Source organism: Amycolatopsis sp. NPDC058278, from assembly GCF_042881395.1.
In the GTDB taxonomy this organism is placed as follows: domain Bacteria; phylum Actinomycetota; class Actinomycetes; order Mycobacteriales; family Pseudonocardiaceae; genus Amycolatopsis.
The window spans coordinates 54,628-112,298 of record NZ_JBHVXZ010000009.1 but is presented as its reverse complement, the minus strand read 5'-3'; the positions used below and the strand labels follow the sequence as shown (position 1 = coordinate 112,298).

General features: G+C 71.2%; 49 protein-coding genes (2 of these 49 only partly in view). 28 read left to right on the top strand and 21 right to left on the bottom strand.

Annotated features, from left to right (window positions below; genetic code table 11):
* Together ACFVYA_RS06955 and drmB are read left to right on the top strand one after the other, a co-directional pair.
* Positions 1 to 380: the end of a helicase-related protein gene (locus ACFVYA_RS06955; protein ID WP_387043227.1), read on the top strand. The gene continues 2,776 nt to the left of window position 1, outside the view; 380 of the gene's 3,156 nt are visible here — the last part of the coding sequence; its start codon lies beyond the left edge, outside the window; its stop codon occupies positions 378 to 380.
* The gene (gene drmB, locus ACFVYA_RS06950) at positions 298 to 2,256 is read left to right on the top strand and encodes a DrmB family protein (protein WP_387043225.1); all 1,959 of its coding nucleotides are present in this window, start codon (positions 298 to 300) and stop codon (positions 2,254 to 2,256) included. Before ACFVYA_RS06955 ends, drmB begins: the two co-directional genes overlap by 83 nt.
* Before the next feature lie 63 nt (positions 2,257 to 2,319).
* On the opposite strand, the gene ACFVYA_RS06945 is transcribed toward drmB, so the two are convergent.
* Together ACFVYA_RS06945 and ACFVYA_RS06940 are read right to left on the bottom strand one after the other, a co-directional pair.
* Positions 2,320 to 2,706, bottom strand: a complete 387-nt coding sequence (locus tag ACFVYA_RS06945) for a hypothetical protein (protein WP_387043223.1) — start codon at positions 2,704 to 2,706, stop codon at positions 2,320 to 2,322.
* Positions 2,703 to 5,237 (bottom strand): hypothetical protein, encoded by a 2,535-nt coding sequence (locus ACFVYA_RS06940; RefSeq protein ID WP_387043221.1) that lies wholly within the window; start codon positions 5,235 to 5,237, stop codon positions 2,703 to 2,705. Before ACFVYA_RS06940 ends, ACFVYA_RS06945 begins: the two co-directional genes overlap by 4 nt.
* 124 nt (positions 5,238 to 5,361) lie before the next feature.
* Between ACFVYA_RS06940 and ACFVYA_RS06935 the strand changes: the two genes are divergently transcribed.
* The 4 genes from ACFVYA_RS06935 (at position 5,362) to ACFVYA_RS06920 (ending at position 11,623) form a co-directional block, all read left to right on the top strand.
* Complete coding sequence (locus ACFVYA_RS06935; RefSeq protein ID WP_387043219.1) at positions 5,362 to 7,530, top strand: 3'-5' exonuclease; 2,169 nt, start codon at positions 5,362 to 5,364, stop codon at positions 7,528 to 7,530.
* Positions 7,531 to 7,599: 69 nt separating this feature from the next.
* Complete coding sequence (locus tag ACFVYA_RS06930) at positions 7,600 to 9,312, top strand: FAD-dependent oxidoreductase (protein WP_387043217.1); 1,713 nt, start codon at positions 7,600 to 7,602, stop codon at positions 9,310 to 9,312.
* 25 nt (positions 9,313 to 9,337) lie between these two features.
* A complete protein-coding gene (locus ACFVYA_RS06925; protein WP_285988166.1) occupies positions 9,338 to 10,045 on the top strand; it encodes a maleylpyruvate isomerase N-terminal domain-containing protein in 708 nt (235 codons plus the stop codon).
* 72 nt (positions 10,046 to 10,117) lie between these two features.
* Complete coding sequence (locus tag ACFVYA_RS06920; protein ID WP_387043215.1) at positions 10,118 to 11,623, top strand: FAD-binding oxidoreductase; 1,506 nt, start codon at positions 10,118 to 10,120, stop codon at positions 11,621 to 11,623.
* Here ACFVYA_RS06920 and ACFVYA_RS06915 read toward each other — a convergent pair.
* Entirely contained in the window at positions 11,620 to 13,065 is a 1,446-nt protein-coding gene (locus tag ACFVYA_RS06915; RefSeq protein WP_387043213.1) for an aldehyde dehydrogenase family protein, read from the bottom strand. The two genes, ACFVYA_RS06920 and ACFVYA_RS06915, sit on opposite strands and share 4 nt — an antisense overlap.
* 55 nt (positions 13,066 to 13,120) lie before the next feature.
* Entirely contained in the window at positions 13,121 to 14,155 is a 1,035-nt protein-coding gene (locus tag ACFVYA_RS06910) for a zinc-dependent alcohol dehydrogenase family protein (RefSeq protein WP_387043211.1), read from the bottom strand.
* Between the two features lie 121 nt (positions 14,156 to 14,276).
* Here ACFVYA_RS06910 and ACFVYA_RS06905 point away from each other — a divergent pair, with 121 nt between their 5' ends.
* Complete coding sequence (locus tag ACFVYA_RS06905; RefSeq protein ID WP_387043209.1) at positions 14,277 to 14,882, top strand: rhomboid family intramembrane serine protease; 606 nt, start codon at positions 14,277 to 14,279, stop codon at positions 14,880 to 14,882.
* On the opposite strand, the gene ACFVYA_RS06900 is transcribed toward ACFVYA_RS06905, so the two are convergent.
* The gene (locus tag ACFVYA_RS06900) at positions 14,850 to 15,395 is read right to left on the bottom strand and encodes a DinB family protein (RefSeq protein WP_387043207.1); all 546 of its coding nucleotides are present in this window, start codon (positions 15,393 to 15,395) and stop codon (positions 14,850 to 14,852) included. The genes ACFVYA_RS06905 and ACFVYA_RS06900 overlap by 33 nt on opposite strands.
* A 108-nt stretch (positions 15,396 to 15,503) precedes the next feature.
* Here ACFVYA_RS06900 and guaA point away from each other — a divergent pair, with 108 nt between their 5' ends.
* The gene (guaA, locus tag ACFVYA_RS06895) at positions 15,504 to 17,060 is read left to right on the top strand and encodes a glutamine-hydrolyzing GMP synthase (RefSeq protein WP_387043205.1); all 1,557 of its coding nucleotides are present in this window, start codon (positions 15,504 to 15,506) and stop codon (positions 17,058 to 17,060) included.
* 63 nt (positions 17,061 to 17,123) lie between these two features.
* On the opposite strand, the gene ACFVYA_RS06890 is transcribed toward guaA, so the two are convergent.
* From ACFVYA_RS06890 to ACFVYA_RS06880, 3 genes are all read right to left on the bottom strand, one after another.
* Complete coding sequence (locus ACFVYA_RS06890; protein WP_387043203.1) at positions 17,124 to 17,366, bottom strand: hypothetical protein; 243 nt, start codon at positions 17,364 to 17,366, stop codon at positions 17,124 to 17,126.
* Positions 17,359 to 18,645: a PspC domain-containing protein gene (locus tag ACFVYA_RS06885; RefSeq protein ID WP_387043201.1), complete on the bottom strand. Its 1,287-nt coding sequence runs from the start codon at positions 18,643 to 18,645 to the stop codon at positions 17,359 to 17,361. The genes ACFVYA_RS06890 and ACFVYA_RS06885 overlap by 8 nt, the downstream gene beginning before the upstream one ends.
* Before the next feature lie 82 nt (positions 18,646 to 18,727).
* Positions 18,728 to 19,465 (bottom strand): SDR family oxidoreductase, encoded by a 738-nt coding sequence (locus ACFVYA_RS06880; protein WP_387043199.1) that lies wholly within the window; start codon positions 19,463 to 19,465, stop codon positions 18,728 to 18,730.
* A 58-nt stretch (positions 19,466 to 19,523) separates the two neighbouring features.
* Between ACFVYA_RS06880 and ACFVYA_RS06875 the strand changes: the two genes are divergently transcribed.
* Together ACFVYA_RS06875 and ACFVYA_RS06870 are read left to right on the top strand one after the other, a co-directional pair.
* Positions 19,524 to 20,831 (top strand): PspC domain-containing protein, encoded by a 1,308-nt coding sequence (locus ACFVYA_RS06875; protein WP_387043251.1) that lies wholly within the window; start codon positions 19,524 to 19,526, stop codon positions 20,829 to 20,831.
* A gap of 7 nt (positions 20,832 to 20,838) precedes the next feature.
* Complete coding sequence (locus ACFVYA_RS06870; protein ID WP_013222701.1) at positions 20,839 to 21,519, top strand: response regulator transcription factor; 681 nt, start codon at positions 20,839 to 20,841, stop codon at positions 21,517 to 21,519.
* Here the strand turns inward: ACFVYA_RS06870 and ACFVYA_RS06865 are convergent.
* Positions 21,516 to 22,421 carry a DMT family transporter gene (locus tag ACFVYA_RS06865; RefSeq protein ID WP_285988176.1) on the bottom strand — a complete coding sequence of 302 codons (906 nt, stop codon included), beginning with the start codon at positions 22,419 to 22,421 and terminating at the stop codon, positions 21,516 to 21,518. The genes ACFVYA_RS06870 and ACFVYA_RS06865 overlap by 4 nt on opposite strands.
* A gap of 104 nt (positions 22,422 to 22,525) precedes the next feature.
* Between ACFVYA_RS06865 and ACFVYA_RS06860 the strand changes: the two genes are divergently transcribed.
* Entirely contained in the window at positions 22,526 to 23,434 is a 909-nt protein-coding gene (locus ACFVYA_RS06860) for a LysR family transcriptional regulator (RefSeq protein WP_387043196.1), read from the top strand.
* On the opposite strand, the gene ACFVYA_RS06855 is transcribed toward ACFVYA_RS06860, so the two are convergent.
* The 7 genes from ACFVYA_RS06855 to ACFVYA_RS06825 form a co-directional block, all read right to left on the bottom strand.
* The gene (locus ACFVYA_RS06855; protein WP_387043194.1) at positions 23,431 to 24,543 is read right to left on the bottom strand and encodes a serine/threonine-protein kinase; all 1,113 of its coding nucleotides are present in this window, start codon (positions 24,541 to 24,543) and stop codon (positions 23,431 to 23,433) included. The genes ACFVYA_RS06860 and ACFVYA_RS06855 overlap by 4 nt on opposite strands.
* 12 nt (positions 24,544 to 24,555) lie before the next feature.
* Positions 24,556 to 26,199, bottom strand: a complete 1,644-nt coding sequence (locus ACFVYA_RS06850; RefSeq protein ID WP_387043192.1) for a serine/threonine-protein kinase — start codon at positions 26,197 to 26,199, stop codon at positions 24,556 to 24,558.
* A gap of 215 nt (positions 26,200 to 26,414) precedes the next feature.
* Positions 26,415 to 27,272, bottom strand: coding sequence for a hypothetical protein (locus tag ACFVYA_RS06845; protein ID WP_387043190.1), 858 nt, complete (start codon positions 27,270 to 27,272; stop codon positions 26,415 to 26,417).
* A 260-nt stretch (positions 27,273 to 27,532) separates the two neighbouring features.
* Complete coding sequence (locus tag ACFVYA_RS06840; RefSeq protein WP_387043188.1) at positions 27,533 to 29,062, bottom strand: hypothetical protein; 1,530 nt, start codon at positions 29,060 to 29,062, stop codon at positions 27,533 to 27,535.
* 346 nt (positions 29,063 to 29,408) lie between these two features.
* Positions 29,409 to 29,723 (bottom strand): hypothetical protein, encoded by a 315-nt coding sequence (locus tag ACFVYA_RS06835; RefSeq protein WP_387043186.1) that lies wholly within the window; start codon positions 29,721 to 29,723, stop codon positions 29,409 to 29,411.
* A gap of 65 nt (positions 29,724 to 29,788) precedes the next feature.
* On the bottom strand, positions 29,789 to 30,085 hold the full coding sequence (locus tag ACFVYA_RS06830) for a chorismate mutase (RefSeq protein ID WP_013222709.1): 297 nt from the start codon (positions 30,083 to 30,085) through the stop codon (positions 29,789 to 29,791).
* A 161-nt stretch (positions 30,086 to 30,246) separates the two neighbouring features.
* Complete coding sequence (locus ACFVYA_RS06825; RefSeq protein ID WP_387043184.1) at positions 30,247 to 30,672, bottom strand: DUF1707 domain-containing protein; 426 nt, start codon at positions 30,670 to 30,672, stop codon at positions 30,247 to 30,249.
* A gap of 167 nt (positions 30,673 to 30,839) precedes the next feature.
* Here ACFVYA_RS06825 and pcrA point away from each other — a divergent pair, with 167 nt between their 5' ends.
* Positions 30,840 to 33,254: a DNA helicase PcrA gene (gene pcrA, locus ACFVYA_RS06820; protein ID WP_387043182.1), complete on the top strand. Its 2,415-nt coding sequence runs from the start codon at positions 30,840 to 30,842 to the stop codon at positions 33,252 to 33,254.
* A gap of 972 nt (positions 33,255 to 34,226) precedes the next feature.
* Here the strand turns inward: pcrA and ACFVYA_RS06815 are convergent.
* Entirely contained in the window at positions 34,227 to 34,907 is a 681-nt protein-coding gene (locus ACFVYA_RS06815) for a M23 family metallopeptidase (protein ID WP_387043181.1), read from the bottom strand.
* A 1,185-nt stretch (positions 34,908 to 36,092) separates the two neighbouring features.
* Between ACFVYA_RS06815 and ACFVYA_RS06810 the strand changes: the two genes are divergently transcribed.
* From ACFVYA_RS06810 to ACFVYA_RS06770, 9 genes are all read left to right on the top strand, one after another.
* Positions 36,093 to 37,727, top strand: a complete 1,635-nt coding sequence (locus ACFVYA_RS06810; protein WP_387043179.1) for a hypothetical protein — start codon at positions 36,093 to 36,095, stop codon at positions 37,725 to 37,727.
* Positions 37,717 to 38,040 (top strand): hypothetical protein, encoded by a 324-nt coding sequence (locus ACFVYA_RS06805; protein WP_387043177.1) that lies wholly within the window; start codon positions 37,717 to 37,719, stop codon positions 38,038 to 38,040. The genes ACFVYA_RS06810 and ACFVYA_RS06805 overlap by 11 nt, the downstream gene beginning before the upstream one ends.
* Before the next feature lie 118 nt (positions 38,041 to 38,158).
* A complete protein-coding gene (sucC, locus tag ACFVYA_RS06800) occupies positions 38,159 to 39,328 on the top strand; it encodes an ADP-forming succinate--CoA ligase subunit beta (RefSeq protein ID WP_329052302.1) in 1,170 nt (389 codons plus the stop codon).
* A 1-nt stretch (position 39,329) separates the two neighbouring features.
* Entirely contained in the window at positions 39,330 to 40,220 is an 891-nt protein-coding gene (gene sucD, locus ACFVYA_RS06795) for a succinate--CoA ligase subunit alpha (RefSeq protein WP_086843519.1), read from the top strand.
* A 209-nt stretch (positions 40,221 to 40,429) separates the two neighbouring features.
* A complete protein-coding gene (locus ACFVYA_RS06790) occupies positions 40,430 to 41,230 on the top strand; it encodes a DUF5336 domain-containing protein (protein ID WP_387043174.1) in 801 nt (266 codons plus the stop codon).
* 137 nt (positions 41,231 to 41,367) lie between these two features.
* Positions 41,368 to 42,852 carry a DUF6350 family protein gene (locus ACFVYA_RS06785; protein ID WP_387043172.1) on the top strand — a complete coding sequence of 495 codons (1,485 nt, stop codon included), beginning with the start codon at positions 41,368 to 41,370 and terminating at the stop codon, positions 42,850 to 42,852.
* Between the two features lie 77 nt (positions 42,853 to 42,929).
* Entirely contained in the window at positions 42,930 to 43,547 is a 618-nt protein-coding gene (purN, locus tag ACFVYA_RS06780) for a phosphoribosylglycinamide formyltransferase (protein WP_387043170.1), read from the top strand.
* Positions 43,537 to 45,105 (top strand): bifunctional phosphoribosylaminoimidazolecarboxamide formyltransferase/IMP cyclohydrolase, encoded by a 1,569-nt coding sequence (purH, locus tag ACFVYA_RS06775; protein WP_387043168.1) that lies wholly within the window; start codon positions 43,537 to 43,539, stop codon positions 45,103 to 45,105. Before purN ends, purH begins: the two co-directional genes overlap by 11 nt.
* Before the next feature lie 66 nt (positions 45,106 to 45,171).
* On the top strand, positions 45,172 to 45,984 hold the full coding sequence (locus ACFVYA_RS06770) for a hypothetical protein (RefSeq protein WP_387043166.1): 813 nt from the start codon (positions 45,172 to 45,174) through the stop codon (positions 45,982 to 45,984).
* Here the strand turns inward: ACFVYA_RS06770 and ACFVYA_RS06765 are convergent.
* The gene (locus ACFVYA_RS06765) at positions 45,981 to 46,733 is read right to left on the bottom strand and encodes a hypothetical protein (protein WP_387043164.1); all 753 of its coding nucleotides are present in this window, start codon (positions 46,731 to 46,733) and stop codon (positions 45,981 to 45,983) included. The two genes, ACFVYA_RS06770 and ACFVYA_RS06765, sit on opposite strands and share 4 nt — an antisense overlap.
* 45 nt (positions 46,734 to 46,778) lie before the next feature.
* On the bottom strand, positions 46,779 to 47,267 hold the full coding sequence (locus tag ACFVYA_RS06760; RefSeq protein WP_387043162.1) for a GNAT family N-acetyltransferase: 489 nt from the start codon (positions 47,265 to 47,267) through the stop codon (positions 46,779 to 46,781).
* Between the two features lie 53 nt (positions 47,268 to 47,320).
* Between ACFVYA_RS06760 and ACFVYA_RS06755 the strand changes: the two genes are divergently transcribed.
* The 5 genes from ACFVYA_RS06755 to ACFVYA_RS06735 all read left to right on the top strand — a co-directional run bounded on the left by ACFVYA_RS06755 (position 47,321) and on the right by ACFVYA_RS06735 (position 54,719).
* Positions 47,321 to 47,869, top strand: coding sequence for an HD domain-containing protein (locus ACFVYA_RS06755; protein WP_387043160.1), 549 nt, complete (start codon positions 47,321 to 47,323; stop codon positions 47,867 to 47,869).
* A gap of 154 nt (positions 47,870 to 48,023) precedes the next feature.
* Positions 48,024 to 48,719: a hypothetical protein gene (locus ACFVYA_RS06750; protein WP_387043158.1), complete on the top strand. Its 696-nt coding sequence runs from the start codon at positions 48,024 to 48,026 to the stop codon at positions 48,717 to 48,719.
* 484 nt (positions 48,720 to 49,203) lie between these two features.
* Entirely contained in the window at positions 49,204 to 50,766 is a 1,563-nt protein-coding gene (locus ACFVYA_RS06745; RefSeq protein ID WP_387043249.1) for a DNA polymerase Y family protein, read from the top strand.
* Between the two features lie 2 nt (positions 50,767 to 50,768).
* The gene (locus ACFVYA_RS06740; RefSeq protein WP_387043156.1) at positions 50,769 to 51,413 is read left to right on the top strand and encodes a hypothetical protein; all 645 of its coding nucleotides are present in this window, start codon (positions 50,769 to 50,771) and stop codon (positions 51,411 to 51,413) included.
* Positions 51,414 to 54,719, top strand: a complete 3,306-nt coding sequence (locus ACFVYA_RS06735) for an error-prone DNA polymerase (RefSeq protein ID WP_387043154.1) — start codon at positions 51,414 to 51,416, stop codon at positions 54,717 to 54,719. It abuts the gene before it with no gap.
* Here the strand turns inward: ACFVYA_RS06735 and ACFVYA_RS06730 are convergent.
* Complete coding sequence (locus ACFVYA_RS06730; RefSeq protein WP_387043152.1) at positions 54,691 to 55,440, bottom strand: class I SAM-dependent methyltransferase; 750 nt, start codon at positions 55,438 to 55,440, stop codon at positions 54,691 to 54,693. The two genes, ACFVYA_RS06735 and ACFVYA_RS06730, sit on opposite strands and share 29 nt — an antisense overlap.
* A gap of 80 nt (positions 55,441 to 55,520) precedes the next feature.
* On the opposite strand from ACFVYA_RS06730, the gene ACFVYA_RS06725 reads away from it, so the two are divergent.
* Positions 55,521 to 55,988: a VOC family protein gene (locus tag ACFVYA_RS06725; RefSeq protein ID WP_387043150.1), complete on the top strand. Its 468-nt coding sequence runs from the start codon at positions 55,521 to 55,523 to the stop codon at positions 55,986 to 55,988.
* 24 nt (positions 55,989 to 56,012) lie between these two features.
* The gene (locus ACFVYA_RS06720) at positions 56,013 to 56,600 is read left to right on the top strand and encodes a pentapeptide repeat-containing protein (protein WP_387043148.1); all 588 of its coding nucleotides are present in this window, start codon (positions 56,013 to 56,015) and stop codon (positions 56,598 to 56,600) included.
* Between the two features lie 47 nt (positions 56,601 to 56,647).
* On the opposite strand, the gene ACFVYA_RS06715 is transcribed toward ACFVYA_RS06720, so the two are convergent.
* Positions 56,648 to 57,671, bottom strand: the final stretch of a protein-coding gene (locus ACFVYA_RS06715) for a glycohydrolase toxin TNT-related protein (RefSeq protein WP_387043146.1). It continues 1,958 nt past the right edge of the window; only the last 1,024 of its 2,982 coding nucleotides appear in the window; its start codon lies off the right edge, out of view; it ends in the stop codon at positions 56,648 to 56,650.

Sequence of the window (57,671 nt, the reverse complement as noted above, 5' to 3'; positions counted from 1 at the left end):
CCTTGCACGCCGTGCTGGTCGGTCTCGCGCGGCTCATGATTCCGGAGGCGCGAGCCAATGGAGCGGCCGCCGGGGTGGCGCGGTTTGCGCCACGGTTGGCGGAGATCAAGGCTTTGGTGCTCGCACGTGTCGGATCCGTGGCGCCCGCCGAGCGTTCGGACACCGCCGCCCACCTCGACGACATCATCGCCCACTGGAAGGACATGGCCACCGAAAACCCGAACCTGGTCTACGAGGCACCGAGCACGCCGGGTCGAAAACGGGACGCATCCGCGGCTCTGCTGCGCAGCTTCACGGATGACGATCTGGGAGAAGCGCTCGATACCCTTTGGAGTCTCCGTGATGTCGATGCGGAGTCCGATCTCTACCTGGAGCGATGAAATGCCGTTGCGAAGGCCGGGCAACCGCGGACGGACGAGCGCGGCCAACAAGGGGCTGCTCTTCAAGACGCCGCTGGGAGCCGTCAGGAACGCCCAGATCGTGATGACCTATGGTGTCGGCTCGATGGTGGCGGTGGACGACAACTCGTTCATCATCAGCGGTATCGACACCTGGTCGATCGACAGCGCTCATCCGTTGTACGAACCCCGTCTCCAGAGACGCCTGCGGGTACGTGTCTTCCGTTCGCCGCCGCCTGCCGATACGCCGCCGGCGGGGGACGGCGTCCGCATTCGTCGGTTTCCCGAGATCTACTCCTGCCCAGGTTGCAGCGAGTTGAAGAAGTTCAAGTTCTTCGGTTCCACTACGAAGAGCGGTCGCTGCGCGGATTGCGACCGGAGCCTGGTGCCCTCACGCTTCGTGGTTGCGTGCGAGAAGGGGCACCTGGACGACTTCCCGTACTGGCAGTGGGTGCACAAACGCAATGCACCGACAGGAGCGGTGGGCGATCGGCACGACCTGACTCTGAGTACCGATGGTCGTACGGCGTCGCTTCGATCCGTCGTGATCAACTGTTCCTGTGGACTGGCCTCCTCCATGGAGGGAGCTTTCGGCAGCAAAGCGTTGCATTCCCTCGGTGTCGCCTGCAGCGGTAGGCGGCCGTGGCTGGGAGAGGGCGCCGAACAGTCCGGATGTGACGCGGTGCCTCGTACGTTGCAGCGGGGCGCTTCGGCTGCTTGGTTCTCCGTCACCAGGTCTTCGCTGTCGATCCCTCCGTGGTCGGACACGTTGCAGAAGCTGGTGGACAAGGAGTTCCCGGCGCTCGACGTGATCGTGGCGCAGCCCGGGCACGCTGACGTCATCCGGAACCTGAGCTGGGTGAAGGAGAAAGGCTTCACCGTCGGCGAGGTGGTCGAGGCAGTCGAAAGGCGTCGGCAGTTCTCCGGAGCTGATGAAGACGATACGCAACCGGAGTCGATCCTCGAGGCAGCGGAGTCGTTCCGTATCGAGGAGTATCACCCTCTCTACCAAGGACATCATCAAGCGCGTCAGGGTGACGACTTCGAGTGCGTTCGGCCCGAGGACGTCGACCACGTCGAGCTCCCCGACGGCATCGATCGCGTCATGCTTGTGAAGAGGCTGCGTGAAGTAAGGGCGCTTGAGGCATTCACCCGAGTCGAAGCGCCCGAGGGCAAGTCGGACCGGCAGCGCTACGCCCACCTTTCCCGCGGCCCGGTCGACTGGCTACCGGCCGTGGAGGTCAGCGGAGAAGGCGTGTTCGTCGCTCTGGACCCGACGGCGCTGGCCAGGTGGGAGACGTCGGACGTGCCGGCGGGGCGAGGAGCGCAGATCCGGAAAGCTCACACTGATCTGCTTCGCAGGCGTGCCGTACGCAGAGGCGATCCGGCGGCGAGTGCCAAGGTCGAGTCGCCGATTTCGACGCGGTACATCCTTTTGCACACGTTGGCACACGCGTTGATCAACGAGTGGAGCCTCGACGCCGGTTATCCCGCTGCTGCTCTGCGTGAACGCCTCTACGTGTCCGACCAGTGTGCAGGCCTGCTGATCTACACTGCGACCAGCGACTCTGCGGGCAGCCTCGGCGGGGTCGTCGCCCAGGGAAATCATGCGCGGTTGGGTGAAACGCTCCGGTCTGCACTCGACCGGATCTCGTGGTGCTCCCAGGACCCGCCCTGTATGGAGTCGGAGGCAAGCGGAACCGACAGCCTGAACCTGGCTGCTTGCTACGCGTGCGTGATGCTTCCGGAGAGCAGTTGTGAAACCAACAACAGCTTTCTCGACCGAGCCCTACTGGTCGGACGACCTGGCGAGCCGCGAACAGGCTACTTCGAGCATCTGCTCGCAGAGGGACGGTAGCGTCGGCAAAGCCGGAGGGAGTGCCGGCGCCGACCGTCTGGATCTTCGGTACCCTGACCGCGTTCAGTCTTGGTGGTTCCCCGTCAACAGCCGGTCGACTGCGGATTCGAGAGCTGCGATGTCGTCGCGCCAGGCGTCGATCTCGCTCGATGGTGGGACCAGTCCGGAACGACGGCTGTGCAGGTATTGGCTGCTGGACCGATAGACGAGTTGTACTCGTTGAACCAACTGTCGCAACACGACGAGTTCGTCGGCCGTTCCCAAGGTGACGAGACCCCACAGTCTGAGATCGATCCGTCCTCGTGAGGACAGGGAACGGTCGGCAGGAAGTCTCTTCGCCACCAGTTCGATCCGCATGCGCAGGAGCAACACTTCGCACCTGCTGCGGAGTACGGGGTCCATCTGCGACTGGTCGACCTGTCGATGTGCTTCGCCCGGTAGCCAGGTCATTCGCCGAGCGTCCTCGTCAGCTCGAGGCAGAACTGTTCGGTGGCTTCGACCCGAGCGAGCAGTCCTTGAGGGGTCGCCACCGTCGCCGCTGCCGGATCGCCGTGAGACCCCGCATTGAGATCGTCGAGAAGATCCCGCTCTCGGAGAAGTCGGGATATCAGCGCTTTCGCCGGATGTGCGCGGTCGACCAGTCGCTCGAGCAGCCGGAGCCCATTCCTGGTTGTGAATGCCCTATCCAAGGCTGCGACCGCGGTCTTGCTGATGATTCCGTTCCTGCTCAATTCGACGACGAACTCTCGGACGACGGCATCGATGGCCTGACGGCAGAAGGAAAGGACCAGCACAGTAGTCGTCTCGGCTGACAGAACGGTGTACCTGCCTGCACCGTCGGTGTTCGCGGAAAGGACCGTTCTTGCGTCGGTGACCAGCGACTGCCACGGATGAGTGGCGTCGAGCTGCATGATGTTCCCGTGTGGGTCCTTGCTCAGCTTGATCAAGTGCAACGAGGCGATGTGGTGTCGCAGGACGTCGACCAACTGCTGGTCGTGGGTCAGCAGGACGACCTGCGTGCCCGACGCCGCCCGCGCGGCGATCAGTTCGGCGAACCTGTCCGCTCGGAAGTCGTCCATCGCGTGGACGGGATCGTCGAGCACGAGAAATCGGAACGGGCTCTGGATGTCGGACCCGAGGAGCAGCGCCAGAACGAGCGCGTTGTACTGACCGGCGGAAAGAGCACCGGGCCGGATGACATGCTCCCGGACCGCGAGCTCGAGGCCGATGGCGTCGTCAAGGCCCTCGCTGTCCGAACTCTCGACGTTCAGGACAAGGCGCTGTATCCCGATGTCGCCGAGAAGCTCCTGGAGTGGTACAGCCGTTCCATCGGCGAGTACCAGGCGCCGTTGTTCGTGCAATCGGTCATAGGCCGCCCGTAGCTTCACAAGGGCCTGGCTCGTGGCGTTCAGCGATGCAGCCGACTCACCGTGGGCGCGGTCGACAGCGAGGAACGGTTCGCAACAGCGTCGACGGGCAGCTCGCCATTGGTCCGCGACCAGCGTCCGGGATTGCAGATCGGTCAAAACCGTTCGAAGCCCCTCGGCGAACTGGTCATCTTCGATCAGCGTCTTCAAAGCACGCCAAGCCGGATCGTCGTCGAAGCGGGGGTGCAGCGCCACCAAGGGGTCGACCAGAGCGCGGAGCGTCGACGCGGCCGAGATCGTGGGCACCACGCGTTCGGCACGGCGAAGCAAGGGAAGCAGGCGATCGACCAGGATGTCGCGAAGTTCGCTGACTCGAGCTTGCGCCAGATTGAACTCCTCACGGACACGACGGGCGCTCTGCAAGGTCAGGCGAGCGTATTCGCGCCAGTCGGAACCTGTTACGCCGCAAGCCGGGCAATTGCCCCCAGGATGCGATGGGGTGTGCTCGACGAGATCCATGAGCGCATGTAGACCTTCACCGGTGAGCAACTCCGCTGTCTGCTCGCTTTTCGCTCGGTGGTACGCAGCCAGCCCGGCGGCTGCTTCTCGGCGAGCCTCCAGGACGTCGCTTTCCAGATAAGGATCGACGTGAGGATCCTCGGCGCCGGTGCGCTCGGCTGTCGGGAAGTTCTCCTCGAACCAGGCCTCGACGTCTTCGGCCGGTCCGTCCGGTAATCGGACAGATTGCGGAACTCGTGCGTAGGGATACTGGAGCGCAAGCTGCTCGTCGAGCGTTTCGAGTGCGGTCGCCGCCGTCTCCCGCGCTTGTATCCAATATTCGAGTGCCTGCGCGGACTTCAGGTGCCGAGTGTGCAAGAGGTGCCAGAGCGTCCACCACGAGTCACCCAGGCCGAGGCGATCGCGCACGAGCTCGCTGAGGTGACCGATCCGCAGTCGATGGGTCCAGTGGTCGTAACCGACCACCGCGTGTTGTGTCGAGACCGCCGCAGCCCAATGCTTTCCAGGGCGCGCAGTCAGTTCGTCCACGACCGGATCCGCGGGACGCCAGGTGACCTCCGTGTGCTCGGACAGGCCGTCGGACCGCCATGTGATCCTGAGACGATCTCCGTGGTCGTTCTCGAGTGTAAGCACGATGTCCGACTCGGGAGTTCCGGTGTGCTGGGGCTGTGGCTGTTCGAGGGCGGACTGAGTGAATGCCGTTGACCCCTCGGCACGACCACGCAGGGCTACCTCGACGGCGTCGGCAAGCGTCGACTTCCCCGTTCCGTTCGCACCCTGGACCACGACCACCCGTGCCGAGCGCGGCAAGGAGAGTCGGAACGGCTGGGCTTCGGCACCAGGCGCGCCAGTCCCGTTGGCGGCCCCGCGGAAGCCGCTTGCCTGCACTGAGCGAAGCTCCCATGGTCCGGACGCCAGCGCATCCAAGAGCTCGTCCTCGGCCGTCTCCGTGCCTTGTCGGCAGTGTCGAAGGGCTTCGGCCAGTACCTGGTCTGCCGCGTCGACAGGCTGACCGGGCAGGAGCAGCGTCTCGATCTCCGCGATCGTGGTGGGACGGCCCAATGCCGTCCCGAAGGCGATCTTCGTATCCGACAAGCTGATCCCCCGTTTGAGCTCGGAGCGAGAACTCTACCCGAGGGCGAGCCACACAGCGCGCAACAGCTGATCGCTGCCGCGCTATGGTCTGATGTTCGGAGGACTGAACTCGGAGAGGCCGCTGATGGCGACTGTCGTGTTTGCGAAAGAGTTCCAGAAGAACCTGTCCGTCGAGGGTTCCCTGAAGCCCCGCGCATGGGATCTCCTCACGAAGCTGAGCGCGGACCACGATCTCACCGGCTTGGACCTCAAGATCCCGAAAGGCGCCCGGGATCCACGAGTTCGAACAGCCCGCGTGACGGACAATCACCGGGCGGTGTTGTTCGCTGCCGGCTCCACGGATGACCAGTACTACCTCCTCGTCGCGATCAGGCCACACGACGAGGCCTATGACTACGCCGCTCAGGTGACGATGCGCGCCAACCCGGCCAACGGCGTGTTCGAGGTGTTGCACGACACCGAGCTCCCCAGCCCTCGGTGGAGTCGTGGTGGTGAATCCGAGGACGATCGACCACTGCTGGTTCCGTATCGCCCGTCGGAGCTCGAATCAATCGGAATCCTCCCTGAGCTGGCTGCCCGAGTGGTGGAACTGGTCAACGAGAACGATCTTGAGGATCTTTGTCTGCATGCGCCGACCTGGCAGGCGCATGCCTTGCTCGACGTCGCTTGTGGCATGTCACTCGAACAGGTCAAGAAAAGGTATGCCCTCCAAGGGGAGCGATCGGTCGGGCACACCATCCCGGCCGACGTGGACGACCCGGCTCAGCTGCGTGATTCACTCGGACGCGCAGCTTCTCTGATGGAATTCGTCGTCGTCGAGGTCGATGAGCAGCTGAGGCGAATGCTCATCGGCGACTTCGCGGCGTGGCGTCTTTTCCTGCACCCCGATCAGCGACATCTGGTCGAACGACCAAGGAAAGGCTCTTTCCGGGTCGCCGGCGGTGCGGGCACCGGCAAGACCGTTGTCGCCATGCATCGGGCAGTCGCTCTCGCGCGGCGGAATCCGCAGTCGCGCGTGCTGCTGACGACCTATACCAAGAATCTTGCACTGCAGTTGGCCGAGCATGTAAAGGGTCTGGCGGAACCCGATATATTCGAACGCATCGACGTGTCGGGCGTGGATCAACTCGCTCGCAACATCGTGGCGCGCACGAACGGTGCGGGTCCTCGGATCATGAACGAATCCGATCAATTACGCGTGTGGACCTCCGCGCTCGCTGCGGTGCCTGATCTGCCGCCCGGCGATCGGGATCGGCTTACCCCCTACTTCCTGATGAACGAGTACGAGCAAGTGATTCTAGGCATGGCGACCCCGTCGTTGGACGGTTATCTGACCGAGCCGCGACGCGGTCGGCGGGTGAAGCTGAGTCGTCTCCAGAAAACGCGCTTGTGGCGAGTGGTCGACGAGTTCGTCCGGTTGATGGCTCGGGAGAGGAAGACGACCTACGCCGACGTGGTGGCCCAGGCGGCGACCATCGCCGCAGGCGCCGACCTGCCGCTGGCCAATCAGTACCACCATGTGGTCGTCGACGAGGCGCAGGACCTCACCCCGGCTCACTGGCGTCTGCTCCGAGCGGTTGTCCCGGAGGGGCCGGACGACCTGTTCATCTGCGAGGATGCTCATCAGCGGATCTATGGTGAACGTCTGGTGATCAGTCGGTACGGGATCGAGACCAGAGGACGTTCGCAGCGACTTACGCTCAATTACCGCACCACGAAGCAGGTACTCGGCTTCGCGACCCGCCTCCTGGCGGGGGAGAACTTCGTCGATCTGGCCGATGAGGATGAGTCGACATCGCACTACCGCTCCTTGTTGGGCGGACCCGAGCCGGTGACGTACGGAGCGGCCGGCTGGCAGGAGGAGAAGGACTTCGTCGTTGCGACGGTCAGGAGCTGGCTCGAGGAACCGGCTGGTCAGGAGCCCGGCGCTTTCGCGGTGCTCGCGCGTAGTCACGAGATTCGTGACGAGATGGCGCGGGAGTTGCGTGCGGCAGATCTTCCTGCGGTCGTAATGAGTCCGGAACACCCGGTCGACTTCTCGGGCGTGCAGGTGGCGACGATGCACCGGGCCAAGGGAACCGAGTTTGCTCGCTGTGTTGTGATAGGTGCGGATAGTGATCATATTCCGCACAGGTACGTCTTCCAGCGAGCTGAGGCAGAGGAGCGGGTGGACCTTCTCGCCAAAGAGAGATGCTTGTTGTATGTCGCATGTACGCGTCCTCGCGATCAGCTCGTTGTGACCTGGACGGGTGGACCTTCTCCGCTTTTGCCGGCGCCGTTGCGAACGGCGTAGTACTCACGGCTATAACTGACCGGTAACTTACCTCTGGTCAGAACGCGGGGCCGGAGTTACGCTCCAGGTGTGACTGCCAGTAACACCACCACCAGCGCGGGTGGCCCCGACTACGACGTCGTCGTGGTGGGGTCGGGGTTCGGCGGCAGCGTTGCGGCGCTGCGGCTCACCGAGAAGGGCTACCGGGTAGCCGTCATCGAGGCGGGCCGCCGGTTCGCCGACGACGAGTTCGCGAAGACGTCGTGGGACCTCAAGCGCTACCTGTGGGCGCCGCAGGTCGGCTGCTACGGCATCCAGCGCATCCACATGCTCAACGACGTCATGGTGCTGGCGGGCGCCGGTGTCGGCGGCGGCTCGCTCGTCTACGCGAACACGCTGTACCGGCCGCTCAAGCCGTTCTACGCCGATCGGCAGTGGGCGCACATCACCGACTGGGAGTCCGAGCTCGCCCCGCACTACGACCAGGCGAGCCGGATGCTCGGCGTCGTCACGAACCCGACGATCACCCCGTCGGACGTCGTGATGCGCGAGGTCGCGAAAGACATGGGCGTCGCCGGCTCGTTCCACCCGACGCCGGTCGGCGTCTACTTCGGCAAGCCGGGCGAGCGTGCCGCCGATCCGTACTTCGGTGGCGCCGGCCCGGCCCGCACCGGCTGCACCGAATGCGGCTCCTGCATGACCGGCTGCCGCGTCGGCGCGAAGAACACGCTGGTCAAGAACTACCTCTACCTCGCCGAACAGGACGGCGCGCAGGTCATCCCGCTCACCACGGTGACGGCCGTGACGCCGATCGACGGCGGCTACGAAGTCAGCCTCAAGAAGACCGGAACGACCTCGAAGAAGTTCCGCACGACGATCACGGCCGAGAAGGTCGTCTTCGCCGCGGGGACGTGGGGCACCCAGAACCTGCTGCACCGGATGAAGGACACCGGACGGCTGCCGAAGCTCTCGCGGCGGCTCGGCGAGCTGACCCGCACGAACTCCGAGGCCATCATCGGCGCGGCCCGGACCGACGTCGACGAGAGCCGGAACTTCAGCCGCGGCGTCGCGATCACCTCGTCCATCCACCCGGACGAGAACACCCACATCGAGCCGGTCCGCTACGGCAAGGGCAGCAACGCGATGAGCCTGCTGCAGACGATCGCGACGGACGGCGCCTCGCCGGTGCCGCGCTGGCAGCAGCTGGTGCGGTTCCTGCTGAAGCACCCGGTCCAGTCGGCGCGGATGCTCAACGGCTACCGCTGGAGCGAGCGCACGGTGATCCTGCTGGTCATGCAGAGCCTGGACAACTCGATCACGACGTACACCAAGCGCGGGCTGTTCGGCCGCCGCAAGTACACGTCCAAGCAGGGCCACGGCGAGCCGAACCCGAGCTTCATCCCGGCCGGCCACGAGGCCAACGAGCGCACGGCCGAGCGCATCGGCGGCATCGCCGGCGGCACCTGGGGCGAGATCTTCGACATCCCGCTGACGGCGCACTTCATCGGCGGCGTCCCGATCGGTGCCACGGCCGACGAAGGGGTGATCGACCCGTACCACCGCGTGTTCGGCTACCCGGGCCTGTCGGTGGTGGACGGCGCGGCGATCACCGCCAACCTCGGCGTGAACCCGTCGCTGACGATCACGGCCCAGGCCGAGCGCGCGTTCTCCTTCTGGCCGAACAAGGGCGAGCAGGACCTGCGGCCGGCGCAGGACGTGCCCTACGCGCGGCTGGAGCCGATCGCGCCGAAGAACCCGGCCGTTCCCGCGGAGGCCCCCGCCGCGCTGTATCGATCCTCCTAGGGCCTCTCCTCCTAGACTCGGGGCCGTGACGGCATCCGAGAAGGCACACGCACTGCTCGACGGCATCCGGAAGCTCGACGACGAATGGGCACGGGCCATCGGTGGCCTCGGTGAACCCGAGCTGCGCGCTCCCAGCGCGCTGCCCGGCTGGTCGCGTGCCCACGTCCTCGCGCACGTCGCCCGCAACGCCGACGGCCTGCAGAACCTGCTGGCCTGGGCGAACACCGGCGTCGAGACGCCGATGTACCCCAGTGCCGAGGCACGGGAGCGGGACATCGAAGCCGGCGCCCAGCACGCGGCCGCCGACCTGCTCGCGGACTTCGTCGCGTCGGCCGGGCGATTCGAGCAGTACGCCGCCGCGATGCCGGACGACGCCTGGGCGCGGGAGGCCCGCAACCGGCAGGGCGCGCCCGTCACCGGGGCCGTCGTGGCGCGGATGCGGCTGTCCGAACTGACCATCCACCTCGCCGACCTCGACCGCGGATACGACCTCGACCGCGTGCTCGCGCTGCTCGGCCCGCTCACCGAGGACGTCGTCCAGCACGCCGTCACCTCGCGCGGTGCCCACCTCCCGGCGCTGCGCCTGGCCGCCGACGGGTTCGAGTGGACGATGGGTGCCGCCCCGAAGACGACCGTCCGCGGGTCGGCCGGGGCGCTGCTGGCCTGGCTCAGCGGGCGCTCCGACGGCGCCGCCCTCGACGGTGACGTGCCCCGGATCCCGGCCTGGACGTGACCGGCCCGCTCCGCCACGTGAACGCCTTGCGCCCGCTCTACACTGGGCGCTCCCGGCACCGAGGAGTCCGCTGTGGACAGTGAGCACGACCAGGGGCGGACCGGCGTCCGCCGCCGGACGTTCCTGCGGATCGCGGGCGTCTCGGCCGCCGGTGCCGTCGCCGCCGCGTGCGGGCCGGAGAACCCCGCCGCCCCGGTCGCCTCGACCGCCCCGGTGGACCCGACGTCGGCCCCGCCGGCCACCCGGCTGCCCACCGGGCCACCGAACTGGGACGACCTGCGCCCCCGGCTGACCGGCGGCCTGCTGCGGCCGGGCGCCGAAAGCTACGACACCGCCAAGCACGGCTTCAACCAGCTGTTCGACGGCAACAACCCGGTCGCCGTCGCGACCGTGGCGACCACCCAGGACGTCCAGGCCTGCCTGAAGGCGGCCGCCGGGCGCGTCGCGATCGCCGCGCGCAGCGGCGGCCACAGCTACGCCGGTTACTCGGTGCCGGTGGGCGGGCTGGTCATCGACGTGGCCGCGCTGAACAAGGTCGACGTCCAGGGCGGCAAGGCCGTGATCGGCGCCGGCGCGAAGCTGAAGGACGTCTACGCCGCGCTGGCACGGGCCGGGCGCGCGCTGCCCGCCGGATCCTGCCCGACGGTCGGGATCGCCGGGCTGACCCTCGGCGGCGGCATCGGCGTGCTCGCCCGCAAGTACGGCTTGACCTGCGACCACCTGAGCTCCGCGCAGGTCGTCACCGCCGACGGCCGGACGCTCACCGCGTCCGCGGGCTCCGAACCGGACCTGTTCTGGGCGCTGCGCGGCGGAGGCGGCGGCAACTTCGGCGTCGTCACCGAGTTCACCTTCGACACCGATCCGGCGCCGGAGGCGCTGACGGTGTTCTCGCTGCACTTCCCGGCCGGGGCCGCGAGCGGCGTGCTCGCCGCGTGGCAGCAGTGGATCGCCGCGATGCCGCCGGAGCTCTGGGCGAACCTGGTGCTTTCGGGCGGGTCGCCGGTGCAGTGCCGCGTCGGCGGCTGCTACGTCGGAGGCGCCGCGGGGCTCAACACGCTGCTGAACAACCTGACCGCCAACGCCGGCGCCCGGCCGACGCAGCGCGTGGTGAAGACCCTGGACTACCTCGGCGCCATGAAGTACTTCGAGGGCAGCTCGAACCGCCAGTCGTTCATCGCCTCCTCGCGGATGATCACCACCCCGGTCGACGCCGCGAAGGTCGTCGCGGTCGCCGACGGCCGGTCGGGCATGGACCTGCTCATCGACGGTCTCGGCGGCGCGGTGGCCGGGCCGGCCAAGGACGCCACGGCGTTCTGGCACCGCGACGCGCTGGCCAGCATCCAGGTCTACGCGCCCGCGACGACGAAGACCCGGACGAAGGTCACGCAGGCGGTCGGCGACGTCGTCGCGGGGCTCGCCGCGGCCGGCGCGGGCGGCGGGTACGTCAACTACATCGACCCGGCCCTGCCCGACTGGAAGGCCGCCTACTACGGCGACAACGCCAAGCGCCTGCAGGACGTCGCGAACAAGTACGACCCCAACAACGTCTTCCGGTTCGGGCAGGGCGTCGTCAGTTAGAGGTCGATGCCGGTGAAGACGGTGACGCGCTCCTCCGTCAGGTCGTGCATCGCGGCGAGCACGCCTTCGCGGCCGACGCCGGAGCCCTTCACGCCACCGTAAGGCATCTGATCGGCGCGGTAGGACGGGACGTCACCGATGATCACGCCGCCGACCTCCAGCTCCGCCGACGCGTGGAACGCCAGCTGGACGTCGGTGGTGAAGACGCCCGCCTGCAGGCCGTAGGCGGATTCGTTGACCGAGCGGAAGGCCGCGTCCACACCGTCCACAACGGACACCGCGAGGACCGGGCCGAAGATCTCCTCGGACCACGCCTTGGTGTCCGGCGGGACGTCGGTGAGCAGGGTCGGGGCGACGGTCGCGCCGTCGCGGGTGCCGCCGGTGAGCACCTTCGCGCCCGCTTCGACGGCGTCATCGATCCACGCGACGATCCGCTCGGCGGCCGCTTCGTCGACCACCGGGCCGACGTCGGTGTTGCGGTCGTACGGGTCGCCGGTCCGCTGCGCCTCGACGGCTTCCACCAGCGCGGGCACGAACTCCTCGGCCACGGCGGCGTCCACGATCACCCGCTGCACCGCGATGCAGGACTGGCCGGCCTGGTAGTTGCCGAAGGTGGCGATCCGGTGCGCGGCGCCTTCGGGGTCGGGCCAGTCGCGCAGCACGACGGCCGCCGCGTTGCCGCCGAGCTCGAGCACGACGTGCTTGCGGGGTGCGGCGTCCTTGAGCGACCAGCCGACCGGGCCGGAGCCGGTGAACGACACGACCGGCAACCGCGGGTCCGCGACGAGCGCCTGTGTCTCCTCGTTTCCGAGCGGCAGCACGGAGAAGGCGCCTTCCGGGAGGTCCGTCTCGGCCAGGATTTCGCCGAGGATCAGCGCCGACAACGGCGTCCGTGGCGCGGGCTTGACGATGATCGGCGCGCCGATCGCCAGCGACGGCGCGACCTTGTGCGCCACCAGGTTGAGCGGGAAGTTGAACGGCGCGATGCCGAGCACCGGCCCGCGCGGGACCCGGCGGGTCAGCGCCAGCCGGGCCTCGCCGGCGGGGTCGGTGTCGAGGCGCTGGACTTCGCCGGTGAAGCGGCGGGCTTCCTCGGCGGCGATGCGGAACACCGACACCGCGCGCTTGACCTCGGCTTCGGCCCACTTGAGCGGCTTGCCGTTTTCGGCGGTGATCACCTCGGCGATCTCCTCGGCCCGCGCGGCGAGCACGCGGGAGGCGTGGTCGAGCGCGCCCGCCCGCAGGTGCGCGGGGCTGCGCCGGAACTCCTTGGCGACCGCGGCCGCGGCGGCCACCGCGCGTTCGACCTGGTCCGGCCCGGGCACGGCGACCGTGGCGACCTCGCTGCCGTCGTACGGGTGGTGCACGACGAGGGTGGTCGCGCCCGGCTCCGGGCGGCCGGCGATCCAGGCGGGGCGCGGCTCGGGGGTGATCATGTCCATGCGTACCAACGTAATCCGGGTGGGGGTGCGACCGGCGCACCCCCACCCGGACGGGTCACGGCTTGATGAGCACCTTCAGCGCTTCGCGGTCGGCCATCGCGCGGTAACCGCCGGGGATCTCTTCGACGCCGATCGTGCGGTCGAAGACCTTGCCGGGCTGGTACTTGCCGTCGAGGACGTCCGGCAGCAGCTCGGGGATGTAGTGCCGCGCCGGGGCGACCCCGCCGGTGACGGTGATGTTCCGCCGGAACAGCGCCGGGCCGATCGGGCCCTCCTCGTACTGCGGGACGCCGACGCGGCTGACCGCACCGCCCGCGCGCACGACGCCGACGGCCATCTCGAAGGCGGGTTTCGTGCCGACGCATTCCAGGACGGAGTGGGTGCCTTCGCCGCCGGTCAGTTCGCGCACCTTGGCGATGCCTTCCTCGCCGCGCTCGGCGACGACGTCGGTCGCGCCGAACTCGCGGCCGAGGTCGGTCCGCGCCGGGTGGCGTCCCATGAGGACGATCCGCTCGGCGCCGAGGCGCTTCGCGGCGAGAACGGCGGAGAGGCCGACCGCGCCGTCGCCGATCACGGTGACGTTCTGGCCCGGCGTCACGCGCGCCTTCGTCGCGGCGTGGTGGCCGGTCGGGAAGACGTCCGAGAGCGTGAGGAGCGACGCGAGCAGCCCGTCGTCCTCGGTGTGCGGCACCTTGACGAGGGTGCCGTCGGCCTGCGGCACGCGCACGGCTTCGCCCTGGCCACCGTCGACGCCCTTCGCGCCCCAGAACCCACCGTGCACGCAGGAGGTCTGCAGGCCTTCGCGGCAGAACTGGCAGGTGTTGTCGGAGTAGACGAAGGGCGCGATGACGAGGTCGCCCTTGGTGACGGTGGCGACGTCCGCACCGGTCTCCTCGACGATCCCGAGGAACTCGTGCCCGATGCGGCGGCCGTGCTCGCTCGGTGCCATGTCGGCGTACGGCCAGAGGTCGCTGCCGCAGATGCAGGACCGGACGACCCGCAGGATGACGTCGGTCGGCTCCACCAGCTTCGGGTCGGGAACGGTCTCCACCCGCACGTCGCCGGCGCCGTAGATGACTGTCGCTCGCATGCAAGTCCTTTCGTTAGCTTCCCTAAGTAAGACCGGCGGCGAGGGGACGGGCATTCCGGGGTGTGTCGACCGTGACAAACGGCGGAGGTGCGGCGGCGGTGTCGCGCCTAGATTTTCGGTCATGACCACTCGCACCGCATCCCGCAACCCGTTCGGGGCCCTCGCCCCGGTGGCCCGCCGCCCGTACCTGACCGCCGTGGTCTTCGCGGTGACCTTGGCCTGCGGCATCGCGCAGCTGGTGCATCCGCCGCTGTACGACGTGATGCACCGTGACGCCGCCCGCATCGACGCCGGTGAGTGGTACCGCCTGGTGACCGGCATGTTCTTCCAGGACGGCTGGGCCTTCGGCCTGACGTCGAACCTGCTCTGGCTGGCGTTCTTCGGCACGCTCGCCGAGCGGGTGTTCGGCCGCGCGCGGTGGCTCGTCCTGTACTTCGGGTGCGGCCTGTTCGGCCAGGTCATGAGCTACGTCTGGCTCAACCCGGTCGGTGCCGGCAACTCGATGTGCGTGGTGGGGCTGATCGGCGGCCTGGCGGCGGTCGTCATGGTGGCTTCCCGCCGGTACGGCGTCGTACTGCCGATGCAGTTCCGGGTCATCGCCTACGCCGCGCCGGTGCTGGCCGTGGTGGACACGCTGGCGCACGACAACCACGGCCTCCCGCTGCTGCTGGGCCTGGCGCTGGGCTTCGCGCTGCTACCGGCTCCGGTGAAGGTCGCGCAGCAGTAGGACTTCGGCGCAGTGGTGGATCAGCTCGCGGTGGATGTGCAGCACCAGGGTGGCCATCGGGTACGCCGCATACGGCCCCTCGGCCGGTCCGCACGGCCGGCCCAGGGCCTCTTCGTCGAGCGACCTCACCCCTTCGACCCACTGCGCGTAGAACTTGTCGAGTTCCGACAGCGCTTCGGCGGCCGTCCCCGGGTACGGGTAGCTGTCGTAGCCGACCGGCGCGCCGCCGAAGTGCGACGCGATCCGCGCGCCGAGCACGCCGACGAGGATGTGGCCGAGCCGCCACGCGATCGTCGTCACCGGCGGGGGCGTCGGCTCGGGGAAGGCGAAGTCGATGGTGAACGGGCCCGAGCCGGGTTCGTCGTCCGACTTGCGCGGCCGGACGGTCCAGCAGTTCGCGACCGGCTCCCAGAAGTACTCGTCATCGGTGAGTCCTTCGAGCTTCGGGCGCACCAGGACGTTCCAGTGGAAGTCGAGCTGGTCGGTCAGTTCCTTGGTCCAGTTCACAGCCATACCGGGCACCGTAGGCCCGATCGAGGACAGGACCGGCCCTGAATCCGGGTGACCGGGCCCACCTGGGACGATGGTGGGGAATCCCGCTTCTCGCCAGGAGGTCGCCAGGTGCCCAACCCCACCGGTCCGGTTCTCGTCGTGGACTTCGGGGCGCAGTACGCGCAGCTGATCGCCCGGCGCGTCCGCGAGGCGCAGATCTACTCCGAGGTCGTTCCGCACAGCACGTCGACCGAAGAGATCCTCGCGAAGAACCCCGCGGCCATCATCCTTTCCGGCGGCCCGTCGAGCGTGTACGCCGAAGGTGCCCCGGGCATGGACCCGAAGCTCACCGAAGCGGGCGTGCCGATGTTCGGCATCTGCTACGGCCACCAGCTGCTGGCCAGCGCGCTCGGCGGGGTCGTCGAGCCGACCGGCGTGCGCGAGTTCGGCCGCACCGAGGTCCGCGTGACCGGTGACGGCGGTGTCCTGCACGCCGGCCTGCCCGCGCACCAGCCCGCGTGGATGAGCCACAACGACAGCGTCACCAAGGCCCCGGAGGGCTCGGTCGTCACGGCGTCTTCGGACGGCGCCGAAGTCGCCGGCTTCGAGGACGTCAAACGTCGCTTCGCGGGCGTCCAGTACCACCCGGAGGTCGCGCACTCGCCGCACGGCCAGGAGGTGCTGCGCCGGTTCCTGCGCGACATCGCCGGCATCGAGCCGCAGTGGACGACGTCGTCGATCGTCGAGGAGCAGGTCCAGCGGATCAGCGACCAGATCGGCGACGGCCGCGCGATCTGCGGGCTGTCCGGCGGGGTCGACTCCGCCGTCGCGGCCGCGCTCGTGCAGCGCGCCATCGGCGACCGGCTGACCTGCGTGTTCGTCGACCACGGCCTGCTGCGGGCGGGCGAGCGCACCCAGGTCGAGCAGGACTTCGTCTCCGCCACCGGGGTCAACCTCGTCACCATCGACGCGCGGGAACGCTTCCTCGGCGCGCTGGCCGGCGTCACCGACCCGGAGCAGAAGCGCAAGATCATCGGCCGCGAGTTCATCCGCGTGTTCGAGCAGGCCGAGCGCGACCTCAAGGCCCAGGGCGACTACCGGTTCCTGGTCCAGGGGACGCTGTACCCGGACGTCGTCGAGTCCGGCGGTGGCGAGGGCACGGCCAACATCAAGAGCCACCACAACGTCGGCGGCCTGCCGGACGACCTGCAGTTCGAGCTGGTCGAGCCGCTGCGGCTGCTGTTCAAGGACGAGGTCCGCCGGGTCGGCCTGGAGCTGGGGCTGCCCGAGACGATCGTGCAGCGCCAGCCGTTCCCCGGCCCCGGTCTGGGCATCCGGATCATCGGCGCGGTCGACCAGGAGCGCCTCGACACCCTGCGTGCGGCGGACCTGATCGCGCGTGAGGAGCTGACGGCGGCCGGGCTGGACCGCAGCATCTGGCAGTGCCCGGTGGTGCTGCTCGCCGACGTCCGCAGCGTCGGCGTCCAAGGCGACGGCCGGACCTACGGGCACCCGATCGTCCTGCGGCCGGTGTCGTCCGAAGACGCGATGACCGCGGACTGGACGCGCCTGCCCTACGAGGTCCTGGAGCGGATTTCCACCCGCATCACCAACGAGGTCGCGGAGGTCAACCGGGTGGTGCTGGACGTGACGTCCAAGCCGCCGGGCACCATCGAGTGGGAGTGACCGCCCCCTGAACAGGACTCGAGGCCCCGGCGTGGGATCCGGGGCCTCGAGAGATTGCGTCGTTCAGTGCCGCCGGTTGCCGCGGAACGACGCCGCGAGGAGCAGCAGCCCCACGAAGACCGCGCCCCCGGCGATCACCCAGCGGAAGTCGAACGGTGGCAGCCAGCTGGCGCCGTCGGAGAGGACGTACGCCGACACCAGCAGCGTCGCGATGCCGAAGATCAGGGTGAAGACGTCCAGGCCGCCGCGCTGGGCGGGCTGGGTTTCGGCCGGATCGTCGTAGGCGTAAGGGTTCTGGTCAGTCACGCCGCACCTCCACGTTGCCCACGTTGTTCGAAACCTTCAGCGTGATCTTCTGGCCGCCGGGGCCGTCGGCGCCGTTGTCCGTGCCGACCAGCGCGGCCTCGCCGACGCCGTCGTTCCTGCGGCCGAAGCACGACGTCTCGCCCGCGCCGGTGTGGCAGTCGAAGGTGACGTCCGCGTCGGCCGGCACGATCACCGTGGTGTCGCCCGCGCCGTTGGACACGGTCGTCGAGTACGGCGCTCCGGCCGGCAGCTTGGTCAGGTCGAGGTCGATGTCGCCCGCCGCGTGCTGGTAGAGCGGCTGCAGTTCGGCCAGTGACTGCGGCACCGGGCTGATGTCGCCGAGACCGCCGCGGACGTCGAAGCTCTTGAACGGCGCGCTCGTCAGGACCAGCCCCGCGATCGCCAGCGGGATCGCGAGCCCGATCAGGCCGCGTCCGCCGCGGGCGAACGCGCCGGCGACCAGGCCGATGCCGACCACGCCGAGCACCAGGCCGATGATGTGCTGCGCGTCGAACCAGGCGGCGCCGTTGAGGCCGGCCAGCACACCGGCGCCGGCGGTCAGCACGGCCAGCGCGAACGTCGCCGAGCCGACCTTCGACCGCGGACGCCGCTGCGGCGCCTGGTACGACGGTGGCGGCGGCGTGGGCCGTGGCTCCTGCACGGGCGGGGCGTCGGGCAGGTCCCAGCCGGCCGGGTCGGCGGCCAGGGGATCCCAGCCGCGCGCCGGCGAAGGCGCCTCGGCGGTGTCGGTCATGGTGAAGGCTCCGTTTCCGGTGAAGGCCGGGTACGACGTCCGCGCGGCGACCGGCGCGGGGCGGTTCTCGTGGCCGCGGCTGCGGTGCAGCAGGTAGAGCGCGGTGGCGATGAGCGCGCAGCTGATCAGGCCGCCGCCGTCGAACCACGACCCGGTGATCGAGCCCCCGGCACTGACGACGGTGAGGACCATGAGCACGACGGCGAACGCGGGCGACACCGACGACCGGCCGCGCCCGATGAGGCTTTCGAAGCCGGAGACCTCGTCGCTTTCGCCGGGCAGGAACAGCCACCCCAGCAGGTAGAAGGGAACGCCGAAGCCACCGAAGATCGTCGTGACCACCAAGGCGATCCGCACGACGACGGGATCGATCCCGTACCGCCGCCCGATGGCGGCGGCCACCCCGGCCAGCTTCCGCCCGGAGTGCGGCCGCCGGGGCCGGCTGACCCAGAAGTCCTTGACGGTCTCCTCGAAGCCGTTCAGGGCACCCGGCTTCGGCGACCGGGTTTCGCTCGCACCACTCATACCGAGAAGCATGCGGCACCTGCGACGGCGGGACATCCGGGATGGTCCCTGAGGTTTCCCGGAGGGGACACGGGGGTCGCGCTCAGCGGCGGAAGCCGCCCTCGGAGCTGATCGTCTGGCCGGTGATCCAGTCCGCATCGTCCGTCGCCAGGAAGCCCACCAGCTTCGCCGCTTCTTCCGGTGTGCCCCACCGGCCTCGCGGGAACCGGCGGCGCACCGCCTCGTGCACCTCCGGGGGCGCGTATCCGGTGTCGACCGGGCCGGGATTGACCGTGTTGACCGTGATCGCGCGATCGGCCAGCGCATCCGCGAGTGAACGCGTGATCGACGCAAGCGCACCCTTGCTCGCCGCGTACGCGATTTCACCCGGCATCGGGCCGAGGTCCTGCCCGGACGTGAAGAACACGATCCGGCCGCCCGGGCGGCCGTCGTGCTGGGCCGCGAACGCCTGCGCCAGCAGGATCGACGAGCGGGTGTTGACCGCCCAGTGTGCGTCGAGCATCGCGGCGTCCAGTTCGCCGAGACCGCCGTCGGATCCGCTGAGCGCGTGGTTGCAGACCAGGATGTCGACGTGCCCGTGCGCTGCGACGGCCGCTGCCATCAGCCGTTCAGGTGCCTCCGGAGCCGCCAGGTCCAGCTCCAGGCCTTCGGGCCGAGCGGGATCCGCGCCCCACGGCTGTTCCCGGTCGTGCGGTGCGTAGTGGTGGCGGAAGACGGCGGCGCCGAGCCCGCGCAGCCGTCCGGCGATCGCGTGGCCGATCCCCGCCCGGCGGCTGACTCCGGTGACCAGTGCGACGCGGCCGTCCAGTGATGCGGGCATGATCGGCAGTCTTCCACCGGATCAGGGGTTTCCCCGATGGAACCGCACCCCGGTGCGTGTGACCATGGACGGCGTGCAGGAGTCCCTCGACCACGTCACCGCCGAGCAGGCGATCGCGGCCACCACGGAACCGGGCGCGCCCAAGATGTTCCGGCGCCGGTCCGGGCGGGCCATCGCCGGCGTCGCCGGGGGCCTCGCCGATCACCTCGGTGTGCCGGTCGTCTGGGTGCGGACGGCCTTCGCGCTGCTGGCCGCGCTCAACGGCGCCGGGCTGCTCGCCTACGGCCTCCTCTGGGTCTTCGTCCAGCAGCAGTCCGAAGAGGCCGCGGACGCGCCGACCCCGAAGGAACGCCAGCAGGCGTTCGGGCTGATCGCGCTGGGCGTCGGCCTCGCCGTCGCCAGCGGGACGCTCACCGGGTTCATCAGCGGCTGGGTCGCGGTGCCCCTGGCCGTCGCCATGCTCGGTGCCGCGGTCGTCTGGCGCGAGGCCGACGAGTCGCAGCGCCGCCGCTGGAAGGTCGGCGCGAAGGACGGCTTCGCCGGGGCGTTCCTCGGCGGTGGCGGCTGGTCGGCCGCCATCCGGATCGTCGCCGGCGTCGCGCTGGTGATCACCGGCATCGGCGTCGTCGTGCTCCGCAGCGGCAGCCTCGACCAGGTCCAGTTCGCGCTCATCGCCGTCATCGCCACCCTGATCGGGGTCGCGGTGCTGACCGTGCCGTTCTGGCTGCGGCTGGTCCGGGACCTCTCCGACGAGCGCAAGGCCCGCATCCGCACCGACGAACGCGCCGAGATCGCCGCCCACCTGCACGACTCCGTGCTGCAGACCCTCGCGCTGATCCAGAAGCAGAGCGAGTCGCCGCGTGAGGTCGCGCGGCTGGCCCGCAGCCAGGAGCGCGAGCTGCGTGGCTGGCTCTACGGCCCGAACGGCTACGGCAAGCCCGCCGAGAACGTCGAGGAAGCGACCGGCCAGCTGTCCGAAGCGCTCGCGACGGCGTGCGGCGAGGTCGAGGACACCTTCGCGATCTCGGTCGGCCAGGTCGTCGTCGGCGACGCCGAGCTGGACGAATCGCTGGTGGCGCTCGTCCAGGCCGCGCGGGAAGCCATCGTGAACGCGGCCAAGCACGCCGGCGTCGACGAGGTCAGCGTCTACGCCGAGGTCGAGCCGACGTCGGTGACGGTGTTCGTCCGCGACCGCGGCAAGGGCTTCGACCCCGATCTCGTCCCGGAGGACCGCCACGGCCTCGCCGACTCGATCCGCGGCCGGATGACCCGGCACGGCGGCACCTGCAAGGTCCGGACGGCGCCGGGTGAGGGCACCGAAGTGCAGCTCGCCATGCCGGTGAAAGCGGGCAAGGGAGCGGCGTGAGGCGGCTATGCTCGACGACGTGACGGACAACCAGCGTGAACCGGTCAAGGTGTTCCTCGTCGACGACCACGCGCTGTTCCGCGCGGGGGTGCGCACCGAGCTCGACTCGATCACCGACGAGGTCCGCGTGGTCGGCGAGGCCGGTTCGGTCGCCGAAGCGGTGGCCGGCATCGCCCGCACGAAGCCCCAGGTCGTCCTCCTCGACGTCCACATGCCCGACGGCGGCGGCGCCGAAGTGCTGCGCCGGGTCCGCCCGGAGCTGCCGGACGTGGTGTTCCTGGCCCTGTCGGTCTCGGACGCCGCCGAAGACGTCATCGCGGTCATCCGCGCGGGCGCCCGCGGGTACGTCACGAAGACGATCTCGTCGAAGGAACTGGTCCGCGCGGTGGTCCGGGTCTCGGACGGCGACGCGGTGTTCTCGCCGCGGCTGGCCGGGTTCGTCCTGGACGCGTTCGCCGACCGCCCGGGTTCGGCGCCGATCAACGACCCCGAGCTGGACCTGCTGACGCCTCGCGAGCGAGACGTCCTGCGGCTGCTCGCGCGCGGGTACGCGTACAAGGAGATCGCGTCGGAGCTGTTCATCTCGGTGAAGACGGTCGAGACGCACGTGTCGAGCGTCCTGCGGAAGACCCAGCTTTCGAACCGCTACGAGCTCTCCCGCTGGGCCTCCGACCGCCGTCTCGTCTAAACGCGTTCCAGCACCGGTTCCGCCGCCGGCACCCGCTTGGGAAGCCGGGTCAACGCCACGCCGCCGAGCACGATCACCATGCCCGCGATCACCCGCAGGTGCAGCTGCTCGCCGAGGAACACCGCCCCGAGCAGCACCGAAACCACCGGCAGCAGGTACCCGACCACCGAAGCCGCCACCGCGCCCTCGCTGGCCAGCAGCTGGTAGTTCAGGGCGAACGCGATCCCCGTCGACCCGATGCCCAGCACCAGCACCGCCAGCAGCGGTCCCGGCGAAACGTGCACCGGCGCGAAGCCACCCGCCGGCAGCGCCAGCACCAGCATCCCGCTGGCCAGCACCATCTGGCCCGCCGAAGTCGCGTACGGCGACACCGACGGGTCCGACAGGTACTTGCCTTCGTAGACGAACGCGAAGCCGTAGCTCGCCGCCGCCGCGAGGCAGCCCAGCGCGCCCCAGCTCAGCAGGCCCGACGCCTGCCACGGCGCGAAGATCAGCAGGATCCCGCCGAGGCCGGCGACCAGGCCGGCCAGCCGCGTCCCCGTCATCCGGGACGACGTTCCCATCAGCGGCGCGGCGAGCAGCACCCACAGCGGCGTCGTCGAGTTGAGGACTCCGGTGATGCCCGAGTCGACCGTCGTCTCGCCGATCGCGAACAGCAGGAACGGCAGCGCGTTGTGGAAGAACGCCGCGACCGCCAGGTGGCCCCATGTCCGGCGGTCGCGCGGGAGCCGGGCCCGCTGCAGGCGGCACAGCACCAGCAGCATCGCGGCGCCGAGCACCAGCCGCGCCAGGACGAGCTGAACCGGCGAGAACATCCCCAGTCCCAGCTTGATCCAGAAGAAGCTCGAGCCCCACATCAGTGCCAGCGCACCGATCCTGAGCAGGGTCTTCGTCTCGCCCACCCCAGTCCTCCTTCGACAGCCGACGTCAGCTTCACCCGGACCAGACGTAAGGACAAGCGAAATTAACTGCATGAACACTTAAGCCGATCTGTACGATCGGGGACATGCTCGACGTCCGCCGCATGCAGGTCCTCCGTGCCGTCATCACCAGCGGGTCGATCACCGCCGCGGCCCGCAACCTCGGCTACACGCCGTCCGCCATCAGCCAGCAGCTGTCCACGCTGGAGCGCGAGGCCGGCACCGAACTGCTCGAACGCGTCGGGCGCGGCGTCCGCCCGACGGCGGCGGGTGCGCTGCTGTCCGAACACGCCGAGACCCTCAGCACCGAGCTCGCCAAGGCCGAAGCGGCGTTGACGGAGCTCAAGGAGGGCCGCATCGGCCGCGTCTCGATCCGCTACTTCGCCACGGCGGGCGCGTCGCTGGTCCCGCCCGCGATCGCCGCGGTCCGCCGCGAGCACCCCGGCGTGCGCCTCGACCTCAAGCTGGTCGAACCCGACGACCCGATGACGGACGTCGAAGCGGGCAACGCCGACGTGGCGATCACCGTCTTCCCGCGCAAGACGCCGCCGGGCGAAGGCGTCGAGCTGGTGCACCTGCTCGACGACCCGTACCGGGCCGTGCTGCCGAAGGCCCACCCGCTGGCGCGCAAGCGCGTACTGGACCTGACGGACTTCGCCGAGGAGCCGTGGGTCGGCGTCGACGGCCTGCCCGGCGTCTGCCGCGACATCCTGGACAGCGCCTGCGCGTCCGCCGGGTTCGCGCCCAACGTCGTCGTCGAGTCCGAGGACTACCAGACGGCGCTGGGGTTCATCGCCGCCGGCATCGGCGTCGGGCTGATCCCGGAACTCGGGCTGGGGCTCGGCGCGCAGCACCCCGGCGTGGTCGTCCGCCGGATGCGCAACCCCGAGCCGGTCCGCGCGATCCACGCCGCCGTCGCGTCACGCGCCTGGGGCCACCCGGCCGTCCGCACGCTGCTGGAAGCCATGCGCGCGGCGACCGCCAAGGTGGCCTAGACGAAGAACAGCTCCGTGACGAGGATGCCGACCAGTACCGCGGCGAGGATCGCGGCCACGGTGACCAGCGTCTTCTTCGACACCGGCAGGTTCCAGGCGTCGGCCTGCTGCGCCGCGGCCGCGGGCGGCGGCGCGTACTGCGTTGCCTGAGGAGCCGGCGGGACCGGCGGGATCTGCTGGGTCGCGCCCTGCGGGTAGCCGGGCGGCGGCGTCATCGGGTACTGCGGCTGGAACTGCGGCCCCGACGGCGGCACCGGCGGTCCCTGGGGCGGCCTCGGCGGGCCGCCCTGCGCGGTCGGCCAGCCGACGGGCATGGTCGGCATCGCCGGCGCGGTCGGCGGGATGAACGCCGTTTCGCGGCCTTCGGTGATCGCCTTCAGCGAGTGGACGGTGTCCGCCATCGTCGGCCGGGTGGTCGGGTCCGCGCGCAGCATCTTGCGCAGCGCCTCGGTCAGGACCCCCGAGTTCTGCGGCGGCCGCTCGGACGACTGGCCGTCGTCCCCGAACGGCGGCACGCCCTCCACGGACGTGTAGAGCGTCGCGCCGAGGGAGAAGACGTCCGCCGCCGGCGTGCCCGGCAGCCCGCGGGCGACCTCGGGTGCCACGTACGCCGGGCTGGGCCCGCCGCCGCTGATGCCGATGTCGGTGAGCTTGACGCCGCCGTCGTCGGCCAGCAGCACCGTGCCCGGCTCGAGGGTGCGGTGCACGAACCCGGCCCCGTGGATGGCCGCCAGCGCGTTCCCGAGCTGGATGCCCAGCAGCGCCGCCTGGTCGGGGGTGAGCCGGCCGTGCTCGGCGAGGAACGTCGCCATGCTGCGCGACGGGATGTACTCCATCACCAGCCAGACGTCCTGGCCGTCCGGCAGCACGTCGAACACCTTGATCGCGCACGGGTGCTCGATCCGGGCCGCGTCCTTGCCTTCCTGCATGGCGGCGGCGCGCGCCTGCTCGGCGCGCTCACCCGCGCCGACCGGCAGGTACATGCGCTTCATCGCGACGGTGCGAAACAGCCGCGTGTCGAACGCCAGCCACACGATGCCCGCGCGGCCGCGGCCGATCGGCTGGTCCAGCCGGAACCGGCCGCCGACGATGGTGCCTTCAGAACTCAAGTCGGTCCTCGATCATCCGTTGGCCGGCGGCTGCGAGCTCGATTGGGCTGGGGAGCTGGGAGCAGAGGACGACGCAGGCGGCGACTCGGACTCCGTCGTCTTCGGCGGCGTTGTCGTTTTCGGTGTCGTGGTCACCGGCGTTTCGGTCGCTCGCGAGGTCGTCGCACGCTTCGTCGACGAGGTCGTCTCCGACGCCGGAGGGGGCACCTCCACCGGGGTGAACGAGTCCTCCGTCGTCGACGGTTCCGACGACGACGACGTGGCAGCGGGCGACGGCTTGCTGCTGGATACCGGCGCGGCCGGCGCCTCCGGGTTGTTCGGGCTCAGCAGCCAGACGACGAGCGCGACCAGGCCCACGACCACGATGCCGCCGATGATCGCCGGGCGCTTCCACGCGCCGGGCTTGTCCTCGTCCTCGTCGACCGGGCTCAGCTGGGGTCGTGACCGGGCCGGGGGCGGCTCGGGATCGTCGTCGTAATCGTCGTAGTCGTCCTCGTACCCGCCCTGCTCGTGCGGCGGCACCGGCACGGCGCGGGTCGCGGCCAGGCCGGGCGGCACGCCCCCGGCCGCGTGGTGATCGTCCTCGGGGTAGTGGCCGTACCCGTCGTAGTCGTCCTCCGGGTAGCCGGTGCCCTCCGGGTAGTCGTCCTCGTCGTAGAACGGCACCGCCTGCGTCGGGGCCCCTCCGCCGCCGCCGACCAGCGTGCCCGAGTGACCGGCGGGGATCTCGTCGAACATCTGCGTCGCGTTCGGGTCGGCGACCGCCGCCGCGCCGAGGACGCCGGCGGAAGGCGCCATCATGGTCTCGTCCGCGGGGCCTCCGAGCGGCGTCTCGCCACGGGCGACGGCGGCGAGCAGCTCCTCGCACTCCTCGGCGGTCGGCCGGTGTTCGATTTCCGGGTGCAGCAGCACGGCCAGCACGCTGGCCAGCGGCCCGGATTGGCGCGGCGGGTTGATCTGCCCGGCCGCGACCGCGTGCAGCAGGCTCAGCGTGTTCTCGGACAGCCCGAACGGGGGCTGGCCCTCGCAGGCCGCGTACAGCGTCGAACCGAGGGAGAAGACGTCGGACTCCGGCCCCGGCTCGCCGCCGATGGCGACCTCGGGGGCCAGGTAGGCGGGGGTGCCGGCGATCATCCCGGTCTTGGTGACCGTGACGTCGTCCTTGGCCCGGGAGATGCCGAAGTCGGTGATCTTCACGGTGCCGTTGGCGCCGAGGAGGATGTTGCCCGGCTTGATGTCGCGGTGCACGATGCCGACCGCGTGCGCCTCGCGCAGCGCCGCGGCGACCTGGGCGCCGATGCGCGCCACCTCGGTCGGCGGCAGCGTGCGGCGTTCCTGCAGCACGGCGGCCAGGCTGGTGGAGTTGAGGTACTCCATGATCAGGCACGGCTGGCCGTTGTCGTCGGTGACGACGTCGAAGACGGAGATCGCGTTGGGGTGGTGCAGCCGGGCCGCGATCCGGCCCTCGCGCATCGTCCGCTGGCGGGCGTCCTCGGCGTCGTGCTCGTCCAGGTGCGGCTGGAGCAGGAGCTGCTTGATGGCCACGGTGCGGCCCAGGACCTCGTCGTGCGCCTGCCAGACGGCCCCCATCGCGCCCGTGCCGACCCGCCCGACGATGCGGTATCGATCGGCGACCAGACGACCCTCGTCGCTCACGCGACCTCCCTTTGGGCTCCCGCTACACCAGGGCGTGCGGATCGGTGCCTGGTGGCGCGGCCACGAGCACGCCGCTTCGCTGGAGCGTATGCACATGTCGTGGGCTCTGAGCCGGCTTTTCCGAGACCGGCCCGTGACAAGGCTAGGCGCTCACTCTGCGCACACGAAATCGGCACGGGCACTTGAACCAGGGGTGAATGGGTGATCGCGGTGGGCTACATGTACTGGGCCGAGACGAGCTCGGCTTCGGTGATCAGCCCACCGCTGTCGGCGACCCGGAACAGCTGGGTGACGCGTACCAGGGCGCCGTCCGGCCGGTGCAGCGTCGCGACCGCGAGGATCGAGCCGTCCGGCTTGATCTGCGTGTCGGCCTCCTGGACGTCGATGGCGTCCATCGAGCTCCAGGTGCGGACCAGCTCGCCGGCCGTCCCCTCGACCAGCGCCGGGCTCAGCAGCGCCAGCGCGCCGGCGGAGTCACGGGCGATCTTGGCGTAGAAGTCCTTGACGGCCTGGATCTTGCGGCTCGCGCTGCGGGCGTCGGCGGCCTTGTCCGGGACCGGGGCGGCGGCGACCGGCGTCGGCTGGGTCCGCGGGGTGCCGTTCGCCGGCTGGGTGGCCGGTGTGCCTTCGACGTGCGTGCCCGGCGTGGCCTGGCTGCGCTGCTCCGGCGCGCCGCCGCCGGCCTGGTGCTGCGGGACGGCGAGGCCGCCGAGCTCGGCCGCGCCGGTGAACCCGGCGGGCGTGGACTGGCCGCCGGGGGAGGCGGCGCGGTGGGAGCTGGTCAGCATCGGCGCGGCGACCACGGCACCGGCGACGAGCGCGCCCGCGGCGACGAGCCCGGTCAGCTTCGCGCGGCGCGCGAACCGGCTTTCCGGCTCGCCGCCGTCTTCGCTCTGCACCGGCTCGCGGGCCGGCTCGGTCCGCGACGGCAGGAACCGCTGCGGGTCGCGGAAGACCTGCTCGAGGTGGTCCCGGTCGGCGTCGGCGACGCCGTCCAGGATCTCGGCCGGGATGACGTCCTCGACGCGGACGGCGTGAGGTGACTCACGCCGTGTGCGCTGCCGATCAAGCACGAAAGTCCTCGCTCTGGGTTCCGGGGACGGTCACTCGGCCGGTCGGCCGGGCGCCCGTTGGTCCGGTCGGCCGACTCGTGGCCGGTTTCCGGATTCGCTGTCGTCAGGTAACCCTGTGCGGACGGCGACCACCAGGCTCTGTCGCCGGAATGCCGTCGCGATACGACGAGCGGCAGCTTATGTCACCCACCCGGACCAGGCATAACCGCTCGGCGCACCGCACGTGCATCAGAACGGGCGAACCGCACGTGCGAGACCGGCTACTGACCGTCAGCCGTGATCTTGTCGCCGTCGCCGAAGGTCAGTGTGCGCTCCTCGACGGTCTTGGTGCCGTCGGTGTGGGTGACCTCGACGGTGTTGACCGTGACGCCGCGCTGCTGGTCGATGCTGACCTTCTTGACTTCGAAGTAGGCGATGCCGGCGTACCGGTCGGCGAGCGCCTGCGGCCCCTGGTCGTGCAGGTGGCCGGTGGTCACCGACGACGCCGCGGACGGGTCGGTGGTGACGGTGTTGAAGAACTTCTCCGAGTTGTCCCCCATGGTCTGGGCGTCCGGCGGGAAGGAGTACCACCACGGCGGCTTGACCGGGTTTTCGCGCTGGGCGGGCGTGACCGGCGGCTTCCGCGGGGCCGGGCCCGGATCGGCGGTGCCGGGCTTCGCCTTGCCGGGGGTGGTGGTGCCGCGGGAGGGCGGGGGAGCCACGCCGTCGACCGGCCCGGCACCGCCGCCGCTGTGGGTCTTCCCGGCGGTGTTTTCCGGCCGCGACGCGGATTCCGGCCCCGGCGCGGAGCCGCCCTGCGTCGGCGGCCGGTGCTCGCCGGTGGGGTCGGCGATCGTCGGCACGCCCTGGTAGCCGGGCCAGGAACCCTGCACGGCCTGGTCCATCGGCGGCTTCCCGACCAGGAAGGAGCCGGCGCAGAGGAGGCCGACGACCACGGCACCGGAGGCACCGGTGGCGAACCAGGCCGCCTTCCGCCAGGTCTTCGGCGGCGTCACCGAGGCGGGAACGGAACCGATCGTGAAGCCCCCCAGGCCGTCGAGGGGAGGGGCGGAGTAGATGCGGACGTCGTCATCGTCGAAGTCCGCACTCCGCGGCGTGGGCGCGACCAGCGAGACGCGGGTCCGCCGGGCGGCCAGGTCGGCACGGCTTTCGGCGGCCGGCGCCTCGTCCGGGCCGGGGTCGAGGTCGTCGTCTTCGAAGGCGTCGAGCGGAAGACTGCCGTGCGAGGCCGGGAAGAGCGGCGGCGCGGGCCGCCGGTCCCGCGGCTGCGGCAGCGACGGCTGCGGAAGCGGCAGGTACCCGGACACCGCCGGATCGGCCGGCGTGGGTCCGGTGGTCCCGCCCGCGAAAGGGCGGTTGCCGGCCTCCGGCGATCCGGCCGGCGGGTAGCGCCGCAGGGGATGGGAGCCGCCTTCGAATGGCTCGGTGGGCGCGTGGTGCGGCCAGGAGCGGGTGTCGCCCAGCGGTTCGGCGTCGCCGCGGTACCGCACGGGGTAGGAGCCCTCCGGCTGCTCGGCGGCTCCGCGGTGCCACAGGGGATGCGAGCCACCTTCCGCCGGCTCGGCCGCCTCGCGGTACCGCGAGGAATACGAACCGCTCTCCGGCGCCTCACCAGACCCGTGGTGCCGCAACGGAAGTGAGCCCGGCTCCGGTGCGTTCCCGGTCGCGCGGTGGCGCACCGGGCGGTGCTGGGGCAGCGGTGGCGTCCAGCTCTCCGCGCTGCCGCGCCGGTGCCGCCCCGGATGCGCGGCCGCCGCGGCGTGCCCGTGGAACTCCGTGCCTTGGCTCATGTGAGCTCGACCACCCGGCGGTGCGGTCCTGACGCCATCCGGCGGCGAGACGACCCGATCGGAGCATCCTCACGCGCGGAATCCCGTTCGGAATCCTGTTCGGAATACTGCGCAAATGCACGCGCACGCGACTGGAGACGCGCGGGGCCAGTGCCCCCGCGCGTCTCGCGGGCATTGCCCGACCCAGACGCAAGGGTCCTCACGCCGCCAACCCTAGGAGCATCCGGCGGAGAAAGTCGCCCCCAAACCTGCAAGTTGCAGAGGTTTCACTCGGTCGGGCGCGACCGAACGGGCGATGGTGACGCTACGAAGTTTCACCCAGCGCCATCGACCCTGATCAGGAGTTTCAGCCTCCCGTGCGGTAACGGTCCCGCGTGGATTGCAGCGCCTTCGTCGCCACCACGCCGCTACCCGCGGCGACGACGATCGCGAAGATGTCCAGCGTCGGTCCGCCGGCCGTGAGCAACCAGGCGAACAGCGAAGCCGCGGTGGTACCGCCGGCAACGGCCCACCTGCTCTTGACGTACTGCGCGACCGGAGCGCCCCCGGCACGCTTGCCCGCCGCGTTGTTCAGCAGCGCCAGATACCCCACATGGCCCAGCGCGGCCAGCACGCTCACGAGCGCGACGATGACGGCGATGAGGTTCACGAGCCAGTCCATGACCACAGTCTGCCTGTACCGGGGCCGCCGGTGCCTCGGGGAAGTCCCCGAATTCACCGCAACCGTTACCGGCCGAGCCGCCCGCGGCCGAGGTTCAGCAGCGCCATGGCCAGCTGCCGGCCGTCCGGGCCGAGCTCGCGGTAGCGCGCGAGCACGTCCATCTCGCGGTTGTAGACGATGCGCGTGCCGCCGGCGGCCATCCGCGCGGCCCCGATCGTCTTGGACACCTCGACCCGGCGTTTGACCAGCCGCAGGATCTCCTTGTCCAGCCAGTCGATCTCCTCGCGGAGCGACGCGATGTCGTCGCCCGCGGGAGTGTGCTCGGCGGGCTGGCCGTCGGCGTTCGTCGCGTGTGCGTTCATCGGGACCTCTTCCTCGAAGCCCGGACCCGGCCCCAGGGACGGCGACAGCCCCGGGTCCGTGGACTCCGGGGCTGGCGTGATGGCGGTTCGGGCACTACGCGATCACGGGAGCCGGAGTCCGGATCCCGTAGAAAAATCGCTCTGCGTGGTGCCGCATGTGCTCAGTATGGCACAGCGGCACGGGGCCGCTCCCGGACCGAGCGCACCCGGGCGTGGACCAAGAGGCTCACCCCGAGCCAGAACAGCGGGAACGCCGGCCAGAAGAACCCGGCGCCCAGCACCGCCCACCGGACGACCACCAGCACGGCGATCGCGACCACGACGGCGAGGTGGACGCGCAGCGCGGGATGGCGCCGCAGCGCCTCCCGGGTCAGCGGGAAGCCGGGCGACGGCGGCGCGGGCCGCGGCAGGTCGGTGGTGAGCGCGGCGAGTTCGTCGGTGAACCGCGCGGAGTAGACGCGGCTGAGGCGCTCTTCGACCTCGTCGAGGGTGAGCCGGCCTTCGACACCGGCGGTCTGGACGGTGGTGGCGACGCGTTCACGATCGGCGTCGGCGGCCCGGATGCGGGCGGAGCTGGTGTCTTCCATGTCCACCGATGCTCCGCGCGTGGAGCCCGCGGCGCGTCGGGTGGCAAGCGACATCCGGCGCTACGCCCACCGCCGTAGCCGCTCTCGCTGACCGCCCCGCCACCGGAGCGGCTCGCGTCGGCACGCTGTGCCGCACTCCCACCCACCCGGGGTAGCGTGGACGCACGATGGACACCCTCTTCGATCTCCCCGCCGCGACCCCTGTGCGCAAGCCCGCCGCCGGCGGGCAGGCCGAGCTGCTCGACGACCTCAACCCCGCCCAGCGCGAAGCCGTCACCCACGCCGGTGGCCCGCTGCTGGTGGTGGCGGGCGCGGGATCGGGCAAGACCCGGGTGCTGACCCGCCGGATCGCCTACCTGCTCGGGCAGCGCCGCGTGCATCCGGGCGAAATCATGGCGATCACGTTCACCAACAAGGCCGCCGCCGAAATGCGCGAGCGCGTCGCCGCGCTCGTCGGGCGCCGCGCGAACGCGATGTGGGTGTCGACGTTCCACTCCATGTGCGTGCGGATCCTGCGCCGTGAAGCCAAGGTCCTGGACATGTCGTCGAGTTTTTCCATCTACGACTCCGACGACACCAAGCGGCTGATCACCCTGGTGGCGCGGGACCTCGACATCGACCCGAAGCGCTACGCCGCCCGCACGCTCGCCGTGCACATCTCGAACCTGAAGAACGAGCTCACCGACCCGGAGACCGCGGCGGCGAACGCGGGCAACGACCTCGAGCGCCGCGTCGCCGAGGTCTACGGCGAGTACCAGCGGCGGCTGAACCAGGCCAACGCCTTCGACTTCGACGACCTCATCATGCGCACGGTCTCGCTGCTGCAGGCGTTCCCGGACGTCGCCGAGTACTACCGGCGGCGCTTCCGCCACGTGCTGGTCGACGAGTACCAGGACACGAACCACGCGCAGTACACGCTGGTCCGCGAGCTGGCCGGGACCGCGCCGAACGAAGCGGGTGTCGAGCCGGCCGAGCTGGTCGTCGTCGGTGACGCGGACCAGTCGATCTACGCCTTCCGCGGCGCGACGATCCGCAACATCGAGGAGTTCGAGCGGGACTTCCCGAACGCGCGCACCATCCTGCTGGAGCAGAACTACCGCTCCACGCAGACGATCCTGAACGCGGCCAACGCCGTGATCGAGCGGAACCCGAACCGGCGGGCCAAGCGGCTGTGGACGGATTCGGGCGACGGCGAGAAGATCGTCGGCTACGTCGCGGACAACGACCACGACGAAGCCGCGTTCGTCGCGGGCGAAATCGACGCGCTGGCGGAGAAGGGCGAAGCCGACTACTCCGACGTCGCCGTCTTCTACCGCACCAACAACCAGTCCCGCGTCTTCGAAGAGATCTTCATCCGGCTCGGCCTGCCGTACAAGGTCGTCGGCGGCGTGCGGTTCTACGAGCGCCGCGAGGTCCGCGACATGATCGCGTACCTGCGCGTGCTGGCGAACCCCGAAGACACGGTCAGCCTGCGGCGCGTGCTGAACGTGCCCAAGCGCGGCATCGGCGACCGCGCGGAGGCCGTCGTGGCGACGCACGCCGAGCGCGAGCGGATCTCGTTCGCGGCCGCGCTGCGGGACGCCGTCGAGGGCAAGGTGCCGTTGCTGAACCCGCGCTCGGTCAAGGCGATCGGCGGGTTCGTGGCGCTGCTCGACGAGCTCGGGACGCTGATTGCGGACGGGGCCGAGGTGCACGACGTCCTGGAAGCGGTGCTCGACAAGACTGGTTACCGCGTCGAGCTCGAGGAGTCGGAAGACCCGCAGGACCACACGCGCGTGGAAAACCTCGACGAGCTCGTCACGGTGGCGCGCGAATTCACCGAGATCACCGCCGCGGTCGTCGCGGACGAGAACGCCGAACTGGTCGTGGACGAGGGCGTCCCGGCGCCGGGCTCGCTGCCGGCGTTCCTCGAGCGCGTGTCGCTGGTCGCGGACGCCGACTCGGTGCCTTCACCCGACGGCGGCGACGAAGGCGACGGCGGGGCGGGTGTGGTCACGCTGATGACCGTGCACACCGCGAAGGGCCTGGAGTACCCCGTGGTGTTCTGCACCGGCTGGGAGGACGGCGTCTTCCCGCACATGCGGGCGCTGGGCGACCCGACGGAGCTGGCCGAGGAGCGACGGCTGGCGTACGTCGCGATCACGCGCGCCAGGAAGCGGTTGTACGTCTCGCGCGCGATCACGCGCTCGGCGTGGGGCCAGCCGTCGATGAACCCGGCTTCGCGGTTCCTCGACGAGCTGCCGCCGGACCTCGTCGACTGGCGGCGGCTGGAGCCGTCCAGCGGCGGCTTCGGCTCGTTCGGTTCCGGTTCGCGCGGCACCCCGCGGGCGGCGACCACCTGGGGCGGCCGACGGTCTTCTTCGCCGTCTTCGTCGGGCACGCCGTCGTTCGGCAAGGGCTGGAAGGACACGGTGGCGCTGAAGCTGGACGTCGGCGACCGCGTCAGCCACGACAAGTACGGCCTCGGCACGGTGATCTCCTGCGACGGCGTCGGCCCGCGCGCGACGGCCACGATCGACTTCGGTCAGGCGGGCAAGGTCCGCCTGATGCTCATCGGCAGCGTCCCGATGGTGAAGCTCTAGCCAAAGCGCCACTCGTCCGAGTGATTCCGGCGGCGATCTCTTCGATCGCCGCCGGAATCGTCGTACCCACCCGGTAGAACTGACCCTGCAATCGAACAAAGGTTCGATGGAGGGGGTAATGTGGTGTGGACGCGGTGCTGTTTGGGCTGTTGGCCGAAGGGGTACAAAAATATCTGCGAGGAGTCCTGGGGTCGACGGTTCCGGATCGGGGTCGGGAGCCTTCGGGGGCTTCGGGAATTCCTTCGCGTGCGGGAGCGGAGGCGTGCCGGCTGGCCGCCGCCTGGCGAGCGCTGCTCAGGCAGCACGAGCTCGGCGCGGACGGGCGTTGTGTCACCTGCGGCCGGGGACGCCGCTGGACGACCAGGGCCCGGAGTGCCGCGCGTGTCCGCTCCGCGGGGGGCGCAAGGGGAGCTGTGCCCTGGGGCTGGCTGCCGGTCCGGCAGCCAGCGGAGCTGTGCACGGTGTGGCAGGTCGCGGTGGCGTACTTCATCCGCCGTTTGCCGGGCGGACAGCGGTAGGCGGTTGCGGACGCTGAGACGGCTGTGGGCAGCTTGGATCGGATCTGCCGTGACTCCGGACGCCGGCGAGGATTCGCCGCGGTATGGGGCGGTTCCGCTGTCGGGTGCGATCGGCCGGGAGGTCAACGCGGGCGAGTCGTGTCCGGAAAGCTCCCGCGCGATCGGCTCCGGAGGAGCGATGACCGTGCCGGCGACGCTCGATGACGTCCGGCGGCCTTCGCCGGGGAGCGAAGACGTACCCGATAGGAGTGTTTGTGTTTGGCCCGCAGTGGCCAACCTTGATCTTGTGACCGGTTTCAGCGTACGAACGGCTCGGCGGAGCGCGTGTGGTCAGCGCTCTTCGTCGGCTGCCGTTGCCCGCGGTGTCCCGGCCGGAGCGGATGATCGCTCTACGGCCGGGTTTCCGCTGTCGTACGCGCTGGTGGTGCCGGCTCCCGTGCCGGGAGCGAACGGATCAGAGAACGATGCCGCGCGCGGCCAGCCAGGGCCGGGGGTCGATCTTCTTGGAGCCGTTCTGCCAGACCTCGAAGTGCAGGTGCGGGCCGGTGCTCTGGCCGCGGTTGCCGATCTCGGCGATCTGCTGGCCGCACTTGACCTTCTGGCCCGCCTGGACGGAGAACTTGTTCATGTGGCCGTAGACCTGGATCGTGCCGTCGTCGAGCTGGACCCGCACCCAAAGGCCGAAGCCGCTGGCCGGGCCGGCCTCGATCACGGTGCCGTCGGAGGCGGCGTAGATCGGGGTGCCGATGGCGTTGGCGATGTCGATGCCGAGGTGGCTCGTGCCCCAGCGGGCACCGAAGCCGGAGGTGAAGGTGCCGTGCGCGGGCAGGCAGGTCTTCGGGCGGGAGGCTTCTTCGGCGGCCTTTTTGGCGGCCTCGGCTTCGCGCTGCTCACGGGCCTGCGTGACGGAGGCACTGTCGGCGAGCTTGGCGGCCTCGGCGGAGGCGTCGACGGTGTGGCCGGTCGGCAGGAGCTCGGGGGCACCCCCGGAGCCCGCACCTCCCGCGGTCAGGGAAGCGCTGGCGTCCTGGCTGTTGGCCAGCGGCGTGACGGCGGTGTCGGTGTCGGTGACTGTCTTGAGGGTCGAGCCCGCAGCAGCGGCGGCGAACGCACCAGCCGCAACAGCGGCAACCACGACACGGCCGCGAAGGGCCGAAGAGGGCGGGGCGATGCGGTGCGCACCCCGGACACGAACGACCGCACCTTCCAGTGCGTCCTTCAATGCCGGGGAAGGAGCTTGGCCGCCGGGGGAGCGGTGTGAAGCCAAGACAGGGCCTTCCATCGTCGGGGAGTCGGGTCGAGGACTGTGGGCGGGGGAACCCGATGAGCCAACCTCGGGGGTGGTTTGCTCGCGTCCTACTTCGTGACCTGACTGTAATGGGGACCCCGGGACAGTAACCAAGGGGTACCGCTGTCGGCAAGACGTGCCCCCGCTGTCGGCCGATCGGGTGGAACCGCCACCCCGCTCACCTGTGGAAATCACCCAAAGTTAGAGGGGGTTTACGGCGTTCGGTGTGACTTGCCTTACAGGCTTGACGGGTGGTGAAGGCCCACCGAATGGCCCAACGGGCCTCAGGAGCGTCCGAAGAGCCTCCGAAGGCCGGAATAACGAATTGCGGGGGAGGGTTGAAGCGCATCCGACGACTCGCGCCCCGCCACGGCTCCCGGACGGCCCGAACTTGCTAGCGTCGCGGGCAATATGCCCCCACGCGCAGAGCCCCCCACCGGAAGCACCCCCGGCCCCCGCCAAGAACCCGAGGCACGAGGTCCGGACAACGCGCCCCCGAGCCCGCCCCCGGCCCGGCCGGGGTCTGCGCAGGCCCCACCCTCAACGGACCAGAGCGCACCGGGTCCCCCCGAGCCCACGCGGCCCGTGCCTGCCGCGGGAGGCGCGGCGAGTGCTGCCCCTGCGGGCGATTCCGCAGTCGCCGACCGGTCGGGCGAGCCAACACGGCCCGTGCCTGCCGCGGGCGGTGTGCCGGGTGCGCCCAGGGCCGCTGCCCCTGCTGGCGATTCCACCGGCGCCGACCGGTCCGGCGAGCCCACCCGGCCCGTCCCCGCCGCCGGTACCGTTTCCGGCGCGCCGCAACGCCCCGCAAGTAGTTCTCCCAAGCCAGCATCAGCGGGCCGAACTGCCCGAACGCGCAGCAACCCCTCGCAACCGAGCCGCACCCCCGGCAAGCCGCACACCTCCGTCGCCTCGCCGGCCGACGAGAGCGGGCCCTGGGCCGACGACACCGAAACCCGCCCCTCCAGCGCCCTGAAAACCGGCCTGGCCCTGGCCGCACTCGGCGCCGTCGCCCTCACCGCCGCCTCGATCGTGCCCGTTTCGCCCGCCGCCGGGCCCGGGTTCACCAGCTGGCCGTGGCTCGCCCTCCTCGCTCTCGCGCCCGCCGTTGCCGCCATCTGGTTCGCCGCCGTCGGGAAACCCGGCCTGGGCGGGGGCCTCGTCCTCGGGCTGGCCGCCCTCGCTCCCGGGCGGCTGGTCCTCGACCTGCAGTTCGCCGTCAACGGCCCGCTCACCATCCGGCCCGAGCTCTACCTGCCCGACCGGTTCCTCGGCAGCTCCGCCGTCGGCGGCGGGTTCTGGCTGCTCGTCGCCGGGCACGTCCTGACCGCGGCCGCCGGGGTCGTCGCGTGGCGGGCCCTGCGGAACCACGACGAGCCCGAACGCCGGCGGTGGCGGCTGCTCGTCCCGCTGCTCGCCGTCGTCGCCGGGGCCGGGCTGCTCACCGCTCCGGTCCACTCCGGCAACGGCTTCCTGCTCGCCCGCGCCGCCTTCGAAGGCCCCTGGCCCGCGCTCGGCGGCTACCTCCTGGTCGCCGCCGCCCTGCCGCTCGCCGCCGTGCTCGCCCTCGCCGCTCCGGCCGAGCACGTCGCCCGGGGGGCTCTCGCCGGGCTGGCCGCCGCCGCCTTCGGGGTGGCCGCGCCGCCCGTTCTCGCCGGACTCTTCCGGGGTGACCTGGACGTCACCTGGGGACCCGCGCTCGCACTCGTCGCGACGGCCGTCGTCGGCGGCCTCGCGGGCACGCGGCTGACCGAGCGCACCGAAAAGACCGAAGCCGACCTCGCCGGCAGCGCGAAGCTCCCCGGCCTCTTCTGGTGGCGGCTCACCACCGGCCTGCTCGGTCTCGCCACCGCGATCGCCGCGCTCATCGGCGCCTTCGCGCCGCAGGTCGCCGTCACCGCGCTGAACCCGGGCGCCACCACGCCGGTCAGCGCCGCCGCCGACAGTCCCGCGCGCTGGTTCCTCCTCGCCGCCGCGCTCGTGCTCGCCGTCCCCGCCGCCGGGGTGCTCGTCCCGAAGACCGCCGCCGTCGCGCGGCCCGTGCTCGGGGTGGCCTGGGCCGGGATCGTCCTGGCCGGCACGGCCGTCCTCAACACCGCGCTGACCGCCACCCAGGCCGGCAACCTCGCCGGCTTCGGGGGCGCGGCCGCTCCCGTCTTCAGCTACGACCTCGGGGCCGGTGCCGCCTGGACGTTCGCCGCGCTCGTGCTCGCCGCCCTGGCCGCGCTCGCCGCCGCCGGCACCGGTGTCGTCGAACGCGAAGACGCCGGGGACGGCGCCGAGCCGGACCACCGGACACTCACGCCCGTCGCGGCGGGGGCGATCCTGGCCGTGGCCGCGTTCGGGCTGCCCGTCTTCGCCGTTCCCGGCTACGTCGCCGCGGGCCTCTGGTCCCACCTCGACACGCCGTCGTGGGGCCTGCTGACCGCCGCCGTGGTCGTCGTCGGTGCGGCCGCGCTCGCGACGCGGTCCCGGCCGAAGCCGGCGGCCGCCCTGCTCGCCGGCGCCGCCCTGCTGACCGCGCTGCACGCCGCGGAGCTGCCGCTCGTCGGCGGCTCACTCGGCGGGGCGAGCCCGGCCGCCGGGTTCTGGGTCGCGCTCGCCGCCACGGCCGCGTTGCTCGCCGCCGCCGGCATCTCGGCCGCCGGGGGACGCCGTGCGCCGTGAGCGCCTGCGGGTGCTGCTCGTGGAGTTCGAAGAGCCCGACCCGGCCGCCGTCGCGCTGGGCCGCGTCCTGCGCGACGACGGCGTGGAGGTCGTCCACGCCGGGCCCGTGGGCACCGTCGAACAGATCCTCCGCACCGCCGAGCAAGAGGACCCCGACGCGGTCGGCGTGCTCGGCGCCGCCCCGCCCGAAGACCTCGAGGACGCGCTCGGGGGTGTCCCCGTCTTCACGGCCGAGACCGCCTCGGAGGTGGTGAAACAGCTCGCCGGTGGGCGGTCTCACACCGGTGAAGCACCGTCTGACCGCGTACGGTGACCGACTTCACCAGGTGCGGAGTCCCCTGCGTCTGCGCAGGTCGCTAACCTCGACTGGTCCGACAGCGCGGTCCGGTCGCGGACCACCTGCAGTGGCGTGTCGTCAGGAGACTGGAGTAGTGGACCTCTACGAGTACCAGGCGAGGGATCTCTTCGCCGCCCACGGAGTACCGGTTCTGCCGGGCTCGGTGGCTAGCACCCCCGAAGAAGCCAAGGCCGCCGCGGAGCAGATCGGTAACCAGGTCGTCGTCAAGGCGCAGGTGAAGGTCGGCGGCCGCGGCAAGGCGGGCGGCGTCAAGCTGGCCCAGACGCCGGACGAGGCGAAGGAGAAGGCGGAAGCCATCCTCGGCCTCGACATCAAGGGCCACATCACGCGTCGCGTGCTCGTGGCCGAAGCCTCGGACATCGCGTCCGAGTACTACTTCTCCTTCCTGCTGGACCGCGCGAACCGCACGTTCCTGGCGATGGCGTCCTCCGAGGGCGGCATGGAGATCGAGCAGCTCGCGGTCGAACGCCCCGACGCGCTCGCGAAGATCCCGGTCGACGCGATCGCCGGCGTGGACAAGGCGAAGGCGCTCGAGATCCTGAAGGCCGGCAACTTCCCGGCCGACATCATCGACGAGGCCGCCGACGTCGTGGTGAAGCTCTGGGAGACCTTCGTCTCCGAGGACGCCACCCTGGTCGAGGTCAACCCGCTGGTCCGTGACCCGCAGGACAAGATCATCGCCCTCGACGGCAAGGTCACCCTCGACGAGAACGCGGACTTCCGCCAGCCGGGCCACGAGGCCCTGGTGGACAAGGACGCGGAGAACCCGCTCGAGGCGAAGGCCAAGGCCAAGAACCTCAACTACGTCAAGCTCGACGGCCAGGTCGGCATCATCGGCAACGGCGCGGGTCTCGTGATGTCCACTTTGGACGTCGTGGCGTACGCGGGTGAGAAGCACGGCGGCGTGAAGCCGGCGAACTTCCTCGACATCGGCGGCGGCGCGTCGGCCGAGGTCATGGCGGCCGGGCTGGACGTCATCCTCAACGACACCGACGTGAAGAGCGTCTTCGTCAACGTCTTCGGCGGCATCACCGCCTGCGACGCGGTGGCGAACGGCATCGTCGAGGCCCTGAAGATCCTGGGCGACGAGGCCGCCAAGCCGCTGGTCGTCCGCCTGGACGGCAACAACGTCGTCGAGGGTCGCCAGATCCTGGCCGACGCGAACCACCCGCTGGTCACCGTGGTGGACACAATGGACAACGCGGCCGACAAGGCTGCCGAGCTCGCCGCGGCAGGTGCGTGAAATGTCGATCTTCCTCAACGAGAACAGCAAGGTCATCGTCCAGGGGCTCACCGGCTCCGAGGGCATGAAGCACGCCACCAAGATGCTGAAGTCCGGCACGAACATCGTGGGTGGCGTCAACGCCCGCAAGGCCGGCCAGACCGTCACCATCGAGGGCAAGGACCTCAAGGTCTTCGGCACCGTCGAAGAGGCGATCAAGGAGACCGGCGCCGACGTGTCGGTCATCTTCGTGCCGCCGAAGTTCGCCAAGGACGCGGTCATCGAGGCGATCGACGCCGAGATCCCGCTCGCCGTGGTGATCACCGAGGGCATCCCGGTGCACGACTCGGCCTACTTCTGGGCCCACGCCGTCGCCAAGGGCAACACGACCCGGATCATCGGCCCGAACTGCCCCGGCGTGATCAGCCCGGGCAAGTCGAACGCCGGCATCATCCCGGCCGACATCACCGGCCCCGGCAACATCGGCCTCGTGTCGAAGTCCGGCACGCTGACCTACCAGATGATGTACGAGCTGCGGGACATCGGCTTCTCCACCGCGGTCGGCATCGGCGGTGACCCGATCATCGGCACCACGCACATCGACGCCCTCGAGGCGTTCGAGGCGGACCCCGAGACCAAGGTCATCGTGATGATCGGCGAGATCGGCGGCGACGCCGAAGAGCGCGCCGCGGCCTACATCAAGGAGAACGTGACCAAGCCGGTCGTCGGCTACGTCGCGGGCTTCACCGCGCCCGAGGGCAAGACCATGGGCCACGCGGGCGCCATCGTGTCGGGCTCCTCCGGCACGGCCGCCGCGAAGAAGGAGGCCCTCGAGGCCGCCGGCGTCAAGGTCGGCAAGACCCCGAGCGAGACCGCCGTCCTCGCGCGTGAGCTGTACAACAACCTCGGCTGAGGTTGACGCAGTAACTCCTGGTGAGGCCGGGCACCCAGTCGGGTGCCCGGCCTTACCTCGTTTCGGCATGAAACCCGGCGAGGTATTCACACGTCTGGTGGGCTGACGGCCTTCGAGTGCGCTAGCGTTCTGCGCACACAAGCCGCCTCGTCTTTCTTCCGGGCGCCCGCGCGCCCGGAGTGCCGGTCGAACCGACAGGAGTGCATCCGATGACCTTCCCCAGCGGTGGGCCCGGCTACCCCCAGCAGGGTGGCGGCCAGCAGCCCCCCGGACCGCCGTCCAGCGGCTTCCCGTCGCAGCAGCCGCCGCATTCGCACCAGGCGCCCTCCGGCGGGGCCGGCCTGCCGCAGAACCTGCCGCTCCTGCTCGCCCTGGTCGTCGCCGGCCTCGGCCTCGTGCAGTACTTCCTCGGCTTCTCCGACAACGGTGAAGTCGGCCTCGGCGGGACGTTCCTGCTCGGCGGTGGCCTGCTCGCCGCGATGCACGCGCTGCCCAAGGGCCCGAAGACGCTGCCGTTCGCGGCGCTGTTCAGCGTCCTCGGCGCGCTCGAGGTCCTGGACACCCTCGTCGGGCTGCAGACCTCGCCCGGCATCGTCACCGTCATCCTGATCCTGGCGATCCTGCAGATGCTCGTCGCGGTCGGCGCGCTGCTGATCGCGCACGACGTCATCAAGCCGCCGTCGCCGAAGCCCGCCGCGCCGTCCTACGGCGGCCAGTACGGCCAGCCGGGCCAGCAGCAGTACGGCCAGTCCGGTCAAGCCGGTCAAGGGGGCCAGGCCGGTCAGCAGTTCGGCCAGCCGGGCCACGGGCCGGGGCCGGTCGCCCCGACCGGTGAGCCGTCGGCGCCGTTCTCGCAGCCGGGCCAGTACGGCTCGCCGAACCCGCCGTCGACCACGCCGCCGCCGGGCCAGCAGGCCACGACGTACGCCCCGATGCAGGGCCAGTTCTTCCAGCAGCCGCCGCCGGAGAACCCGGGCACGCCGCCCGGTGGCTTCGGCAAGTCGAACTGACGCAGCTCCCCCTTCGAACACCCGCTGTGACCCTCGTTGTCACAGCGGGTGTTTTACGTCGGCGGAGACCCGACCGGGTGAGCTCCCGCTCCCGGCGGCGGCGTGGCTCACCCGGATGGACCAGCCCGGATGTCAGGGTGCGGATCATGGAGTTGCTCACCGACGACCCCCACCCGCCGGGTGAAGCGGTGGGCGAGCCCGGACCCGGCGCCGAACCCGCCCCGGGGTCCCGGCTCCGCGTGCTGCTCGCCGCCGCCCTCGGCCCGCTGGTCACCGGCTACGCCGCCGTCGCGACCGTGCTGGCCCTGGTCGCCCTCACCGCCGGCCGCACCGCCTTCTCCGGCACCGGCGTGCTGCTGGCCGCCGGGCCCGGCTGGCTCGCCGCGCACCAGGTGCGCCTCGGTATCGGCGGCCACCCGCTCGGGGTCCTGCCGCTGCTGCCGACGCTGGGTGTCGTCGCGCTCGCCGCGCGGACGGCGTCCGGCGCCGCCCGCCGCCTCGGCTGCCGGTCGTTCCGCGAAGCCCGGCCGGTGCTGCTCACGATCACCGGTGCGCACGCGGTGTTCGGGCTCGTCGTCGCGCTCTGCGCCCAGGGCTCGCCGGTGACGGCGAACCCGGCGCTCGCCTTCGTCGTGCCCGGGCTCCTCGCCGCCGCGGCCTCGTGCGCGGGCATCACCCGGTCGTGCGGGCTGCCGGACGCCGTCGCCGACCGCATCGACGCGCTCGCGCTGCGCGGGCTGCGCGTCGGCGCGATGAGCCTGGCGATCCTGGTGGCCTGCGGCGCCGCCGTGTTCACCGTCGCGACCGGGCTGTCGTGGGCGACGGTGTCCGGTACCTACGAACCCGGGTTCGGCACCAGTTCCGGGCTCTTCCTGCTCTCGCTGCTGTACCTGCCGAACGCCGTGACGGCGGCGCTGTCCTTCGTCACCGGGCCCGGGTTCTCGATCGGGCCGCTCACCGTCGGCATGTTCGGCTACCGCGGCGGCGCCGTGCCCGCCGTCCCGCTGCTCGGCGGCCTGCCCGAGCACCACGCGGCCTGGTGGCCGGCGCTGCTGGTGCTGCCCGCGGCGGCCGGCGCGCTGGCCGGCTGGTCGCTGCGCAAGGCCGACGCCGATCCGGCGCAGCGCATCCGGGCGGTCGCGGTCGCCGGTGCCGTCGTCGCGCTCGGCTGCGTCGTGCTGGGCACGCTGGCCGGCGGGCGGCTCGGTGACGGCCCGTTCGACCCGGTGAGCGTCCCGGTCGGCGTCGCTTCGATCGTCGCGTTCTGCTGGATCGTCATCCCGGGTTCGTTCGTCGCGTTCTTCACGGGCGAGCACGAGCCGCCCGCTCCGCCGCCCGAAGCGCTCGAAGACAACGAGGCCTTCCAGGACGCCGACGACATCGACGCGGAAGAAGCGTCCGAAGCCGTCGAGGAACTCGAAGCGGCTGAAGCCCTCGAAGAGTCCGAAGAGGACGAGGAGATTTCCGCCGAGGACGCGGAGTTCGAAGCCGAGGCCGACGCCGAGCTGGGCCTCGTAGAACCGGCCGAAGACGTCCCCGGAGCCGCTCCCGAACCGGGCGGCGCTGTGACCGGAGGCACCGAGACCTGCGGCGACGTCGAGCCGGACGAGGGGGACCGTTAGGGTTTACGTGACCTGGTGAAGCGCCGTGCGCCCGGCTGCGCACCGCCCGCGGCAAGGAGCCCGCTCTGTCTCAACGGTTGGACCTGCCCACTCCGGTGAAGCTCGTCGTGCTCGCGTCGGGTTCCGGCACCCTCCTGCAGGCGGTGCTGGACGCCACCGGGCGGTCCGGCTTCCCGGCCAAGGTCGTCGCCGTCGGCGCCGACCGCACCGGCATCGAGGCCCTCACCCGCGCCGAGCGCCTGAGCATCCCGTCGTTCAGCGTCCGCGTCGCCGATCACCCCGACCGCGCCGCGTGGGACAAGGCGCTGACCGAGGCCGTCGCGGCGTACCGGCCCGACCTGGTCGTCTCCGCCGGGTTCATGAAGATCCTCGGCGAGCAGTTCCTCGGCCGCTTCACGGTGATCAACACGCATCCGGCGCTGCTCCCGTCCTTCCCGGGGATGCACGCGGTCCGCGACGCGCTGGAGGCCGGGGTCAAGGTCACCGGCTCGACCGTGCACTTCGCGGACGCCGGGGTCGACACCGGGCCGATCATCGCCCAGGAGGCGGTCGTCGTGGAGAGCGACGACGACGAAGACGTCCTGCACGAACGGATCAAGGCCGTCGAACGCAGGCTGCTGGTGGAAACGATCGAGCGACTCGGCCGCGGTGGCTGCACCGTGGACGGACGAAAGGTGACATTTCGTGAGCACTGACCTGGGACGGCGCCCGGTCCGCCGGGCGCTGATCGGCGTCTCGGACAAGGCGGGCCTCCTGGACCTCGCGACCGGCCTGCACGCGGCCGGCGTCGAGATCGTCTCCACCGGCGGCACGGCGAAGGCCATCGCCGACGCCGGGGTCCCGGTCACGCCGGTCGAGCAGGTCACCGGTTTCCCGGAGTCGCTGGACGGCCGCGTCAAGACGCTGCACCCGCACGTGCACGCCGGGCTGCTGGCCGACCAGGGCAACCCCGACCACGTCGAGCAGCTGCGCAAGCTGGACATCGCGGCGTTCGACCTGCTCGTGGTGAACCTGTACCCGTTCGCGCAGACCGTCGCGTCCGGCGCGAGCCACGAGGACTGCGTCGAGAACATCGACATCGGCGGCCCCGCCATGGTCCGCGCGGCGGCGAAGAACCACGGCAGCGTCGCGGTCGTCGTCGACCCGGCCCGCTACGGCTGGGTGCTCGAGCGCGTCGCCGGCGGCGGCTTCGAGTTCGAAGACCGCAAGCGCCTCGCCGCCCAGGCATACGCGCACACGGCGGCGTACGACACGGCTGTCGCGTCGTGGTTCGCCAGCGCGTACGCCCCCGACGCGGACACTGCCGACGCCGGCTTCCCGGACTTCCTCGGCGCCACCTGGGAACGCGCCGACGTCCTGCGCTACGGCGAGAACCCGCACCAGAAGGCCGCGCTGTACAAGAGCGAGCGGCCCGGCCTGGCGCACGCCGAGCAGCTGCACGGCAAGGCCATGTCGTACAACAACTACGTCGACACCGACGCCGCACGCCGCGCTGCGTACGACTTCGCCGAGCCCGCCGTCGCGATCATCAAGCACGCCAACCCGTGCGGTCTCGCGATCGGCGTCGACGTCGCCGAAGCGCACCGCAAGGCGCACGCCTGCGACCCGGTTTCGGCCTACGGCGGCGTCATCGCGACGAACCGGCCGGTCAGCCGCGAGGCCGCCGAGCAGATCGCCGAGGTCTTCACCGAGGTCGTGCTGGCCCCGGACTTCGACGCCGAGGCGCTGGAAATCCTGCAGCGCAAGAAGAACATCCGGCTGCTGAAGCTGCCGGCCGCCCCGGCGTCGCCGATCGAGTTCCGCCCGATCTCCGGTGGCGTCCTGCTGCAGACCGCCGACGCGATCGACGCTTCCGGCGACGACCCCGCCAACTGGAAGCTGGCCACCGGCGCCCCGGCCGACGAGCAGACCCTGCGCGACCTCGAGTTCGCGTGGCGCTCGCTGCGCGCGGTCAAGTCGAACGCGATCCTGCTGGCCACCGGCGGCGCGACCGTCGGCGTCGGCATGGGCCAGGTCAACCGGGTCGACTCGTCGCGGCTCGCGGTCTCGCGGGCGGGCGACCGGGCCAAGGGCGCGGTCGGCGCGTCGGACGCGTTCTTCCCGTTCCCGGACGGCCTGGAGGTGCTGACCGAGGCGGGCGTGCGCGCGATCGTGCAGCCCGGCGGCTCGGTCCACGACCCCGAGGTCATCGCGGCCGCGGAAAAGGCGGGCGTCACCATGTACCTGACGGGGACGCGCCACTTCGCGCACTAACCGCTTTCGGGGGCTCCGGGGCGAAGCCCCGGATGTCACGACCCGCGCTTCGAGAGGGAGGGCTCGATGCAGCAACCGCCGCCGTACGGCCAAGGTCAGCAGGGGTACCCGGGCTACCCGCAACAGCAGCCCGGGTACCCGCCGCAGCAGGGCTATCCCCAGCAACCCGGATATCCGCCGCAGCAGGGCTATCCCCAGCAGCCGGGCTACCCGCAGCAGCCGGGGTATCCGCCCGGGTACCCGCCCGCCGGGTACGGCGCGCCGGTGCCGCCGCCGAAGAAGAAGCGGACCGGGCTGATCCTCGGCATCGTCGGCGTCGTCGTCGTGCTGCTCGGCGCGGGCATTCCGCTGGGCATCTTCGCGGGCGACTACTTCGCGAGCACCGGCGCGGCACCGTCGTCGTCGCCGGTGCCCGCCGAGTGCCAGGTCCCGGCGCCGGTGCTGGAGAAGGCGGGTTTCCCGAGCTTCGTCCTGGGCGGCCAGGGCACCCAGGACCTCCCCGGCATCAAGCAGCAGGGCTGCAGCTGGAAACCGGGGCCGGACGAGAACGTCCGCGACGCCACCATGCACGTCCAGATCACCCGGTACTCCGGGGAGAGCGCGCGCGAGCAGGCGAACGACATGTTCACGCCGAAGGCACCGGCGCTCCCGCCGACGGACGTGCGCGGCATCGGCGACAAGGCGGTCCTGGTCCGGCTCGCCACCGACAGCGCGTTCAGCGGGTCCGAACTGCACGTCCTGAAGGGCACGACCGTCGTCATCCTCGAGGTGTCCGGCTGGGACAAGGGGTTCTTCTCGAACTCGCCGATGCCGCAGGACGAGACCGACGCCGCCGTACAGGCGGTCGGCGCGGAGATCGTCAAGAAGCTGCCGCGCTAGGCGGGCGCGGGCAGCGTCCTGCAGAGCGCGGCCGGGAACTTCGGCTCGGCCGCCAGGATCTCCGCGCAGCCGGCGGACCGGGCCTGCGCGAACGACGTCCACCCCGCGTCGCTCCAGCGGAAAGCCGTGCGGGACGGCGGCTCGGACTGGTGCTGCGGGAGGTCGAGGACCAGCCAGCCCGGCACGCACACGCGCGTCGTGCCCGGGCCGACGGCACCGGCGGCGGACGCGGCGGCACCGATCCACGCCGGATCGCAGTGGTCGGCGGGCGGGGCGCAGGTGCCTTGGCGGTCGCAGTGGCCCCAGCCCGCGCCCAGCTTGTGCCAGGCGTTGCCGGTGTCGGCGTTGAGGATGACCGTCCGGTCGGCGATCGGGTCCGTCGTCGTCAGCCGCAGCTCCGCGGGCACCTTGTCCTGGCAGCCGCCCGCCGCGGGGCGGGTCGAGTAGACGACGTCCGCGCGGATGTCGGTCTTCGCCTCCACGACCTGTTCGATCCGCGGCTCCTGGACGCAGCCGGGGTCCTTGCCGGGCAGGTCGACCTGCACGACGAGGCTGTGGTCGTCCGAACCGGGGCGGATCCCGGTGACGTCGGCGCGGAACGAGCGCCACTGGGCCCCGATGGTCGTCGGCGCCGTGGCCGCGGCCGTGGCGCCCGGAACCCCGCAGCCGGCGGCGACCGCTCCCGCCGCTCCCACCGCGAAGAGGGCGCAGGCGAGTGCCACGATCGGCCGTCTCCGCGGTTCGGTCATCGCCACTCCCAAAGTCCACCGGGAAATCTAGCCGACGCCGTAGCGTCAGGCGGCCGGACCGGGTTTTTCGCGCAGCGTGACGTCCTTCTCCAGATAGACCGCCCCGGCGATGTGGCCGTCGGGCGCCGGCGCGTCGGTGAGCCGGTAGCCGGCCCGCTGGTACAGCGCGATGTTGCGGGTGCTGCGCGCGCCGGTGAAGAGGGCGAACCGGCGGGCTTCCGCGGGCGCCTGCGCTTCGGCGTGGGCGAGCAGCCGGCGGCCCAGTCCGCGTCCGGCGAAGTCCGGCGCGACCATCAGCCTGCCGAGTTCCCAGCGGTCCCCGTCCAGGCGGGCGCGCACGGCGCCGATCAGCCGGTGGTCCTCCCGCAGCACCCACACCGACCACGTTTTCGTCCAGTCGCGGACGTCTTCGAGGGTCTCGTGCAGGGCGGGGATGTCGAGGGTGTCGTTGAGGACGGCCTCCTGCACCCAGCAGCAGCGCTGGAGGACCAGCAGTTCGGGGCAGTCTTCGGGGCGGGCGTCGGTGAGCTCCACGCCGCCTGTCTAGCGACCGGCGCCGGGGCGGGCAACTTCATTACCGTGGCGGGGTGAACCTGCGCCACGCCCTCGACGCCCCGGGATTCGCCCCGCTGCCGCCCCGGGCGCGGACCTTGCTGGAAACCCTGGCCGCGCCGCCCCGGCTGGGGGCGCACCTGCGGGTGGTGCACGACGTCGCGGTCACGCTGACCGGGTGGGTGGGGCCGCGGGTGGACGTCCCGGCGGTGCTGTTCGGCGCGGCCACGCACGACATCGGGAAGATCCTGCACCCCGCGGAGCTGTCCGGTCCGGGGTCGGCGCACGAACCCGCCGGCTACTCGTTGCTGCTTTCGCAGGGGGTCGAGGAGTCTTTGGCGCGCTTCGCGCGGACGCACGGTTCTTGGGACGCGCCGGACGTCACCTTCGAAGACCTGCTCGTCAGCTTGGCGGACAAGGTGTGGAAGGGAAAGCGGGTGCCGGAGCTGGAGCAGCGGGTCGCCGAGCGGCTCGGCGGGTCGCCGTGGGAGACGTTCCTGGCGCTCGACGACGAGCTCGAGCGGATCGCTTCCGGCGCCGACGCGCGCCTGGACTTCCAGGCCGCATACCCCACTAGTGGGTGACTTGACACCTCGGGTGGTTCGCGGTTGACTGGTCTTAGTCGAACAGACGTTCGACGTGGAACCGCCGCCTTCCCCGCGGCGAACCAGTGCCGTCGGTCGCGTTTTGGGAGAGGCTCGACCGCCGGCCCTAGTCCGTGGTGGGGAGGTGCGTGCGGTGACCGCTGTGGTGGAGCCGCCGGTGGCCCGGCTGGCGGCCCTGCCCGGGGTCAGCACGGCGAGCCGGGTGGCGGCCCAGGCCGAGCGGGCCAGGGCGACGGGAAGGGTGCTCCCGGTCGTCCCGGCGCTGGCCGGGCTGCTGCCCGACACCGGGCTCCGGCGCGGGAGCACGGTGGCGGTCCACGGGGGCACATCGCTGCTGCTCGCCCTCCTCGCCGCGGCCACGACCGCGGGTTCCTGGGCGGCGGTGGCGGGCATGCCATCCCTGGGGATCGCGGCGGCGGCCGAGTACGGGGTCGACGTCACCCGCCTGGCGCTGGTCCCGCGTCCGGGAGCGGAGCTCCCGGCGGTGATCGCGGCGTTGCTGGACGGCGTCGACCTGGTGGCAGTCCAGTCGGAGACGGTCCAGCCGGCCGTGGCACGTCGGCTGTCGGCCCGAGCTCGTCACCGCGGTGCGGTGCTGCTGTCGTCCGGGGCTTGGCCTGGAGCCGACGTGGAGCTGTCGTGTCGCCGTGAGCCCTGGTCGGGCCCATCACTCGGGTACGGCCACCTCGAGTCACGCCGGGTACGGGTCCGAGCCCACGGCCGCGGCGCGGCGGCCCGCCCGGTCACGGCCGACCTCCACCTCCCGGCAGCCACCGGCGAGGTCACCCAGGCGCTCCCCGCGCCCTCGCTCCGCGAGGCCACAGCATGACCCCCGCCCAGCCTCCCCACCCAAGCCAACTGCCCACCCAGGCGAGTCGACCCTCTAATCACGCGTGTCGACCCTCCAGTCACGCGAGTTGCGTCTCTGATCACGCGAGTTGCGTCTCCAGTCACGCGAGTCGACCCTCTAATCACGCGTGTCGACCCTCCAGTCACGCGAGTTGCGCCTCTAATCACGTGAGTTGCGCTTCCAGTCACGCGAGTTGCGCCTCCAGTTACGCGAGTCGCGCCTTCAGTGACGCGTGTCGACCCTCCAATCACGTGAACCGACCCTCCAGTCACGCGAGCCGAGCCTCTCGGTGCGTGGGCCGACCCTCCAGCAACGCGAGCCAACCGCCCGGGCACGCGGGCCGACCCTCCACGCACGCGAGCCGAGCACTCCAGCACCCCCACCCGCGTCGGGGTGGCGGTCGGGTTCGGGAGGCCAAGTGACCGTCCCGTCCCCCCGCAGCGCGCCCGACGCCCCCGCCCGCATGCTCGTCCTGTGGTGCCCGGACTGGCCCGCCGTCGCCGCTGCCGCCGTTGGTGGGGTTGATGCCGCCCTGCCCGTTGGCGTCTTCAGCGCCAACCGGGTAGTTGCCTGCAACGCCGTTGCCCGGCGGAGTGGCGTCCGGCGGGGGATGCGGCGGCGGGATGCCCAGTCGAACTGTCCGGAACTCGCCGTCTTCGCCGCCGACGACGGGCGGGACGCGCGGCTGTTCGAAGCCGTCGCGCGGGCCGTCGAAGGGCTCGTTGTCGGGGTTGAGGTCGTGCGGCCCGGGTTGGTCGCCGTTCCCGTCGACGGGGCCGCCGGCTACTTCGGCGGGGAACACGCGCTCGTCGAACGGCTTCTCGACGAGGTCGCCGCCGCGGCCGGGGTCGAGTGTCAGGTCGGTGTCGCCGAGGGGCTGTTCGCCGCGACGCTCGCCGCGCGGTGCGGTGAACTCGTCGCGGCCGGGCGGGTTGCCGAATTCCTCGCCCCGCTTCCGGTCACCGAGCTCGACCAGCCCGGTGCCGATCGCGCGGAGCTGGCCGATCTGCTGCGCCGCCTCGGGCTGAAGACGCTCGGCGCGTTCGCCGCCCTGCCGGAACGCGACGTCGCCAACCGCTTCGGCGCGGCCGGGCTGCTCGCCCACCGGCTGGCGCGCGGCCGTTCCGAACGGCCGCCGCTGCGCCGCCGCCCGCCGCCTGAACTGGCCCTGGCCGAGGAGTTCGACCCCGTTGTCGAGCGGGTCGACGTCGCGGCGTTCCTCGCCAAGGGGCTTGCGACGCGGTTCTGCGCGGGCCTCGCCGGGCACGGCCTCGCCTGCACACGGCTCGGCATCTACGCGGTCACCGAAGAAGGCGAACACCTCGGCCGGGCGTGGCGGTGCGCCGAACCGCTGACGCCCGCCGGCGTCGCCGATCGCGTGCGCTGGCAGTTCGAGGGCTGGCTGCGCGCCGCGCCCGGGCAGCGTCCGACGTCCGGTGTCGTGCGGCTGCGGCTGGAACCCGAGGAGGTCGTCGAAGGGCGGTCGCTGCAGCTCGACCTGTGGCGCAACGGCGGTACCGACGAGGACGACGAGCGCGCCGCCCGTGCGTTCGTCCGGGTTCAGGGCCTCCTCGGACCCGAAGGCGTGCTCACCCCGGTGCTCGACGGCGGACGCGACCCGGCGGGCCGCGTCCGGCTGGTGCCCTGGGGCGACCCGCGCGAGCGGACGACGCCGCCGGACGCGACCTGGCCGGGACGGCTGCCGTCGCCGTCCCCGGCGACGGTCCTCGACCGGCCGGTCCCGGCGCAGGTCTTCGACGACGGCGGCCGGGCCGTCGGCATCACGGCCCGCGACCAGGTCACGGCACCCCCGCGACGCCTCACCATCGCGGGCGGCGCGGGCCGGGAGGTCGTGGGCTGGGCGGGCCCGTGGCCCCTGACGGGCGACCGCCGCCGGCCGGGCCCCCGGCGGGCGCGGCTGCAGCTGGTGCTGGCCGGCGAAGGGGACGAGCCGCCCGAGGCGGTGCTGGTGCACTGCGCAGGCACGGAAAATCCACTGTGGACGGTCGAGGGAGTGTACGACTGAGCATGGACGAGGACTACGCACGAAAGCTGCGCAACTGGCTGCGAGCCGAGCCCGGGCCCACGCCGAGCGGGACACCGGAGGAGCGCGAGTGGCTGCGCGAGATCCCCGAGCCCGCCACGGACGAGCGGGCGGACACGCCCGACCGGTGGTCGGTCCGCGGGCAGCTCCCGGAGACGCCCGCGGACGACGAGTGGGTCTGCCCGGTGATCGCGCTCCCGGTCCCGCGCTCGTCGCGGGAGAACGGGTGCCGCATCAGCGGAATCGAGATCCGCTGGAGCCCACCCGCGAGGGTGGACGGCCGCGCGGAGGCGCGGGATGTGAGCCGCGTGGGTGACGCGGAGGCGAGCCATCCCACGAACGCGGTCCGCCGTGCGGAGGCACCGGATGCAAGCCGCATGAGTGACGCGGAGGTGCGCAGCCGTTGGAACCATCCCACGAACGCGGTCCGCCGTGCGGAGACGCGGGATGTGAGCCGCCTGGGTGAGGCCGAGGCGAGCCATCCCACGAACGCGGACCGCCGCGCCGAGGCGCCGGCGAGCCCCATGACCGAAGCCGAGGCCCGATCCCGCTGGAACCACCCCACCAACTGGCACCGTCGGCGCCGGGCGGCCGAGGACCAGCGGCGCGACCAGCCCGGGAGTCACTGAATGGGCTGGAACAACCCACCCGTCCGCTGGAAGGACCTCGCCCGCACCCTCGCCGGCGGGGGGCCGCCGGGTGACCACGGTGACAGTCCCGCCTGGGGCCGGCACCGCGAGGGCTACCAACGACCCGGCGACCTTCCCGCCCGGCGCAACGACGATGGCGCCGAAACCGTCCGCGTTCCCTACGCCGAACTGCACTGCCACTCCAACTTCAGCTTTCTCGACGGCGCCAGCCACCCCGAAGAACTCGTCGAAGAGGCCGCACGGCTCGAACTCGACGCCATCGCCCTCACCGACCACGACGGCATGTACGGCGTCGTGCGCTTTGCCGAGGCCGCGCGGGAACTCGGCGTCGATACCGTGTTCGGCACCGAGCTCAGCTTCGGCCTGGGCAGCCCGCAGAACGGCGTTCCCGATCCGGAAGGCGAGCACCTCCTCCTGCTCGCCCGGGGCGACCAGGGCTACCGGGCCCTCTGCCGGGCCATCACCGCCGGCCAGATCCACCACCAGGCCGAAAAGGGACGGCCCAGCTACGACCTCGGCGCGGTCGCCGAGGAGGTCGCCGGGCAGTGTGTGGTGCTGACGGGCTGCCGCAAGGGCGCGGTGCGCTCGGCCCTCGTCGCGCACGGCCCGGCGGCCGCCGCGGAGCAGCTGAAAATCCTCGTCGACCGCTTCGGGCGCGACAACGTCTACGTCGAGCTCACCGATCACCGCCAGCCCCTGGACAGCACCCACAACGACCTTCTGACGCAGCTCGCCGGCGAACTGGGCCTGCCGACCGTGGCCACCACCGCCGCCCACTACGCGCGGCCCGAACGTGCTCCGCTCGCCGACGCTCTCGCCGCGATCCGGGCCCGGCGGGGGATCGACGAACTCGAGGGCTGGCTGCCCGCCGCCGGGACGGCCTTCCTCCGCAGCGGCGCCGAAATGGACGTCCTGTTCCGGCGGTACCCCGGCGCCGTCCGGCGCAGTGCCCTGCTCGGCATGGAATGCGCGTTCCCGCTGAAGCTGATCGCCCCCGAACTGCCGCCCTTCGACGTCCCCGACGGCTACACCGAAACGACCTACCTCCGGGAACTGACGAAAACCGGCGCCGAAGAGCGGTTCAAGGGCAAGCCACACGAAGAACGGGCGAAGGAACAGATCAAGCACGAGCTCGCCATCATCGAAGAGCTCGGCTTCCCCGGCTACTTCCTCATCGTCTGGGACATCGTCCGGTTCTGCCGGGAGAACGACATCCTGTGCCAGGGCCGGGGCTCGGCCGCGAACTCGGCGGTCTGCTACGCCCTCGGCATCACCAAGGTCGACTCCGTCGCCTACGAACTGCTCTTCGAGCGCTTCCTCGCCCCGGACCGGGACGGCTACCCCGACATCGACCTCGACATCGAGTCCGACCGCCGCGAGGAAGCCATCCAGTACGTCTTCCGGAAACACGGCCGGCTGCGGACCGCCCAGGTCGCGAACGTGATCACCTACCGCGCCCGGTCCGCCGTCCGCGACGCCGCCAGGGCACTGGGCTACTCGCCGGGCCAGCAGGACGCCTGGAGCAAGCAGATCGACCGCTGGGGCTCGTTGCAGAACACCGAAAAGGACCACGACCACGACATCCCGGACGAGGTCCTGCAGCTCGCCTTCGCCCTGGAGGACTTCCCGCGGCACCTGGGCATCCACTCCGGCGGCATGGTCATGTGCGCCGAGCCGGTGAGCCAGGTCGTCCCGGTCGAGTGGGCGCGGATGGCCGACCGCAGCGTGATCCAGTGGGAGAAGGAGGACTGCGCCGCCGCCGGGCTGGTCAAGTTCGACCTGCTCGGCCTCGGCATGCTGTCCGCGCTGCACTACATGATCGATCTCGTCGGCGAGTACAAGAACGAAAAGATCGACCTGGCCGAGCTCGACCTCGCCGACGAGAAGATCTACGACATGCTGTGCCGCGCCGACGCGATCGGCGTCTTCCAGGTGGAGAGCCGCGCGCAGCTGGCGACGCTGCCGCGGCTGCAGCCCCGCGAGTTCTACGACCTCGCCGTCGAAGTCGCCCTGATCCGGCCGGGCCCGATCCAGGGCGGCTCGGTGCACCCGTACATCCGCCGCAAGCAGGGCCGCGAGGAGTGGACCTACGACCACCCGCTGCTGGAGAAGGCGCTGCACAAGACCAAGGGCGTGCCGCTGTTCCAGGAGCAGATGATGCAGATCGCGCTGGACGTCGCGAACTTCACCGCGGCGGAGGCCGACCAGCTACGGCACGCGATGGGGTCGAAGCGGTCGGACCGGAAGATGGACCTGCTGCGGCAGCGGTTCCTCGAGGGCGCCGCCGCGAACGGGGTCGATGACGAGCTCGCGCAGAAGATCTTCCTGAAGCTCAAGGCGTTCGCGAACTTCGGCTTCCCGGAAAGCCACGCGCTGAGCTTCGCGCACCTGGTCTTTTCCAGCGCCTACTTCAAGTTCTACCACCCGGACGCGTTCCTGGCGGGCCTGCTGCGCGCGCAGCCGATGGGGTTCTACTCACCGCAGTCGCTGGTCGCCGACGCGCGGCGCCACGGCGTCACCGTGCACGGCCCGGACATCAACCGGAGCTTGCCGCACGCCACCCTGGAGGCGGGCACGGGAAAGTGCCACGACGTGCGCACCGGGCTGAGCACCGTGCGCAAGATCGGGGAAGAGCTCGCGAAGCGGATCGTGGCCGAGCGCGCGGAGAACGGCGAATACCGCGACATGGCCGACGTCGCCCGCCGCGTGCGGCTGACCACGCCGCAGATCGAGGCGCTGGCGACGGCCGGTGCGTTCGCCGGGTTCGGCGGGGATCGCCGTCAGGCGCTGTGGACCGCGGGCGCCGTCGCCGGCGAACGCCCGGAGCGGCTGCCCGGCCTGGTCGGCGCGCGGGCGCCGGTGCTGCCGGGGATGGACGGCCTCGACGTCGCGGCGGCGGACGTCTGGGCCACCGGGGTGTCGCCGGACAGCTACCCGACCGAGTTCATCCGCGATCGCCTCGACGAGCTCGGCGTCGTGCCGGCGAGCGGCCTGGCGGACCTCGACGACGGCGCGCGCGTGCTGATCGGCGGCGCGGTCACGCACCGGCAGCGCCCCGCGACCGCGGGCGGCGTCACCTTCCTCAACATCGAGGACGAAACGGGGATGGTCAACGTGATCTGCACGCTCGGGCTCTGGCAGCGCTACCACCGCGTCGCGCGCAGCAGCCCGGCGCTGCTGATCCGCGGGGTGCTCGAGAAGGCCGACGGCGTGGTCAGCGTCCTCGCCCACCGCGTCGAGCCGCTGCCGATGCGCATCAAGGCGAAGTCTCGGGACTTCCGGTGAGGGGGCGCCGGACGATCGTGACGATTTCCGGGCTGGTGTCCGACACCGGTGAACGGTCCCAGTAGCCGTACTGCTCGTCGACGACCAGCCCGGCTTCTTCGACGAACCCGTTGAGCGAGGGAACGTCGAGGAAGCGCAACGTGCTCTCGCTGTGGCGCGGCGCGTCCCAGTTCGGGCTTTCGTACGTCGTCTTGAAGCTGACGTACCCGTTTTCGAACGGCCCGGCGTCGTTCCACGAGCGGACCTCACCGGCTTCCCAGACGTTCTCGGGCGTCCAGCGCTCCCAGCCCCGGGCGGCCGGGTTGCGCGTGTCGAAGCCGAACCGGCCGCCGGGGCGCAGCGCGCGGAAAACGGCCGAGAACGCCGTGCGCAGCTCGTCGTCGGTCAGCAGGACCTGGAACGCGTGCCCGGTCATCACCGCGAAATCGAACTCGCCGTCCCAGGACGCGGTCGACAAATCGCCGTGCACCCACTCGATGTCGTCCCGGCGGCGCGCCTGGGCGAGCATGCCCTCGGCGGGGTCGAGCCCGGCGAGCCGTCCTTCGTGGCCGGACTCGCGTGCCCAGTGCAGCAACGAACCGGTGCCGCACCCGACGTCGAGGACGGATTCGGCGGCCATGATCATCGGCAGGTAGAACGCGTAGTCGCCGCCGCTGTCCCGCGGGTTCATCACGTCGTAGAGCGCGGCGAGGCCGGCGTCGGTGTAGTGCTCGTCGGGCATCCCGTCACTGTAATGAGCCGAGCGGTCAGGAACCGACCTATTTCCGCCTTAGGTTCGAAGCGACGAACCGAGGAGGAAACATGGTCAACCCCGTTCCCGACGGCTACACGACGGTCACCCCATGGATCATCGGCCGCGACACCGCCGGTCTGCTCGATTTCCTGAAGAGTGCCTTCGACGCCGAGGAACTCGGCCGGGTCGTCGGCGAGGACGGGAAGATCGGGCACGCGGAAGCGCGCATCGGCGACGCGGTCGTGATGGCGTTCGACTCTCCGGACGGCTGGGCCGCCACCCCGGCCTTCCTGCGGCTCTACGTGCCGGACAGCGAGGAAACCCAGCGGCGCGCGATCGAAGCGGGCGCCACCGAGGTCACCCGGCAGACGGTGCTGTTCTTCGGCGACCGCGTGGGCCGCGTGCGCGACCCCTTCGGCAACCTGTGGTGGATCCAGACGCGGCTGGAAAACCTCGACGAAGCCGAGATGGCACGCCGCGCGCAGCTGCCCGAGTACGTCGCGGCGATGAACTACGTCCAGGGTGGGAGGGGCTAGCCGGCGGTGTGGCACCCTGGGGCCGTGCTGGAGACGGGGGAGGACTACCGCGAAGCGGTGTTGTCCGGGCAGTGGTGGGAAAAGCGGCGGTTCACCGGTTGTGACTTCACCGGTGCGGACCTGAGCGGGCTGCGGACGCGCGGCTGCACCTTCGACGACTGCGTCTTCAGCCGGGCCGACCTGTCGCGCTCCCGGCATGACGCTTCAGCGTTCCGCTCGTGCACCTTCGACCGGACGGTGCTCGCCGAAAGCCGCTGGACGGCGTGCTCGCTGCTCGGCACGTCGTTCACCGACTGCGGGTTCGGCGGAATCGCGCTCACCGAGTGCGACCTCTCCCTCACATCGCTGGCGAAGGCCCGGCTGCGCAAGCTCGGGCTGTCGGGCCTGCGGCTGCGGGAAGCCAACCTCACGGAAGCCGATCTCACCGGCGCCGACCTGCGCCGCAGCGACCTGACCGGCGCCCGGCTGCAGGGCGCGAAGCTCGAGGGCGCCGATCTGCGCGGTGCGCGGCTTGACGCGAATGCCCTGGTCCAAGCCGATCTGCGGGGCGCGGAGGTCGACGTCGAAACGGCGATCGCCTTCGCCGCCGCGCACGGGCTCGTCATCCGCTGAAACCACGAAGGCCCCGGCAGCGCGCTGCCGGGGCCTTCGCAAAGCACTCAATCGATCGGGGGTTCGCCCGGGTCGAGCTCGATCAGGTCGCCCTCGGCCAGGAGTTCTTCGATCGACGCCGGCAGCAGGTACGCCGACCCGCCGCCCGGCTGGTTGAACCACGGGATCGCGACGCCGGCCAGCGCCTCCAGCGGCCGTTGCACCCGGTAGACGTGGTACGGGCGGTTGATCCACTCCGGCACCAGCGACCGCTCGGCGAACGGCGTGCCCGCCGCGTACGTCAGGTTGCCGTTCGGGCCGCCGAAGCGGTCCAGCTCGCTGCCGGCGGGCAGTTCGCGCAGCTCCTTGCCGCGGAACAGTGTCAGCGGCGGCTCACCGGCCAGCGGGCCGATCGGCCACTGCTGCTGGCCTCCGCTCCCGCCACCGTTGACGGCCGGGCGGGCCGGCTCGTCCCGGCGCGGCAGCGCGGGCGCGCCCGCCGGAGGGGGCGGTGGCACCGGCAGGACACCCTGCGGCATCGGGGCCAGGACCGTCGGCGCCGACGGCGGTTCGCGCCGGGGCGGTGCGGGCGCCGCGGGCGGCGGACCGGCCTGCTGGGCCATCGGCGGCGGACCGGCCGGGACCGGCGCCGGCTGGCGCGGCGGGGCCGGCGGCTCGTCGTCCTCGAGGTCGCCGAAGAGCTCGTCGGCGCTGGTGAACGCGGTCTGCTCCTGCGGCGGCACCGGCTTGCGGACCGGGTACGAGCCGGTCGCGACCTCGGGCGAGAGCGTCGCGACGACCCGCTGCGGGGCGGCCGGTTCCGGCTCGGGTTCCGGTTCCGGCGCGGGCGGCTCCTCGGGGGGCAGGTGGCCCTCCGGGTTGAGCAGCAGCTTGCCGAGCATGAACGCGGCCGCGTCCTCGGCGTCGCCGAACACCGCGGGGTTGCTGAGCTTGCCGTCGTACCAGCCGACGCGCCAGCCGTCATCGACCTCTTCGACGCTCCAGCCGTGCTCGGCGGGTTCGCCCAGCTTGTAGCCGCTTTCGGGGACGTCGAGCTCGTCGAGCTTGGCCTGCAGGCCGGCGAGCACCGGG

What these genes read in the sequence shown, in the direction of transcription:
- drmB (WP_387043225.1), top strand. Translation starts at nt 298, where the DNA reads ATGACGATCTGGGAGAAGCGCTCGATACCCTTTGGAGTCTCCGTGATG.
- ACFVYA_RS06945 (WP_387043223.1), bottom strand. Translation starts at nt 2,706, where the DNA reads ATGACCTGGCTACCGGGCGAAGCACATCGACAGGTCGACCAGTCGCAG.
- ACFVYA_RS06935 (WP_387043219.1), top strand. Translation starts at nt 5,362, where the DNA reads ATGGCGACTGTCGTGTTTGCGAAAGAGTTCCAGAAGAACCTGTCCGTC.
- ACFVYA_RS06915 (WP_387043213.1), bottom strand. Translation starts at nt 13,065, where the DNA reads ATGGACATGATCACCCCCGAGCCGCGCCCCGCCTGGATCGCCGGCCGC.
- ACFVYA_RS06910 (WP_387043211.1), bottom strand. Translation starts at nt 14,155, where the DNA reads ATGCGAGCGACAGTCATCTACGGCGCCGGCGACGTGCGGGTGGAGACC.
- ACFVYA_RS06905 (WP_387043209.1), top strand. Translation starts at nt 14,277, where the DNA reads ATGACCACTCGCACCGCATCCCGCAACCCGTTCGGGGCCCTCGCCCCG.
- ACFVYA_RS06900 (WP_387043207.1), bottom strand. Translation starts at nt 15,395, where the DNA reads ATGGCTGTGAACTGGACCAAGGAACTGACCGACCAGCTCGACTTCCAC.
- ACFVYA_RS06885 (WP_387043201.1), bottom strand. Translation starts at nt 18,645, where the DNA reads ATGAGTGGTGCGAGCGAAACCCGGTCGCCGAAGCCGGGTGCCCTGAAC.
- ACFVYA_RS06880 (WP_387043199.1), bottom strand. Translation starts at nt 19,465, where the DNA reads ATGCCCGCATCACTGGACGGCCGCGTCGCACTGGTCACCGGAGTCAGC.
- ACFVYA_RS06870 (WP_013222701.1), top strand. Translation starts at nt 20,839, where the DNA reads ATGCTCGACGACGTGACGGACAACCAGCGTGAACCGGTCAAGGTGTTC.
- ACFVYA_RS06860 (WP_387043196.1), top strand. Translation starts at nt 22,526, where the DNA reads ATGCTCGACGTCCGCCGCATGCAGGTCCTCCGTGCCGTCATCACCAGC.
- ACFVYA_RS06840 (WP_387043188.1), bottom strand. Translation starts at nt 29,062, where the DNA reads ATGAGCCAAGGCACGGAGTTCCACGGGCACGCCGCGGCGGCCGCGCAT.
- ACFVYA_RS06835 (WP_387043186.1), bottom strand. Translation starts at nt 29,723, where the DNA reads ATGGACTGGCTCGTGAACCTCATCGCCGTCATCGTCGCGCTCGTGAGC.
- ACFVYA_RS06830 (WP_013222709.1), bottom strand. Translation starts at nt 30,085, where the DNA reads ATGAACGCACACGCGACGAACGCCGACGGCCAGCCCGCCGAGCACACT.
- ACFVYA_RS06825 (WP_387043184.1), bottom strand. Translation starts at nt 30,672, where the DNA reads ATGGAAGACACCAGCTCCGCCCGCATCCGGGCCGCCGACGCCGATCGT.
- pcrA (WP_387043182.1), top strand. Translation starts at nt 30,840, where the DNA reads ATGGACACCCTCTTCGATCTCCCCGCCGCGACCCCTGTGCGCAAGCCC.
- sucD (WP_086843519.1), top strand. Translation starts at nt 39,330, where the DNA reads ATGTCGATCTTCCTCAACGAGAACAGCAAGGTCATCGTCCAGGGGCTC.
- ACFVYA_RS06790 (WP_387043174.1), top strand. Translation starts at nt 40,430, where the DNA reads ATGACCTTCCCCAGCGGTGGGCCCGGCTACCCCCAGCAGGGTGGCGGC.
- ACFVYA_RS06770 (WP_387043166.1), top strand. Translation starts at nt 45,172, where the DNA reads ATGCAGCAACCGCCGCCGTACGGCCAAGGTCAGCAGGGGTACCCGGGC.
- ACFVYA_RS06765 (WP_387043164.1), bottom strand. Translation starts at nt 46,733, where the DNA reads ATGACCGAACCGCGGAGACGGCCGATCGTGGCACTCGCCTGCGCCCTC.
- ACFVYA_RS06745 (WP_387043249.1), top strand. Translation starts at nt 49,204, where the DNA reads ATGCTCGTCCTGTGGTGCCCGGACTGGCCCGCCGTCGCCGCTGCCGCC.
- ACFVYA_RS06740 (WP_387043156.1), top strand. Translation starts at nt 50,769, where the DNA reads ATGGACGAGGACTACGCACGAAAGCTGCGCAACTGGCTGCGAGCCGAG.
- ACFVYA_RS06735 (WP_387043154.1), top strand. Translation starts at nt 51,414, where the DNA reads ATGGGCTGGAACAACCCACCCGTCCGCTGGAAGGACCTCGCCCGCACC.
- ACFVYA_RS06730 (WP_387043152.1), bottom strand. Translation starts at nt 55,440, where the DNA reads ATGCCCGACGAGCACTACACCGACGCCGGCCTCGCCGCGCTCTACGAC.
- ACFVYA_RS06725 (WP_387043150.1), top strand. Translation starts at nt 55,521, where the DNA reads ATGGTCAACCCCGTTCCCGACGGCTACACGACGGTCACCCCATGGATC.